Origin of the sequence: Caldimonas taiwanensis NBRC 104434, assembly GCF_001592165.1 — a bacterium.
GTDB lineage: Bacteria > Pseudomonadota > Gammaproteobacteria > Burkholderiales > Burkholderiaceae_C > Caldimonas > Caldimonas manganoxidans.
This window is the reverse complement of sequence record NZ_BCWK01000016.1, coordinates 1-56,907: the sequence shown is the minus strand read 5'-3', so window position 1 is coordinate 56,907 and position 56,907 is coordinate 1. Positions and strand designations below refer to the sequence as shown.

46 protein-coding genes and 1 pseudogene (1 of these 47 only partly in view) are annotated in these 56,907 nt (G+C 66.5%); 17 read left to right on the top strand and 30 right to left on the bottom strand.

Annotated elements, in window-relative coordinates:
- The 6 genes from CTA01S_RS12835 to CTA01S_RS12810 all read right to left on the bottom strand — a co-directional run.
- Positions 1 to 410 carry the 5' portion of an ABC transporter ATP-binding protein gene (locus CTA01S_RS12835; RefSeq protein WP_019560197.1) on the bottom strand. 397 nt of this gene lie to the left of the window's left edge, so the window shows 410 of its 807 coding nt (coding positions 1-410); its start codon is at positions 408 to 410; its stop codon lies off the left edge, out of view.
- Positions 411 to 473: 63 nt separating this feature from the next.
- Entirely contained in the window at positions 474 to 1,811 is a 1,338-nt protein-coding gene (locus CTA01S_RS12830) for an ABC transporter substrate-binding protein (protein WP_062196097.1), read from the bottom strand.
- A 74-nt stretch (positions 1,812 to 1,885) separates the two neighbouring features.
- Positions 1,886 to 2,950, bottom strand: coding sequence for a branched-chain amino acid ABC transporter permease (locus CTA01S_RS12825; protein WP_062196096.1), 1,065 nt, complete (start codon positions 2,948 to 2,950; stop codon positions 1,886 to 1,888).
- A gap of 17 nt (positions 2,951 to 2,967) precedes the next feature.
- Positions 2,968 to 3,897, bottom strand: coding sequence for a branched-chain amino acid ABC transporter permease (locus tag CTA01S_RS12820; RefSeq protein ID WP_019560194.1), 930 nt, complete (start codon positions 3,895 to 3,897; stop codon positions 2,968 to 2,970).
- A gap of 11 nt (positions 3,898 to 3,908) precedes the next feature.
- The gene (locus CTA01S_RS12815) at positions 3,909 to 4,772 is read right to left on the bottom strand and encodes an ABC transporter ATP-binding protein (RefSeq protein WP_019560193.1); all 864 of its coding nucleotides are present in this window, start codon (positions 4,770 to 4,772) and stop codon (positions 3,909 to 3,911) included.
- Positions 4,772 to 6,706, bottom strand: a complete 1,935-nt coding sequence (locus CTA01S_RS12810) for an AMP-dependent synthetase/ligase (RefSeq protein ID WP_062196095.1) — start codon at positions 6,704 to 6,706, stop codon at positions 4,772 to 4,774. Before CTA01S_RS12810 ends, CTA01S_RS12815 begins: the two co-directional genes overlap by 1 nt.
- A gap of 135 nt (positions 6,707 to 6,841) precedes the next feature.
- Here CTA01S_RS12810 and CTA01S_RS12805 point away from each other — a divergent pair.
- Positions 6,842 to 7,576 (top strand): annotated as a pseudogene (locus CTA01S_RS12805) (Crp/Fnr family transcriptional regulator).
- Positions 7,577 to 7,585: 9 nt separating this feature from the next.
- Here the strand turns inward: CTA01S_RS12805 and CTA01S_RS12800 are convergent.
- The 3 genes from CTA01S_RS12800 to CTA01S_RS12790 all read right to left on the bottom strand — a co-directional run bounded on the left by CTA01S_RS12800 (position 7,586) and on the right by CTA01S_RS12790 (position 12,591).
- Positions 7,586 to 8,248: a hypothetical protein gene (locus tag CTA01S_RS12800; RefSeq protein WP_157451365.1), complete on the bottom strand. Its 663-nt coding sequence runs from the start codon at positions 8,246 to 8,248 to the stop codon at positions 7,586 to 7,588.
- A 70-nt stretch (positions 8,249 to 8,318) separates the two neighbouring features.
- Entirely contained in the window at positions 8,319 to 11,612 is a 3,294-nt protein-coding gene (gene icmF / locus CTA01S_RS12795; RefSeq protein WP_062196092.1) for a fused isobutyryl-CoA mutase/GTPase IcmF, read from the bottom strand.
- A 118-nt stretch (positions 11,613 to 11,730) separates the two neighbouring features.
- Positions 11,731 to 12,591, bottom strand: coding sequence for a PPK2 family polyphosphate kinase (locus tag CTA01S_RS12790; RefSeq protein WP_062196090.1), 861 nt, complete (start codon positions 12,589 to 12,591; stop codon positions 11,731 to 11,733).
- 57 nt (positions 12,592 to 12,648) lie between these two features.
- Here CTA01S_RS12790 and CTA01S_RS12785 point away from each other — a divergent pair, with 57 nt between their 5' ends.
- The gene (locus CTA01S_RS12785) at positions 12,649 to 13,431 is read left to right on the top strand and encodes a type III pantothenate kinase (protein ID WP_019560187.1); all 783 of its coding nucleotides are present in this window, start codon (positions 12,649 to 12,651) and stop codon (positions 13,429 to 13,431) included.
- A gap of 11 nt (positions 13,432 to 13,442) precedes the next feature.
- Here CTA01S_RS12785 and hslU read toward each other — a convergent pair whose 3' ends face one another.
- From hslU to CTA01S_RS12760, 5 genes are all read right to left on the bottom strand, one after another.
- Complete coding sequence (gene hslU, locus CTA01S_RS12780; RefSeq protein WP_062196088.1) at positions 13,443 to 14,774, bottom strand: ATP-dependent protease ATPase subunit HslU; 1,332 nt, start codon at positions 14,772 to 14,774, stop codon at positions 13,443 to 13,445.
- Positions 14,771 to 15,307, bottom strand: coding sequence for an ATP-dependent protease subunit HslV (hslV, locus tag CTA01S_RS12775; RefSeq protein WP_019560185.1), 537 nt, complete (start codon positions 15,305 to 15,307; stop codon positions 14,771 to 14,773). Before hslV ends, hslU begins: the two co-directional genes overlap by 4 nt.
- A gap of 112 nt (positions 15,308 to 15,419) precedes the next feature.
- The gene (locus tag CTA01S_RS12770; protein WP_062196086.1) at positions 15,420 to 17,132 is read right to left on the bottom strand and encodes an STAS domain-containing protein; all 1,713 of its coding nucleotides are present in this window, start codon (positions 17,130 to 17,132) and stop codon (positions 15,420 to 15,422) included.
- Between the two features lie 21 nt (positions 17,133 to 17,153).
- Complete coding sequence (gene dksA, locus CTA01S_RS16485) at positions 17,154 to 18,008, bottom strand: RNA polymerase-binding protein DksA (RefSeq protein ID WP_084362423.1); 855 nt, start codon at positions 18,006 to 18,008, stop codon at positions 17,154 to 17,156.
- A 181-nt stretch (positions 18,009 to 18,189) separates the two neighbouring features.
- Entirely contained in the window at positions 18,190 to 19,227 is a 1,038-nt protein-coding gene (locus CTA01S_RS12760; RefSeq protein WP_062196084.1) for a CobW family GTP-binding protein, read from the bottom strand.
- A gap of 166 nt (positions 19,228 to 19,393) precedes the next feature.
- On the opposite strand from CTA01S_RS12760, the gene CTA01S_RS12755 reads away from it, so the two are divergent.
- From CTA01S_RS12755 to CTA01S_RS12725, 7 genes are all read left to right on the top strand, one after another.
- A complete protein-coding gene (locus CTA01S_RS12755) occupies positions 19,394 to 20,275 on the top strand; it encodes a CorC family transporter (RefSeq protein ID WP_019560181.1) in 882 nt (293 codons plus the stop codon).
- Positions 20,275 to 21,783, top strand: a complete 1,509-nt coding sequence (gene lnt, locus CTA01S_RS12750; protein WP_019560180.1) for an apolipoprotein N-acyltransferase — start codon at positions 20,275 to 20,277, stop codon at positions 21,781 to 21,783. The genes CTA01S_RS12755 and lnt overlap by 1 nt, the downstream gene beginning before the upstream one ends.
- 74 nt (positions 21,784 to 21,857) lie before the next feature.
- Complete coding sequence (glyQ, locus tag CTA01S_RS12745) at positions 21,858 to 22,775, top strand: glycine--tRNA ligase subunit alpha (RefSeq protein ID WP_019560179.1); 918 nt, start codon at positions 21,858 to 21,860, stop codon at positions 22,773 to 22,775.
- A gap of 1 nt (position 22,776) precedes the next feature.
- Positions 22,777 to 24,930 (top strand): glycine--tRNA ligase subunit beta, encoded by a 2,154-nt coding sequence (glyS, locus tag CTA01S_RS12740; RefSeq protein WP_062196081.1) that lies wholly within the window; start codon positions 22,777 to 22,779, stop codon positions 24,928 to 24,930.
- A 10-nt stretch (positions 24,931 to 24,940) separates the two neighbouring features.
- A complete protein-coding gene (gene gmhB, locus CTA01S_RS12735; protein WP_062196080.1) occupies positions 24,941 to 25,576 on the top strand; it encodes a D-glycero-beta-D-manno-heptose 1,7-bisphosphate 7-phosphatase in 636 nt (211 codons plus the stop codon).
- Positions 25,577 to 25,691: 115 nt separating this feature from the next.
- Positions 25,692 to 26,453: a lysophospholipid acyltransferase family protein gene (locus CTA01S_RS12730; RefSeq protein ID WP_033370977.1), complete on the top strand. Its 762-nt coding sequence runs from the start codon at positions 25,692 to 25,694 to the stop codon at positions 26,451 to 26,453.
- 17 nt (positions 26,454 to 26,470) lie between these two features.
- Complete coding sequence (locus CTA01S_RS12725) at positions 26,471 to 27,361, top strand: M48 family metallopeptidase (protein ID WP_062196077.1); 891 nt, start codon at positions 26,471 to 26,473, stop codon at positions 27,359 to 27,361.
- Positions 27,362 to 27,450: 89 nt separating this feature from the next.
- Here the strand turns inward: CTA01S_RS12725 and CTA01S_RS12720 are convergent, their stop codons facing one another.
- Positions 27,451 to 28,560, bottom strand: a complete 1,110-nt coding sequence (locus CTA01S_RS12720; protein ID WP_062196075.1) for an ABC transporter substrate-binding protein — start codon at positions 28,558 to 28,560, stop codon at positions 27,451 to 27,453.
- Positions 28,561 to 28,931: 371 nt separating this feature from the next.
- Between CTA01S_RS12720 and uvrA the strand changes: the two genes are divergently transcribed.
- Complete coding sequence (uvrA, locus tag CTA01S_RS12715; RefSeq protein WP_062196072.1) at positions 28,932 to 34,622, top strand: excinuclease ABC subunit UvrA; 5,691 nt, start codon at positions 28,932 to 28,934, stop codon at positions 34,620 to 34,622.
- A 39-nt stretch (positions 34,623 to 34,661) separates the two neighbouring features.
- Here the strand turns inward: uvrA and CTA01S_RS12710 are convergent, their stop codons facing one another.
- A complete protein-coding gene (locus CTA01S_RS12710; RefSeq protein WP_084362422.1) occupies positions 34,662 to 35,651 on the bottom strand; it encodes a Bug family tripartite tricarboxylate transporter substrate binding protein in 990 nt (329 codons plus the stop codon).
- Between the two features lie 101 nt (positions 35,652 to 35,752).
- Positions 35,753 to 36,532 (bottom strand): helix-turn-helix transcriptional regulator, encoded by a 780-nt coding sequence (locus CTA01S_RS12705; RefSeq protein ID WP_084362421.1) that lies wholly within the window; start codon positions 36,530 to 36,532, stop codon positions 35,753 to 35,755.
- A gap of 119 nt (positions 36,533 to 36,651) precedes the next feature.
- Here CTA01S_RS12705 and CTA01S_RS12700 point away from each other — a divergent pair, with 119 nt between their 5' ends.
- Positions 36,652 to 37,104 (top strand): DUF3237 domain-containing protein, encoded by a 453-nt coding sequence (locus CTA01S_RS12700; protein ID WP_019560170.1) that lies wholly within the window; start codon positions 36,652 to 36,654, stop codon positions 37,102 to 37,104.
- A gap of 103 nt (positions 37,105 to 37,207) precedes the next feature.
- Here the strand turns inward: CTA01S_RS12700 and CTA01S_RS12695 are convergent, their stop codons facing one another.
- The 3 genes from CTA01S_RS12695 to CTA01S_RS12685 are packed head-to-tail and all read right to left on the bottom strand — an operon-like array spanning position 37,208 to position 39,833.
- Positions 37,208 to 37,978, bottom strand: coding sequence for an SIR2 family NAD-dependent protein deacylase (locus CTA01S_RS12695; protein ID WP_305781983.1), 771 nt, complete (start codon positions 37,976 to 37,978; stop codon positions 37,208 to 37,210).
- A complete protein-coding gene (locus CTA01S_RS12690) occupies positions 37,975 to 38,730 on the bottom strand; it encodes a LytR/AlgR family response regulator transcription factor (protein WP_062196067.1) in 756 nt (251 codons plus the stop codon). Before CTA01S_RS12690 ends, CTA01S_RS12695 begins: the two co-directional genes overlap by 4 nt.
- A gap of 11 nt (positions 38,731 to 38,741) precedes the next feature.
- Positions 38,742 to 39,833, bottom strand: coding sequence for a sensor histidine kinase (locus CTA01S_RS12685; protein WP_232301061.1), 1,092 nt, complete (start codon positions 39,831 to 39,833; stop codon positions 38,742 to 38,744).
- A 163-nt stretch (positions 39,834 to 39,996) separates the two neighbouring features.
- On the opposite strand from CTA01S_RS12685, the gene argH reads away from it, so the two are divergent.
- Entirely contained in the window at positions 39,997 to 41,397 is a 1,401-nt protein-coding gene (gene argH, locus CTA01S_RS12680; RefSeq protein WP_019560166.1) for an argininosuccinate lyase, read from the top strand.
- Between the two features lie 81 nt (positions 41,398 to 41,478).
- Positions 41,479 to 41,964 (top strand): hemerythrin domain-containing protein, encoded by a 486-nt coding sequence (locus tag CTA01S_RS12675; RefSeq protein WP_062196065.1) that lies wholly within the window; start codon positions 41,479 to 41,481, stop codon positions 41,962 to 41,964.
- A gap of 7 nt (positions 41,965 to 41,971) precedes the next feature.
- Here CTA01S_RS12675 and CTA01S_RS12670 read toward each other — a convergent pair whose 3' ends face one another.
- Positions 41,972 to 42,601 carry a cation efflux transmembrane domain-containing protein gene (locus CTA01S_RS12670; protein ID WP_062196063.1) on the bottom strand — a complete coding sequence of 210 codons (630 nt, stop codon included), beginning with the start codon at positions 42,599 to 42,601 and terminating at the stop codon, positions 41,972 to 41,974.
- Positions 42,602 to 42,682: 81 nt separating this feature from the next.
- Here CTA01S_RS12670 and cadR point away from each other — a divergent pair, with 81 nt between their 5' ends.
- The 3 genes from cadR to CTA01S_RS12655 are packed head-to-tail and all read left to right on the top strand — an operon-like array spanning position 42,683 to position 44,152.
- A complete protein-coding gene (cadR, locus tag CTA01S_RS12665) occupies positions 42,683 to 43,153 on the top strand; it encodes a Cd(II)/Pb(II)-responsive transcriptional regulator (protein WP_019560163.1) in 471 nt (156 codons plus the stop codon).
- On the top strand, positions 43,150 to 43,935 hold the full coding sequence (locus tag CTA01S_RS12660; protein WP_062196061.1) for a DUF2189 domain-containing protein: 786 nt from the start codon (positions 43,150 to 43,152) through the stop codon (positions 43,933 to 43,935). Before cadR ends, CTA01S_RS12660 begins: the two co-directional genes overlap by 4 nt.
- A gap of 10 nt (positions 43,936 to 43,945) precedes the next feature.
- Positions 43,946 to 44,152, top strand: a complete 207-nt coding sequence (locus CTA01S_RS12655; RefSeq protein ID WP_084362420.1) for a DUF2788 domain-containing protein — start codon at positions 43,946 to 43,948, stop codon at positions 44,150 to 44,152.
- A gap of 9 nt (positions 44,153 to 44,161) precedes the next feature.
- Here the strand turns inward: CTA01S_RS12655 and CTA01S_RS12650 are convergent, their stop codons facing one another.
- Positions 44,162 to 44,944: a protease inhibitor I42 family protein gene (locus tag CTA01S_RS12650; RefSeq protein WP_062196057.1), complete on the bottom strand. Its 783-nt coding sequence runs from the start codon at positions 44,942 to 44,944 to the stop codon at positions 44,162 to 44,164.
- A 169-nt stretch (positions 44,945 to 45,113) separates the two neighbouring features.
- On the opposite strand from CTA01S_RS12650, the gene CTA01S_RS12645 reads away from it, so the two are divergent.
- The gene (locus tag CTA01S_RS12645; protein WP_062196054.1) at positions 45,114 to 48,332 is read left to right on the top strand and encodes a CHASE domain-containing protein; all 3,219 of its coding nucleotides are present in this window, start codon (positions 45,114 to 45,116) and stop codon (positions 48,330 to 48,332) included.
- 2 nt (positions 48,333 to 48,334) lie between these two features.
- Here CTA01S_RS12645 and CTA01S_RS12640 read toward each other — a convergent pair whose 3' ends face one another.
- The 8 genes from CTA01S_RS12640 to CTA01S_RS12605 all read right to left on the bottom strand — a co-directional run bounded on the left by CTA01S_RS12640 (position 48,335) and on the right by CTA01S_RS12605 (position 56,836).
- On the bottom strand, positions 48,335 to 49,660 hold the full coding sequence (locus CTA01S_RS12640) for a TRAP transporter large permease (protein WP_062196051.1): 1,326 nt from the start codon (positions 49,658 to 49,660) through the stop codon (positions 48,335 to 48,337).
- Positions 49,657 to 50,145, bottom strand: a complete 489-nt coding sequence (locus CTA01S_RS12635; RefSeq protein ID WP_019560157.1) for a TRAP transporter small permease — start codon at positions 50,143 to 50,145, stop codon at positions 49,657 to 49,659. The genes CTA01S_RS12640 and CTA01S_RS12635 overlap by 4 nt, the downstream gene beginning before the upstream one ends.
- A gap of 104 nt (positions 50,146 to 50,249) precedes the next feature.
- Positions 50,250 to 51,278, bottom strand: coding sequence for a TRAP transporter substrate-binding protein (locus CTA01S_RS12630; RefSeq protein WP_019560156.1), 1,029 nt, complete (start codon positions 51,276 to 51,278; stop codon positions 50,250 to 50,252).
- Between the two features lie 48 nt (positions 51,279 to 51,326).
- Positions 51,327 to 52,652: a fumarylacetoacetase gene (fahA, locus tag CTA01S_RS12625; RefSeq protein ID WP_062196049.1), complete on the bottom strand. Its 1,326-nt coding sequence runs from the start codon at positions 52,650 to 52,652 to the stop codon at positions 51,327 to 51,329.
- Positions 52,649 to 53,953 carry a homogentisate 1,2-dioxygenase gene (hmgA, locus tag CTA01S_RS12620; RefSeq protein ID WP_062196047.1) on the bottom strand — a complete coding sequence of 435 codons (1,305 nt, stop codon included), beginning with the start codon at positions 53,951 to 53,953 and terminating at the stop codon, positions 52,649 to 52,651. The genes fahA and hmgA overlap by 4 nt, the downstream gene beginning before the upstream one ends.
- 5 nt (positions 53,954 to 53,958) lie before the next feature.
- The gene (locus tag CTA01S_RS12615) at positions 53,959 to 54,174 is read right to left on the bottom strand and encodes a DUF2783 domain-containing protein (RefSeq protein WP_062196045.1); all 216 of its coding nucleotides are present in this window, start codon (positions 54,172 to 54,174) and stop codon (positions 53,959 to 53,961) included.
- A 14-nt stretch (positions 54,175 to 54,188) separates the two neighbouring features.
- Positions 54,189 to 55,883: an FAD-dependent oxidoreductase gene (locus CTA01S_RS12610; RefSeq protein WP_062196042.1), complete on the bottom strand. Its 1,695-nt coding sequence runs from the start codon at positions 55,881 to 55,883 to the stop codon at positions 54,189 to 54,191.
- A complete protein-coding gene (locus CTA01S_RS12605; protein ID WP_019560151.1) occupies positions 55,880 to 56,836 on the bottom strand; it encodes an MBL fold metallo-hydrolase in 957 nt (318 codons plus the stop codon). The genes CTA01S_RS12610 and CTA01S_RS12605 overlap by 4 nt, the downstream gene beginning before the upstream one ends.
- Between the last annotated feature and the right edge of the window lie 71 nt (positions 56,837 to 56,907).

Sequence of the window (56,907 nt, the reverse complement as noted above, 5' to 3'; positions counted from 1 at the left end):
GTCTTCAGGCGTGGGAAGTAGGCATAGACTTTTTCCAGGGTGGCTTGGATGGCGGCTTTGCCATCTTTGCGGGTGTAGGCGCCGGTCAGGAGGTTTTCTTCGATGGTGAGGTGGCCGAAGCAGTGCCGGCCTTCCATCACTTGAATGACGCCGCGCTCGACCATGTCGGCGGTGGTGAGTTTTTCGATGCGTTCGCCGCGCAGTGTGATCGAGCCTTTGGTGACTTCGCCGCGTTCACCGGCCAGCAGATTGCTGACGGCGCGCAACGTGGTGGTTTTGCCGGCGCCGTTGCCGCCCAGCAGGGCCACGATGCGGCCTTCGGGCACCTGCAGGGACACGCCCTTGAGCACGAGGATCACGTGGTTGTAGATGACCTCGATGCCGTTGACCTCGAGTAGCGGTGTTGCCATGGAACTTGTCCTTGTCGAGTGCGTGCCCCGCACCGGCATGAGCCGCTGCGGGGCAAGCCAGTCTCAGCCCTGGCAATCCGCAGGCGTGCGGCGCTGGAGCTTTTTCTCGGCGGCGTATTTGTCGGCCGCGGCTTTGACCATCGGTTTGAGGATTTGCTCGTCGGCCTGGTACCAGTCCGAGGTGAAGTTCCACTTGGTGCCGTCCCAGGTGTGGATGCGTGCCCAGGCCGATCCCATGTGGTCAAAGCACGAGGTGCTGACCGGCCGCATCACGCCGGCAAATCCCAAGGCGTCGAGCTTTTTCTGGTCGAGGGCGAGGTTTTCCAGGCCCCAGCGCACTTGCTCGCCGGTCATGACTTTGCCGCGGCCGTATTTTTCCTGGGCGCGTTTGACGCCTTCGACGGCGAGCATGGCCGAAATGAGGCCGCGCATGTACAGCACCGAGCCCACTTCCTCGCGCGGGCCGGTGCCCTGGCCTTTGTCGTGCACCAGGGACAGGATGTCCTTGACGATTTTGGCATTGGGCTCGGCGCCATGCTGCATGGCCAGGCCGCTGTAGCCCTTGGCGGCGTCGCCGACATCCTTCACATCGGGCTCGGCCGCCGCCCACCACACGCCGTAGATCTTGTTGCGCGGGTAGCCGGTGGCCACGGCTTCCTTGATGGCGGTGGAGTTCATCACGCCCCAGCCCCACAGGAACACATAGTCTGGCCGCTGTTGGCGAATTTGCAGCCAGGCGGCCTTCTGCTCCACGCCCGGATGGGTGACGGGGATGGTCGTGAGCTCGAAGCCGTGCATTTTGGAGCGTTCCTGCAGCAGCGGGATGGGCTCCTTGCCGTAGGGGCTGTCGTGATAGACGAGCGCGATCTTCTTGCCGCGCAGCTTGTCCAGGCCGCCCAGTTGCTTGCCCACGTGTTGCACCAGGATGTCGGCCGCCACCCAGTAGGTGCCCAGCAGCGGGAAGTTCCACTTGAAGACGCCGCCGTCGGCCGATTCGGAGCGGCCGTAGCCAGCCGTGATCAGCGGGATTTTGTCCACGGGGGCTTTTTCAGTCAGCGCGAAGGTGATGCCGGTGGACAGCGGCTGGAACACGGTGGCCCCGCCGTTCTTGCCCTTCAGTCGTTCGTAGCATTCCACACCGCGGTCGGTGGCGTAGCCGGTTTCGCATTCCTCCCAGCTGATCTTCACGCCGTTGATGCCCCCCTTGGCGTTGACGAGCTTGAGGTAGTCCACATAGCCATTGGCAAACGGCACGCCATTGGGGGCGTAGGCGCCCGTACGATACACGAGTACGGGGAAGAATTGTTCCTGGGCCTGGGCCTGGGCCGCGGTGGCGGTGACCAGAGCCGCAGTGCCGGCGGCTGACAGCGTGGCGGCCAGAGCGAGCGATTTGAGTTTCATGCTTGTCTCCTTTGGGGTGGATGCACGCGGGGTGCGTCGGGATGCTCGTCGTGAAAGGAAGTGTCCGGGAGGACTCAGTGCGGGAAGGGCCATAGGCGCAGCTTTTCCTTGCCGATGGACCACAGCCGGGCCAGACCGTGCGGTTCGACGATCAGGAAGAAGACGATGAGCGCGCCGAAGATCATGAACTCCAGGTGCGAGGCCAGGGCCGTGGAGATGGGCACTCCGAGCCACAGTGGCACCTGGTTGAGCAGGATGGGCAGTATCACGATGAAGGCCGCACCGAAGAAGCTGCCCATGATGGAGCCCAGCCCGCCGATGATGATCATGAACAGCAGCTGGAAGGAGCGGTCGATGCCGAAGGCGGCCGGCTCCCAGGATCCCAGGTGGATGAAGCCCCACAGCGCGCCGGCCACGCCCACGATGAAGGAGCTCACCGCAAAGGCCGTCAGCTTGGCATACACCGGACGGATGCCGATGACGCTGGCGGCCACGTCCATGTCGCGGATGGCCATCCATTCGCGTCCGATGGCGCTGCGCACGAGGTTTTTGGCCAGCAGCGCGAACACCACGACGAAGACCAGGCAGAAGAGGTACTTCTCCATCGGGGTGTCGATGCCCCAGCCCAGCACTTCGAGGTTGGAGACCGACACCGAACCGGAGGCCGAGTGGTTGGTGAACCACTGGATGCGCAGAAAGGCCCAGTCGGCGAAGAACTGCGCGGCCAGGGTGGCCACGGCCAGGTACAGGCCTTTGATGCGCAGCGAGGGAATGCCAAAGAGCACGCCCACGGCGGTGGCGCAGACGCCCCCCATCAACAGCGAGGCGATGAGCGGCATGCCTTCGATGCGGACGTGGAAGTTGTAGGCGGCATAGGCGCCGACGGCCATGAAGGCGCCGGTGCCCAACGAGATTTGGCCGCAGTAGCCCACCAGGATGTTCAGGCCCAGTGCGGCCAGCGACAGGATCAGGAAGGGGATGAGGATCGCGCGCAAGAGGTACTCTGAGGCCACAGCCGGAACCACGATCGCCGCAACCACCAACAACAGACCGATGGCGATGCGGTCTTGCCGGATCGGGAAGATGGCCAGGTCGGCCGCGTAGCTGGTTTTGAACTGGCCGTTCTCACGGTAGAGCATGGAGTTCTCCTTGTGGCTCAGACGCGGTCGATGATCTTCTCGCCGAACAGCCCTTGGGGCCGGAACAGCAGGAAGATCAGTGCCAGCACGTAGGCGAACCAGATTTCGATGCCGCCGCCCAGCATGGGGCCGAGGTAGACTTCGGACAACTTCTCGCCCACACCGATGATCAGCCCGCCGATGATGGCGCCGGGCACCGAGGTGAGGCCGCCCAGAATCACCACGGGCAGGGCCTTGAGCGCCACCAGCGACAGCGAGAACTGCACGCCCAGCTTGCTGCCCCAGATGATCCCGGCCACCAGCGCCACGAAGCCGGCCACGCTCCAGACGATGACCCAGATGCGGCCCAGCGGAATGCCGATGGACTGCGCGGCTTGATGGTCGTCGGCCACTGCGCGCAGCGCGCGGCCGGTGCCGGTTTTCTGAAAGAAGAGGGTCAGGGCGATCACCAAGGCCGCCGCGATGCCCGCGGCGTAGAGGTCTTCCTTGCCGATGAGCACGCCACCTTCGAAGGTGTTCTCCAACAGGAACAGCGGATCTTTGGGCAGGCCCACGTCGATCTTGTAGATGTCCGAGCCGAACAGGGTTTGGCCCGCGCCATCGAGGAAGTAGGTGATGCCCAGCGTGGCCATCAGCAGGGTGATGCCCTCTTGGTTGACGAGCTTGCGCAGCACGAGTTTTTCGATGAGCCACGCAACGATCACCATCACCGCCATGGCCAGGATGAAGGCGCCCACGTTGGCCCAGAGGCGGCTTTCGATGCCGGTCCAGTGCGGAATCCACTCGGAAAAGCGCGCCATGGCCAGTGCGGCAAAGAGCACCATCGCGCCTTGGGCGAAGTTGAACACGCCAGAGGCTTTGAAGATGAGCACGAAGCCCAGCGCGATGAGCGAGTACAGCATGCCGGCCATCAGGCCGCCGAACAGGGTTTCGAGGAAGAATCCCATCGCAAGAGTCCTCAGTGGCTGGTGCCCAGGTAGGCGCGGATCACGTCTTCGTTGCGGCGCACTTCGTCGGGCGTGCCGTCGCCGATCTTCTTGCCATAGTCGAGCACCACGACACGGTCGGAGATGTCCATCACCACGCCCATGTCGTGCTCGATCAGCACGATGGTGGTGCCGAACTCATCGTTCACGTCGAGGATGAAGCGGCACATGTCCTGCTTTTCCTCGACGTTCATGCCGGCCATGGGCTCGTCCAGCAGCAGCACTTGGGGTTCCATGGCCAGCGCACGGCCCAGGTCCACGCGTTTTTGCAGGCCATAGGGCAGGCGGCCTACGGGGGTCTTGCGGTAGGCCTGGATTTCCAGGAAATCGATGATGCGCTCGACGAACTCGCGGTGTCGGATTTCCTCGCGCTCGGCTGGGCCCCAGCGCAGGGCTTGCAGGAAGAGGTTGCTCTTGATGCGCAGGTTGCGCCCGGTCATGATGTTGTCCAGCACGCTCATGCCTTTGAACAAGGCCAGGTTTTGGAAGGTGCGCGCCACGCCCATTTCGGCCACCTGGCGCGAGTTCATGTGTTTGAAGGTCTTGCCGCGGAAGACGATCGAGCCTTGCTGGGGCTGGTAGACGCCATTGATGCAGTTGAGCATCGAGCTTTTGCCCGCGCCGTTGGGGCCGATGATGGCGCGGATCTCGTGCTCGCGCACGTCGAAGCTGATGTCGGTGAGCGCTTTGACGCCGCCAAAGCTCAGCGAGATGTTGCGCACTTCGAGGATCACGTCGCCGATCTTGCGGGCGCTGGTCGGCGCGGCGGCATCGTTGACGGCGAGCGGGGCGTCGCCCACGGGCAGGGCGGCGCGCAGGGCAGTGGCAGTGGTCATCAGGCGGCCCTTTTCACAGGTGGGTAGGTCTGGGTATCGACGATGCGCAGCTCGGCGCTGACCACGCCGGTGCGGCCATCTTCGAACTTGACCTGGGTTTCGATGTACTGCGAGGTCTTGCCGCTGTACAGCGCATCGACCAAGATGGCGTATTTGTCGGCGATGTAGCCGCGGCGCACTTTGCGTGTGCGGGTGAGCTCGCCATCATCGGCGTCGAGCTCTTTGTGCAAGATGAGGAAGCGGCTGATCTGGCTGCCGGCGAGTTTTTCGTCTTGCGCGAGATCGGCATTGACCTTCTGGACGCACTCGCGGATGAGCTCGTAGACCTCGGGCTTGCCGGCCAGGTCGGTGTACCCGGCATAGGGCAGGTTGCGCTTCTCGGCCCAGTTGCCCACGGCTTCGAAGTCGATGTTGATGAAGGCGCAGACCTTGTCGCGCTTGTCGCCAAAGGCCACGGCCTCCTTGATGTGGGGGAAGAACTTGAGTTTGTTCTCGATGTACTTGGGGGCGAACATCGAGCCGTCGGCCATGCGGCCGACGTCTTTGGCACGGTCGATGATCTTCAGATGCCCGCTGGCGTCGAGGAAGCCGGCGTCGCCGCTGCGGTACCAGCCGTCGGCGGTCTTGACCTCGGCGGTGGCCTGCGGGTTTTTGTAGTACTCCTTGAGCAGACCAGGCGAGCGGATGAGGATTTCGCCGTTGGCATCGAGCTTGATTTCCACGCCCTCGATGGGCACGCCCACGGTGTCGGCCTTGACCTCGTGATCGGGTTGCAGGCAGACGAACACCGCGGTTTCGGTGGAGCCGTAGAGCTGCTTGAGGTTGATGCCGATGGATCGGTAAAAGGTGAAAAGGTCCGGGCCGATGGCCTCGCCCGCGGTGTAGGCCACGCGGATGCGGCTCATGCCCAGGTTGTTGCGCAGCGGGCCGTAGATGAGCAGGTCACCCAAGGCATAGGCCAGACGCTGTGTCAGCGACAGCGGCTTGCCGTCCATGCGCGCCGGCCCGACGCGTCGCGCCACGGCCATGAAGTGGTGGAAGAGCCAGCGCTTGAAGCGCCCGGCATCTTCCATGCGGATCATCACATTGGTCAGCAGGCCCTCGAAGATGCGCGGGGGGGCGAAGTAGTAGGTGGGGCCGATCTCCTTGAGGTCGATCATCACGGTGGAGGCCGACTCGGGACAGTTGACCACATAGCCGCAGACGAGCCACTGCGCGTAGCTGAAGCAGTTTTGCCCGATCCAAGCCGGCGGCAGATAGGCCAGCACTTCTTCGCGCTCGGTGAGGCGGTCGAATTTCGCACCGGCCAAGGCCCGGTCGATCAGCGCATGGTGGGTGTGCACCACGCCTTTGGGGTTGCCGGTGGTGCCGGAGGTGAAGAACATCGCGGCCACGTCCTCGGGCCGGGCTTTGTCGACTTCAGACTGGAAGAACCCCGGGTGCTGTGCATCGAAGGCGCGGCCGGCCTCGATCAGGGCATCCAGGCTGTCCAGGCCGGGTTCTCGGTAGTTGCGCAAGCCGCGCGGGTCGTCAAACCAGATGCGCGCCAGCTGGGGACACTGGGCACGGATCTCCAACAGCTTGTCGACTTGTTCCTGGTCTTCCACGACGGCAAAACCGACCTCGGCATTGTTGAGCGGGAAGACGAACTCGGCGGCCACTGCGTCCTGGTACAGCGGCACGGGAATGGCGCCCAAGGATTGCGCCGCCAGCATCGTGGCATACAGGCGCGGGCGGTTTTCGCCGACCACCACCAGGTGTTGGCCGCGTCGCAGACCGGCCTGCGCCAAGCCGCCGGCCAGATGACGTACCAGCGTGGCCAGTTCGGCCCAGGTCGTGGTCTGCCAGATGCCGTATTCCTTCTCACGCAGGGCCGGCGCTTGCGGCCGGCGAGCCGCGTGCTCGAGCATGAGTTTCGGAAAGGTGGTGTGCACCGTCGTCTCCTGGTGGGGCCGGCGCTGGCCGGCTCATCGCATGTGGACGATGCTAGGAACAAGTTTGACGCCAGGTTGTCGTTACGACGACAATCCTAGGGTCGCCCCCGTGGGGAATAACCCGTGTGTGCTGCCGTGGCCCAGGATTTGCCACCGACTGGCGCTTTGTTGCGCCGCGCTCGCGCGCCCAGCGAGGCCGAATTGGCCGATGTGCCCTGGCTGGCGCACTTGGATGAGCATGAGCGCCGTTTGGCGGCCGCTCGCATCCAGGTGGTGCGGGCCGAGCCGGGGGAGCTGGTGTGCCGCATCGGACGAGCGCCGACGTACTGGTTCGGCGTGATCGACGGTCTGCTGTAGATGAGCAACGATTCTTCGGCCGGCACGCCGATCACCTTCACCGGGCTGCCGCCGGGCGCGTGGTTCGGTGAGGGGACGCTGCTCAAGCGCGAGCCCTATCGGTACAACGTGCAGGCCTTGCGGGCGAGTTTGGTGGCCGGGCTGGACATCGAGACCTTCCACTGGCTGCTGGACAACAGCATCCCGTTCAACCGTTTCGTGATGCGCCAGCTCAACGAGCGCTTGGGCCAGTTCATCGCCGCGCGTGAGATCGACCGCATGAACGATCCGGACGCTCGGGTGGCGCGCAGCTTGGCGGCCTTGTTTCACCCGGTGCTGTATCCCGGCGTGGGCAGCTTGTTGCGCATCACCCAGCAGGAGTTGGGGGCGCTGGTGGGCTTGTCGCGCCAGCGGGTCAACGAGGCGCTGCACGTGTTGCAAGCCCAGGGCCTGATCCGCATCGAGTATGGCGGGGTGCGGGTGCTCGATTTGCAAGGCTTGCAGCGGCAGGTGTTCCGCTCACTGACGCCTTGAGCGCCCTCATCAGCGCTTCAGCCCGAGATGGCGTAGGAAGAACTCACGCACCGTTTTGCGATGGAAGCGGCGCCATTGCCAGGCGCCGGCGGCAATCAAGGCAATGGCGCTCAGTTCGAGCAGGTGATTGAGCTCCAAGCCGCCCCAACCCCAGCCCAGCCATTGGTCGATGTGATGGAAGGTGGCCGCGCGCATCACGATGAAGGTCAGCAGCAGGGTCACGCCCACGGCGCTGAGGCGATAGCCTTGCCAGAGGTGGCGCCATTGGCGCCATTGCAGCACCGCGACGACGGTGGCTGCGCCGGCCAACGCGGCGATGAAGCCGACTTGCACGAGGCGGCGCTGTTCGTACCAGCCTTGGGCCAGGGCCAGGTCGCGCCCGAACTGGGTGAACCAGGTTTGCAGATCCAGTTGCTTGTTGAGCGCCAGCAGGCTCATCAGCGCTGCCAGGGCCGCCCAATAGCGCCAGGGCATGCGGGTGCGGCGGGCTGCTTGCAGGTTCACCCAGGCCAGCGCGGCCGCGCCCAGGTAGGCCAGCACGGTCAGCCAGCCCATCACGGTGGGGTCGCCAATGCCCGGCGTCCAGCGGCCGGTGGCTGGATCCACCCCAGCCAGCGCCGGCCCAGCGGCCAGGGCCAGCCACCCCACGGGGACTCGAAGCGCAGCAAGCATCACGCCAGCCATTGTGAAGCCGCCGCGCCGGCCGGCAACCCCGCAGCAAGGGGATCGAGCGGCCAGCGGCTCACATGTTGCGCCGGTACTGCCCGCCCACCTCGAACAGCGCTTGGGTGATCTGGCCCAGCGAGCAGCAACGCACGGCATCCATCAGCACTTCGAAGACATTGCGGTTGTCGATCACGGCTTGCTTGAGGCGCTGCAGCATGGCCGGGGCTTCGTGGGCATGGCGGGCGTGGAAGTCTTGCAAGCGCCGCAGTTGCGACTGCTTTTCTTCTTCGGTGGAGCGCGCCAGCTCCAGCGATTCGGGGATGGGATCGCCATGCGGGTTGCGGAAGGTGTTCACCCCGATGATGGGCAATTCGCCGGTGTGCTTGAGCATTTCGTAGTGCAGCGATTCTTCCTGGATCTTGCTGCGTTGGTAGCCGGTTTCCATGGCGCCCAGCACGCCGCCGCGTTCGGCGATTTTCTCGAACTCGGCCAGCACCGCTTCTTCCACCAGCTCGGTGAGTTCCTCGATGATGAAGGCGCCCTGGTTGGGGTTTTCGTTCTTGGCCAGCCCCCACTCGCGGTTGATGATGAGCTGGATGGCCATGGCGCGGCGCACCGATTCCTCGGTAGGCGTGGTGATGGCCTCGTCGTAGGCGTTGGTGTGCAGGCTGTTGCAGTTGTCGTAGATGGCAATGAGCGCCTGCAGCGTGGTGCGGATGTCGTTGAAGGCGATTTCCTGCGCGTGCAGCGAGCGGCCGCTGGTTTGGATGTGGTATTTGAGCTTTTGGCTGCGCTCGTTGGCGCCGTATTTTTCCTTCATCGCCACGGCCCAGATGCGGCGCGCCACGCGGCCCAGCACGGTGTATTCCGGGTCCATGCCATTGCTGAAGAAGAAGGACAGATTGGGCGCGAAATCGTCGATGTGCATGCCGCGCGCCAAGTAGGCCTCCACATAGGTGAAGCCATTGGCCAGCGTGAAGGCCAGCTGGCTGATCGGGTTGGCTCCGGCCTCGGCGATGTGGTAGCCGGAAATCGACACCGAGTAGAAGTTGCGCACCTTGTGGTGCACGAAGTACTCCTGGATGTCGCCCATGACCTTCAGGCTGAACTCGGTGGAGAAGATGCAGGTGTTTTGGCCCTGGTCTTCTTTGAGGATGTCGGCCTGCACGGTGCCGCGCACGTTTTCCAGCACCCACTGGCGGATCTTCTGGGCTTCGTCGTCGGTGGGCTCGCGGCCGTTGTCGGCGCGGAATTTGTCGAGTTGCTGGTCGATGGCGGTGTTGAAGAACATCGCCAAGATCGTGGGCGCCGGGCCGTTGATGGTCATCGACACCGAGGTGCTCGGGTGGCACAGGTCGAAGCCGCTGTAGAGCACTTTCATGTCGTCCAGCGTGGCGATGCTCACCCCCGAGTTGCCGACCTTGCCGTAGATGTCCGGGCGCGGGTCGGGGTCGGCACCGTAGAGCGTGACCGAGTCGAAGGCGGTGGACAGCCGCTTGGCCGGCATGCCCTCGGACAGCAGCTTGAAGCGCCGGTTGGTGCGCGCCGGGTCGCCTTCGCCGGCGAACATGCGGGTGGGGTCTTCGCCTTCGCGTTTGAAGGCGAACACGCCAGCCGTGTAGGGGAACGAGCCGGGGACGTTTTCCAGCATCAGCCACTTGAGCAGCTCGCCGTGGTCTTCGTACTTGGGCAGCACGACTTTGCGGATTTTGTTGCCCGACAGCGTGGTGTGCACGAGCGAGGTGCGGATCTCTTTGTCGCGGATCTTCACGACGTACTCGTCACCCGCGTAGGCTTGCTGCATCTGTGGCCATTGGGCCAGCAGCTTGCGTGCGGCCGGCTCGAGCTGAGCTTCTCGCAGCTCGGCCTGTTCGAGCAGGGCGGCCACGGCCTTGTGCTTTTCGGGAATGGCCTCTTTGAGCATGCGGGCCGATTCACGCAGCTGCTGGATTTCGCGCGCCAGCGCGGCCTGGCGACGCACCCGCGCCTTGTAGCCGCGCACCGTGTCGGCGATTTCGGCCAGGTAGCGCGAGCGTGCCGGCGGCACGATGGGGTTCTGGTGGGTGCTGTGGCGCGTGCGCACCGCCGGCAGCCGCCCTTCCTTGACCGGCAAGCCCAATTCGGCCAAGCGCGGCCGCAGCGCCTGGTACAACGCGGTGACGCCATCGTCGTTGAAACGGCTGGCCATGGTGCCGAACACCGGCATGTCTTCGGGCCGCTGACCGAAGGCCTCGCGGTTGCGCTGCACTTGCTTGGCCACGTCGCGCAAGGCGTCCAACGCGCCCTTGCGGTCGAATTTGTTGATCGCCACGAATTCGGCGAAGTCGAGCATGTCGATTTTTTCGAGCTGGCTGGCGGCGCCGAACTCGGGCGTCATCACGTACAGCGGTACGTCCACGTGCGGCACGATGGCCGCGTCGCCCTGACCGATGCCGGAGGTCTCGACGATGATCAAGTCGAAGCCGGCGGCTTTGCAGGCGGCGATCACGTCGGGCAAGGCTTGGCTGATCTCGCTGCCAGCCTCTCGCGTGGCCAGGCTGCGCATGTACACGCGCGGCCCCTGTTGCCAAGGGCCGATGGCGTTCATGCGGATGCGGTCGCCCAGCAGGGCGCCGCCACTCTTGCGTCGGCTGGGGTCGATGCTGATGACGGCGATGCGCAGCGCATCGTCTTGGTCCAGGCGCAAGCGACGAATCAGCTCGTCGGTGAGGCTGGACTTGCCCGCGCCGCCCGTGCCGGTGATGCCCAGCACGGGAATGCGCGCCTGCGCGGCGCACTGGTGCAACGCCTCGCGCAGCCCAGCAGGCGCTGCCTCGGCCTCCAGCGCGGTGATGAGCCGTGCCAGCGCCCGCCAGGCGGCATCGTCATGCCCCTGCAGCGCCGACAGTTCTCGTGGGGCATGCACCGAGAGATCCTGGTCGGCGCGCATCAGCATTTCGCCGATCATGCCCTGCAGCCCCATGCGCTGGCCATCTTCGGGGCTGTAGATGCGGGCCACGCCGTAGTCCTGCAATTCGCGGATTTCGGCCGGCACGATGACGCCGCCACCGCCGCCAAAGACCTGGATGTGCTCGCCACCCCGCTGGCGCAGCAGGTCCACCATGTACTTGAAGTATTCGACATGACCGCCTTGGTAGGAGCTGACGGCGATGCCGTGAGCATCTTCTTGCAAGGCGGCGGTCACCACTTCGTCCACCGAGCGGTTGTGCCCCAGATGGATCACCTCGGCGCCCATGCTCATCAGGATGCGGCGCATGATGTTGATCGAGGCGTCATGGCCGTCGAACAGCGAGGCAGCGGTGACGAAACGCACTTTGTGCTTGGGGCGGTACGCGGCCAGGGCCCGGTATTCGGCAGAAAGATCGGTCATCTCGGTACGGCCTCGTGAGAGGGAGGGCAAATTGACGTTTACGTCAACGTCAATCATGCCATCAAAGTGCGGCGTTCCGGCCCCCTGATGCGGCCAGCCTATGGTTAACCCTAGGGTTTCAGTCGATGCGCAGGCGCTTGGGGTCGAAGTCGGGGCGCGGGTAGCGCAGCTCCAGGCTCATGAGCACCTCACGGATCAGCGTGGCGACCATCAGATTGCGATGGGTTTTGGAGTCGGCCGCAATGACGGTCCACGGCGCCCAGGGGGTGGCGGTGGCCGCCAGGGCGGCTTCGTAGGCATGCTGGTACTCGACCCAGCGGGCGCGGGCGCGCAAGTCCTGCGGGTCGAACTTCCAGAGCTTGCGCGGGTCGTCCAGACGGGCTTGCAAGCGGCGCTTTTGCTCGTCTTTCGAGAGGTGCAGCATGCACTTGACGATGATCGTGCCGGTCTCGAACAACAGGCGCTCGAAGTCGCACAGCTGCCGGTAGCGGCGCTGAGTCTGGCTTGCATCGATCCAGCCTTCGACCACCGGCACCAGCACGTCTTCGTAGTGACTGCGATTGAAGATCACGATCTGGCCGGCGCCAGGCACACGCTGATGCACGCGCCAGAGGTGGTCGTAGGCGAGTTCGGTGCGGGTGGGCGCTTTGAAGGCCACGGCGTGCACGCCCAGCGGACTCATGCGGCCAAACACGCTGCGTATCGTGCCGTCTTTGCCGCTGGTGTCCATGCCCTGCAGCACCACCAACAGCTTATAGCGCCCGTCGGCATGAAAAAGCTCTTGCAGCGTGTCGAGTTCTTGGCTCAAGGCGTCCAGGCGTGCCCGATCCTCGTCTTTGGATCCACTGCTGAAGGGCTTGGCCTCGGGGGGGAGCCGATCCAAGCGCACCGGGGCGAGCCTTTCGCGGCCATCGGCTTGATCGAAATGCCAGCCTTCGAAGCGCGGATCGGTCAGGGCCGGGAAGCGGGGCAGGGGCATGACATCTCCTGGCGGGGGATGGGCGCTGGGCGCCCATCGCACCCATAATGCCACCCCATGAGCTTTCTTGCCATCGACATCGGCAACACGCGCCTGAAGTGGGCCGTCTACGACGCCATGCAGCCTGGTGCGCGTTTGCTGGCGCATGGGGCGGTGTTCATCGAGAACATCGACACCTTGGCCGAAGACGAGTGGAAAGACCTGCCGGCCCCGCAGGCGATGATCGGCTGCTGCGTGGCCAGCGATGCGGTGCGTCGCCGTGTCGAAGAACAAATCGAGGAACTGTGGGACTTTGCGCCGGTGTGGGTGGTCGCTAGTAGTCAAGAGGACGACGTGACCAATGGCTACGACCACCCCTCACGTTTGGGGGCCGATCGGTGGGTGGCCATGATCGGCGCACGCTGGCACTTGCTCAACCGGGGGCGGCCACGTCCGGCCTTGGTGGTGATGGTGGGCACGGCCGTGACGGTCGATGCCCTGGATGCGAGCGGCCACTTCCTCGGAGGGCTCATTTTGCCGGGGCACGGCATCATGTTGCGCGCCTTGGAAAGTGGCACGGCCGGCCTGCGCGTGCCCACCGGCGAGGTGTGCGACTTCCCCACCAACACCAGCGATGCACTGACCACCGGGGGCACGTTTGCGATCGCCGGGGCGATCGATCGGATGTACCGCAACTTGGCTGAACGTTGCGGCGAGCCGCCTTCATGTTGGCTCACCGGGGGGGCGGGATGGAAGATGGCGCCTTATCTGGGCCAGACATTCGAGCTGGTCGAGACGCTGATCTTCGATGGCCTGCTGCACATTGCGCAGCGCCGCGCGCAGGCCAAACGGGCCCTCTAAGCCTGCCGGGCTCAGAGGATGTAGCGCGACAAGTCTTCGTCCTTGGCCAACTCGCCCAAGCGCGCATCCACGTAGGCCGCGTCGATGGTGACGGTCTGGCCTTCGAGCCGGCTGGCCTCGAACGAGACCTCGTCGAGCAGTTTTTCCAGCACGGTGGACAGGCGGCGCGCGCCGATGTTTTCGGTGCGGTCGTTCACTTCGTAGGCGATTTGGGCGATGCGACGAATGCCCTCGGGCGTGAATTCCAGGTTCACGCCTTCGGTGGCGAGCAAGGCCTGGTATTGCCGCGTCAGACTGGCATGGGTTTGGGTGAGGATGGCCTCGAAGTCCTGCACCGACAGCGGTTCGAGCTCGACACGGATCGGAAAGCGCCCTTGCAGCTCGGGGATGAGGTCGCTGGGCTTGCTGAGGTGGAAAGCCCCCGAGGCGATGAACAGGATGTGGTCGGTCTTGACCATGCCGTACTTGGTGTTGACGGTGGTGCCTTCGACCAGCGGCAGCAGGTCCCGTTGCACGCCCTGGCGCGAGACATCGGCGCCGCCCACGTCCGAGCGCGAAGCCACTTTGTCGATTTCGTCGATGAAGACGATGCCGTTTTGCTCGGCATTGGCCACGGCCCGGGCGCGGATGTCGTCCTCATTGATCAGCTTGGCGGCTTCTTCGTCCACCAAGAGCTTCATCGCTTCGGCAATTTTGAGCTTGCGGGTTTTGCGTTTGCCCGCACCGAACTGAGAAAACAGGCCGCGCAACTGTTCGGTCATCTCCTCCATGCCGGGCGGGCCCATGATCTCCAGCGTGGGGCGCGGGTCGGCCACTTCGATTTCGATTTCCTTGTCATCGAGCTGCCCTTCGCGCAGGCGCTTGCGCATGGTCTGGCGGGCAGGGCTGTCGCTGCTGGTGGATGCGCCGAGGCCGAAGTCGCTGCGCGGGGCAGGCACCAGCACGTCCAGGATGCGCTCTTCGGCGGCGTCTTCGGCGCGCGAGCGCAGTTTGCGCATCTCGGCTTCGCGCGTTTGCTTCACTGACATGTCCACCAGGTCGCGGATGATGGAGTCCACGTCTTTGCCCACATAGCCCACTTCGGTGAACTTGGTGGCCTCCACCTTGATGAAGGGGGCATCGGCCAGCCGGGCCAAGCGGCGCGCGATCTCGGTTTTGCCCACCCCGGTGGGGCCGATCATCAAGATGTTCTTGGGGGTGATTTCGGGGCGCAGCTTTTCGTCCACCTGCTGGCGGCGCCAGCGGTTGCGCAGGGCAATGGCCACTGAGCGCTTGGCTTTGTGCTGACCGATGATGTGGCGGTCGAGTTCGGAGACGATCTCCTGGGGCGTCATGGCACTCATTCCAGCACCTCGATGCAGTGGTGGTGATTGGTGTAGATGCACAGGTCGCCGGCGATGTCGAGCGACTTCTTGACGATGTCGGAGGCGCTCAGCTCGGTGTGTTCGAGCAGTGCGCGGGCGGCGGCCTGCGCATAGGCCCCGCCTGAACCGATGGCGATGATGCCGTGTTCGGGCTCGAGCACGTCGCCATTGCCGGTGATGATCAGTGAGCTGTGCCGGTCGGCCACCGCCAGCATGGCTTCCAGGCGGCGCAACACGCGGTCGGTGCGCCAATCCTTGGTGAGCTCGATGGCCGCACGCACCAGATGCCCTTGGTGCTTTTCGAGTTTGGCCTCGAAGCGCTCGAACAGCGTGAAGGCGTCGGCCGTGGCGCCGGCAAAGCCCGCCAACACTTGGTCGCGGTAGAGCTTGCGCACTTTACGGGCGGAGGCCTTGACGACGATGTGGCCCAGCGTGACCTGGCCGTCGCCGCCCAGGGCCACTTGGTGGCCGCGGCGCACGCTGACGATGGTGGTGCCGTGAAAGGATTCCATGAACGGGCTCAGATGGGGTGAGAGAGTGAAGATTCAAGCACGGGGCGCACGGTGGATCAAATGCCTCGAATGCCCCTTCGCAGGGGCAGCCGTGGCGGCGCGGCGCGCCGGCTCAGATGTTGCGCACCTTGACTCGGGCGTGTTCGGTGATGCCCATCGCACCGAAAAACAGCGCCACCAGCCGATGGGTGTCGTCGAAGACGATGTGGCGATTTTCGTTGCGACGGTTGAGCACCCAGTTGAGCAGGTCGCCAGCGGCGATGAAGTCCACCCGAATGAGGCGGCTGCATGAAACATTGACGATCGAGGCCTTGCCCAGGCGGCTCTCCAGGCTCGAGAGTGTTTCGGAGATGTCGCCCACCAGCTGGCCCGACAATTCCAGCGAGGCCATTTGCACGAGCGCTTCGTCGGCGACTTGGGATTCGACGAAGCTGGTGGACACGTCACTGACCACCGACAACGGGGCCGCCGACGCCGATGGCCGGGCCTCCGTGCTGCCGAGCTTGACCACGCAGCGCGCGGACTCCCAGGACGGGGGCGAGACCTCATAGGTGACGCAGTAGTCGATGGCCACTTCGTCGAACTGGTCGGGGCGGTTCACCAAGCGCAACACATCCAGCCGCAGCAGCCACAGGGCCGGGTCCGCATCGCGAACGCCGGTGGGGGCGGCATCGCCCAGCACGTGCAGCAAGTGCTCGCCGCCCAGCCAGTGCATTTCCAGCGGCTCGCGCGCCCAGTGGCGCAACAGCTCGCTCAACTGGGCGGCGGCCTCGGCGTCCACGCGGCGCAGCGGGCTCCAGTCCAGCACCCAGGGCAGGGGCATTTGCAGGCTTTGCGAGCGCAGTCGGGCGACGGCCTCGACATCGAGCTCTGCGGGGCAGGTCCAGCCGATGGGGCCTTCCAAGCGGGCCGTGCCCGCCTTGGGCGCTTCTTCGGCGGCGGCTTCGGCCACCATGCGCGGCAACGAGAACCACTGCGGGGCCGACCAGCCGAATTGCTGGGCATAGTCCAGCGCCAGGCTTTCGAACTTGGCCTGCTGGCCGGTGGCGCGGTACAGATCGAACAGCACCATCCAGGTGTCGGCATGCTGCGCGCGGCTGGCCCCGGGCCTGACCATGGCGGCCAAGGCCTGCTCGCAGGCGTCGAAGTCGGCATTGGCGAAGGCGATCACCGCCTCGTCGAGCTCGGGATCGTGGACCACCTCGTTGACTTCCACCGCAAAGCCCTCGCCCAGCATCGCCGGCGCGGGGGGCACCGCCGCGGCGGCAGAAGGGGCTGGGGTCGGTGGCGCTTGGGCCGCGTCCACGACCACCGCGGGCGGCTCGGCCGCCACACCGACGAAGGCGCCGGCACCGCTGGGCCCGTCGGCGGGTTCGGCCCGCAGCGAGCGGGTCGAGGGTCCATCCAGCGCCACAGGCTGGGTCGGCGCGTTGTAGAACGATGCCGAGCGCCGCGTGCCGATGGCTTCGCCGACCATCTGTTGCTCGATTTCGTCGATCTTGGCCTTGACTTCGACCACGTCGGAACGTGCCTGCACGCCACGCAGGTCCACCTCGTCGAGGTTCGAGGAGGCATCGAGCAGGCCTGCGTTGGCATCGGTAAGGCCTTCGCGGCGCACCTTGCGCAGCATGTCGAATTCACGCTTGCGCACGAAATCGTTGCGCCGCTTGCGCTCGATCATGGCCTTCAGCTCGGACTTGGCATATTCGCTTTCCCGCGATTCGGTCGAAGGCTGGCTCAGCTCGGCCCAATCGGTCGTCGGATTGGTGACGAACCGCACGACCTTGCGGATAAAACTGGGGGCGTTGTCCTTGGAATCCGGCATGACCAGGGGGCACGGAGCCGTTCAGTCTCCGAACATCTTTTGTTTCAGCTCGCGGCGCTGCTGGGCTTCGAGAGACAGTGTAGCGGTTGGCCGCGCGATCAGGCGGCCCAGGCCGATGGGTTCGCCAGTTTCGTCACAATAACCGTATTCCCCGGAGTCGATACGGGCCAGGGCCTGGGCGATTTTCTTCAGCAGCTTGCGTTCACGGTCGCGGGTGCGCAGCTCCAGGGCGTGCTCTTCCTCGATGGTCGCCCGGTCGGCCGGGTCGGGCACGATCGAGGTGTCTTCGCGCAGGTGCTCGGTGGTTTCCCCGGCATTGCTCAGCAGGTCTTCCTTGAGCGCCAGCAGCTTGTGGCGGAAGAACTCGAGCTGCTTTTCATTCATGTATTCCGACTCGGGCATGGCCAGCACCTCGGCATCGGTGAGGTCTTTGCCGGCCTTGGTCTTCCAAGCTTCGGCGAGCTTGGGGTCGGGCGAGGTGAGGCTGGTGCGGGGGGCGTCGAGGACGTCGTTGGACTTGTTCATGGTGGCTGAATGGGACGCTGGCCCGGAGGAAGCCTGGGAAAAGGCCTTGGCCGGGCTGGGGCTGGGAGCGGCGGGCTCGGCGGCCGGCACCGCCACGCTGGCCGGGGGCTCAGGCCGCTGGGGCGCTGTCTTCGGTGCGGCGGCGGTCTTGGCCGAGTCGGCAGCGGCCGATGCGCTCGCTCGCGGGCCGCGCGCAGGACTCGCCTGGGCCTTCTTGGCCGCCACCTTGGCTGGGGCGGCCGTGGGGCTGGTCTTCTTGGCGGCCGGGGCAGCCTCGGCGCGAGCCGGGGCCGCGGTCTTCTTGGCCGCCGTTTTGGCTGCAGGGGCTCGCTGGGCCTGGGTTTTGCTCACGTTCCATCTCCTCGCTATGGCAGTTATATACCTGCTCTCGTTGTCATCGGGGAAAAAGAACCCTGGGACGCGGCCGCTCCAGAGACCTTTCGGCCCCGGGGACTCCCCAAGGGCGCCGCGGATTGTAGCGATCTGGCGCCGTCGTGCGTGGGAGTTTTCCCGCGCCAGGCGCGCACGTGGGTCAGACGAGACATTGTTCCAAGCCTTGACGGAAGATGTCTTGCGGCAGATCCAGCCCGATGAACACCATCTTGCTGGTGCGAGGCTCGCCCTCGGCCCACTTCGGGCCCAGGTCGCTGCCCATGAGCTGGTGCACGCCCTGGAAGATCACTTTGCGGTCGGTGCCTTGCATGTGCAGCACGCCCTTGTAACGCAGCATGCGCGGGCCGTAAATCTGCACGATCGCACCGAGAAAGTCTTCCAACTTGGCCGGGTGGAAGGGCCGGTCCGAGCGGAAGACGAAAGACTTCACGTCATCGTCGTGATGGTGGTGGTGCGGGTGATTGCAGTGTTCGCCATGGTCATGGTCGTGATCATGGTCGTGGTGATGGTCGTGATCGTCTTCCTTCAGGAAGTCCGGATCGATCTCGAGCTTGGCGTTGAGGTTGAAGCCGCGCAGGTCGAAGACTTCGGCAATGGGAACCTCGCCGAAGTGGACGCGGCGCTGCGGCGCGCGGGGGTTCATGTGCTTGAGGCGGTGGGCCAGTGCCTCCACGGCCTCGGGTTCGACCAGATCGGTCTTGCTGATGAAGATCTGGTCGGCAAAGCCCACTTGGCGGCGGGCCTCCTGGCGGGTGTCGAGCTGCTGCGGGGCATGCTTGGCGTCCACCAGGGTGAGAATGGAGTCCAGCAGATAGCTCTCGGCGATCTCGTCGTCCATGAAGAAGGTCTGGGCGACGGGGCCGGGATCGGCCAGGCCGGTGGTCTCGATCACCACCCGGTCGAATTGCAGCTCGCCCCGGCGGCGCTTGGCCGCCAGGTCCGACAAGGTGGAGCGCAGATCTTCTCGGATGGTGCAGCAGATGCAGCCATTGCTCATCTGGATGATCTGCTCCTGCGTGTCGGCCACCAGGATGTCGTTGTCGATGTTTTCCTCGCCGAACTCGTTTTCGATCACGGCGATCTTCTGGCCGTGGGCTTCGTGCAGCACGCGCTTGAGCAGCGTGGTTTTGCCGCTGCCCAGGAAGCCGGTGAGGATGGTGGCGGGAATGAGGCTCATGATGGAATCCTTCGCGACAAGAGCGTGCCCCTATGTGAGGGGGCAGGCCCAGATTTCAAGGCTTGGGCTGAGTGTATCGGCCTTGTCAAGCCTTTGGCCGGTCTGGATGCGGCTTGTCACGGGGCTGGGGTATCCTTCGGCGTGATCTGAACTTTTCGCGCAAGCGATGCCCGACCCTCACCCTCGACGCTGCGGACGCCCCACGGGCGACAAGCGCAATTTTTTCGAACGCCTGGTCGAGTTGCTCTCGCCGGGCCCGGACTCCAAGGACGAACTGTACGAGACCCTGGCCGAGGCCGAAGACCGCGAGCTGATCGAACCCGAGTCGCGGCTCATGCTCGAAGGGGTGTTGCGCATGGCCGACATGACCGCCGGCGACGTGATGGTGGCCGCTGCGCGCATGGATGTGCTGGACATCAACGCGCCCTACGAGGAGCTGCTGAGCACCGTGATCGAGACGGCGCACTCGCGCTTTCCGGTATTCGAAGGCGATCGCCAGAACATCATCGGCATCTTGCTGGCCAAGGACTTGCTCAAGCTGCAGCGCGCCCCCGAGCTCAAGCTGCGCACGCTGTTGCGTCCGGCCGTCTTCGTGCCGGAATCCAAACGCTTGAACGAGCTGCTGCGCGACTTTCGCTCCAACCGCAATCATTTGGCGCTGGTGGTGGACGAATTTGGCAAGATCGCCGGCCTGATCACGATCGAAGACGTGCTGGAGGAAATCGTCGGCGAAATCGAGGATGAATTCGACGAGGAAGACGCGCACAACGGCATCTACACCCTGGCCGACGGCAGCCAGCGTGTGGCCGGCGATGCCGACATCGAAACCGTCAACGAGGCTTTCGGCACCCAGCTGCCCGAGGACGAGTTCGACACCATCGGCGGTTTGGTGGCCCATGAGCTGGGCCATGTGCCACGGCGTGGCGAAGTGGTCGATATCGGCGGCCTGCGGTTTTCGGTGATGCTCACCCGGTCCGGTGCGGTGCGCTGGTTCAAGGTGACGCGCAGCCCCGAGGCGCCGCAGGCCGCTGCGGCGTCCGAGGCCTGATGTCGGCGTCATTGGGCGCGCTGGTTGCGCTGCTGGCCGGTTGGGCCCATGCCCAGGCTTTCGCGCCACGCCAGGGCTGGGCTGTGCAGCTGCTGGCCACGGCGGTCTTGGCCTGGGGGGTGATGCGTGCGCCCAGCGCGCGCCGTGCCGCCTGGTGGGGCTGGTGCTTCGGCTTTTCCTGGTTGGCCGGTGGCGTGTGGTGGCTGTTCATCAGCATGCACCGCTATGGCGGCTTGCCGGCTTGGTTGTCGGCCTTGGCCGTGGCGGCCTTGGCGGCGGCCTTGGCGCTGTATTTGGGGGTGGCCATGGCGGCGGTGGCGCGCTGGCGCAGCGGGCGCCCGGTCGCAGACGCCCTGCTGTTTGCCGCGGGTTGGCTGCTGGCCGAGCTGGCCCGCGGGGTGCTGTTCACCGGGTTTCCCTGGCTGGCCTCCGGGTATGCCCACAGCGATGGGCCGCTGGCGGCCTTGGCGCCGTGGGTCGGGGTCTATGGCATGGGCTTCGTGGCGGCTTGGTTGGCGGCGGCCCTGGCCGTGGCGCTGGTCGGCGCGCGCCGCCCGGTGTGGGGCCGGCTCGCGGCGGCGGGCATGCCGCTGCTGCTGGTCTTGGCCGCGGCGTTGGCGCCAGCGGATTTCACCCGGCCGGCCGGTCGATTCGAGGTCACGCTGCTGCAGCCCAACGTGGCCCAGGACGAAAAATTTTCGGCCGAGCACTTGCCCGCCGCTCTCGAATGGCTGGGGCGCGAACTGGTGGCTGCACGCACCGCGCTGGTGGTGGCCCCCGAGACGGCCATCCCTTTGCTGCCTGCACAACAGCCCGAGGGCTACTGGCAGGCCCTGCAAGCGCATTTCACGCAGGGGTCGGTGGCAGCGCTGATTGGGGTGCCGCTGGGCGACTTCACCGAGGGCTATACCAACTCGGTGGCCGGACTGGCGCCGGGCCAGCCGATGTATCGCTACGACAAGATCCACCTGGTGCCTTTTGGCGAGTTCGTGCCGCCAGGGTTTCGTTGGTTCGTGGACATGATGAACATGCCGCTGGGCGACTTCACCCGCGGACGCCACAGCCGGCCTTTCGTGTTCGATGGCCAGCGCATTCGCCCCACCATCTGCTACGAGGACTTGTTCGGCGAGGAGCTGGCGGCCAATTTCGTGGGCCCAGAGCAGGCCACGGCCATTGCCAACGTCAGCAACATTGCTTGGTTCGGCCCGACGCAGGCGGTCGATCAGCATTTGCAGATCTCGCGGCTGCGCGCATTGGAATTCCAGCGGCCGCTGGTGCGTGCCACCAACACCGGGGCCACGGCCATCATCGACCATCGCGGGCGGGTGACGCATGCGCTGGCCCCGCATGTTCGCGGGGTGTTGGTGGGCGAGGTCGAGGGGCGCTTGGGCAGCACGCCTTACGCCCGCTGGGTGGCGGCCCTGGGCCTGTGGCCTTGGGTCGTCTTGGCCGCCGGGCTGTGGGGGCTGGCGGTGTGGCGCGCCGGGACATCCCGGGCGGCCGCCTAGAATCAAGGGTTCGTTTCGCCGGGGCCGATGCGCCATGCACGCGGCCCCATGCCCGCACATCGATCGTTCAGACCATGCTGACCTTCCAGCAACTCATCGCGCGCCTGCATGACTACTGGGCCGCCCAGGGCTGCGCCCTGCTGCAGCCCTATGACATGGAGGTGGGCGCTGGCACCAGCCACACGGCCACCTTCTTGCGCGCCATTGGCCCCGAGCCCTGGAAAGCTGCCTATGTGCAGCCCAGCCGACGCCCCAAGGATGGGCGCTATGGCGAGAACCCCAACCGCTTGCAACACTACTATCAGTACCAAGTGGTGCTCAAGCCGGCCCCGCAGAACATCTTGGAGCTGTACCTGGGCTCGCTCGAGGCCCTGGGCTTCGACTTGAAAAAGAACGACGTCCGCTTCGTCGAGGACGACTGGGAAAACCCCACGCTGGGCGCCTGGGGGCTGGGCTGGGAGGTGTGGCTCAATGGCATGGAGGTCACGCAGTTCACCTACTTCCAGCAAGTCGGTGGCATCGACTGCAAGCCCCTGACCGGTGAGATCACCTATGGCCTGGAGCGCTTGGCGATGTACCTGCAGGGCGTGGACAACGTCTACAAGCTCGTCTGGACCGACGGTCTGACCTATGGCGATGTCTACCTGCAAAACGAACAAGAGCAGTCGGCCTACAACTTCGAGCACAGCGACGTGGAGTTCTTGCTCACCGCCTTTGCGGCGCATGAGCGCCAGGCGCAGCACCTGATGGCCCAGCAGCTGGCCCTGCCGGCGTATGAGCAGGTGCTCAAGGCGGCGCACACGTTCAACCTGCTCGATGCGCGCGGGGCCATCAGCGTGACCGAGCGCGCTGCGTACATCGGCCGCATCCGCAATCTCGCCCGTGCCGTGGCGCAGAGCTATCTCGACAGCCGCGCCCGCTTGGGCTTCCCGTTGGCGCCGCGTCAATGGGCCCAAGAGGTGCTGGCTCAGCTGGAGAAAAAGGCTGCCTGAGATGACGACGAAGAAAAATTTGCTGGTCGAGCTCTTCGTGGAGGAGCTGCCTCCGAAGGCGCTGAAGAAACTGGGCGAGGCCTTCGCCACCGTGTTGACCGACAGCCTCAAGGCCCAGGGTCTGGTGGATGCGGCCGTGGTGCCCACCCCGTTTGCCACGCCGCGACGCCTGGCGGTGCGGGTGGAGGCGGTGGCCGAGCGGGCGGCCGACCGTCCGGTGCAGCGCAAGCTGATGCCGGTGTCCGTGGGGCTGACCGCCGAGGGCCGGCCCACACCGGCCCTGCTGAAAAAGCTCGAGTCTTTGGGGCTGGACGCCAGCGTGGTCGATCGGCTCCAGCGGGTGCATGATGGCAAGGCCGAGGTGCTGTTCCATGACAGTGTGGTGCCCGGTGTGGCGCTGGCCGAGGGCTTGCAAAAGGCCCTGGACGAGGCCATTGCCAAGCTGCCCATTCCCAAACTGATGAGCTACCAGCTCGCCGATGGATGGACGAGCGTGCATTTCGTGCGTCCGGCGCACGCCCTGGTGGCGTTGTGGGGCAGCGACGTGGTGCCCGTGCAGGCCCTGGGCTTGAAGGCTGGCCGTCAGACCCGGGGTCACCGTTTCGAGGCCCGCGTCGATCCGGTGGTGATCCGCGAAGCCGACAGCTACCCGGAGCAAATGCGCCACGACGGGGCGGTGATCGCCAGTTTCGAGGCGCGTCGCGCCGAGATCGTGCGCCAGCTCGGCGAAGCGGCCGCCCGGCTCGGCGGCGGTGTGCGCCCGGTGGACGACGAGGCGCTGCTCGACGAAGTCACGGCCCTGGTGGAACGCCCCAATGTGCTGGTGGGCCAGTTCGAGCCGGAGTTCCTCGAGGTGCCGCAAGAATGCCTCATCCTCACGATGAAGGCCAATCAGAAGTACTTCCCCTTGCTGGACGCCCAGGGCCGGCTGACCAACCGCTTCCTCGTGGTGAGCAACATCAGCCCCGAAGACCCCAGTGCGGTGATTGGCGGCAACGAACGGGTGGTGCGTCCGCGCCTGGCCGATGCCAAGTTCTTCTACGACCAAGACCGCAAGAAGACCTTGGAGTCGCGCGTGCCGGGTCTGGACAAGGTGGTCTATCACGGCAAGCTGGGCAGCCAGGGCGAGCGCACGCAGCGTGTGCAGGCCATTGCCCATGCCATCGTCGACCAGCTGCGTCAGGCCACCGTGCCGTCCACCGCCGAGGCCAAGGACGAGTTCGATGGGCTGGACAGCCAGGTGCAGCAGGCGGCTCGCTTGGCCAAGGCCGATCTGCTCACCGACATGGTGGGCGAGTTTCCAGAGCTGCAGGGCATCATGGGCGGCTATTACGCGCGCCATGAGGGGCTGCACGATGGCGTGGCCCTTGCCATCGAAGACCACTACAAGCCGCGGTTTGCCGGGGATGCCTTGCCGCGCAATCACATCGGCACGGTGCTGGCCTTGGCCGACAAGCTGGAGACGCTGGTGGGCCTGTTTGGCATCGGCCAGTTGCCCAGCGGCGACAAAGACCCGTTTGCGCTGCGCCGACATGCGCTGGGCGTGGTGCGTTTGCTGATCGAGAAGAACCTGCCTTTGCAATTGCCCGATCTGGTGGCCGCTGCGGTGCCGGTGTTTGGATCGCGCATCCACGATCCGCGCGGGGCCTTGCTGGACTTCATTTACGACCGGTTGGCCGTCTCCTTGCGCGAGCAGGGCTACACCGCGCAGGAGGTCGAGGCGGTGCTGGCCTTGCGGCCTGGCCGCTTGGGCGAGGTGCCGCGGCGCCTGGCGGCCGTGCGCGCCTTCGTTGGCTTGCCCGAGGCGCAGGCGCTGGCCGCGGCCAACAAGCGGGTGGGCAACATCTTGAAGAAGGCCGATGCAGCGATCGAGCCGAAGGTGGATGTGAGCTTGTTGCGCGAGCCGGCCGAAGCCGGGCTGCACGAGGCCTTGCAGGCCGTGCGGCCGCAAGCCGACGCGGCCTTCGAGCAAGGCGATTACACCGGCTCGTTGCAGGCGCTGGCCGCGCTGAAGGATCCGGTGGATACTTTCTTCGACCAAGTGATGGTCAATGCCGAGGACGCGGCATTGCGTGCCAACCGTCTGGGTTTGCTGGCGCTGCTGCATGCGGCGATGAACCGCGTGGCCGATCTGTCGCGTCTGGCGGCGGCCTGAGGAGCTGTCCATGCCCGCACCGCGTCCCGTGGAACGCCAGCTCAAGCTCGTCGTGCTCGGCCGCGACGGCGTGCTCAACCGTTACCGCACCGAGCATGTGGCCCAGCCTGAGGAATGGGAACCGCTGCCCGGCGCGCTGGATGCCGTGGCTCGGCTGAACCATGCCGGCTGGCATGTGGTGGTGGCCACCAACCAACCGGGGCTGGGCACGGGGTTGCTCGACATGGCCGGCCTGAATGCCGTGCACCAGCGGATGAACGAGCTGTTGGCCCGTCATGGCGGGCGCATCGACGCGGTGTTCATCTGCCCGCACACCCCCGAGGACGGTTGCGACTGCCGCAAGCCGGCCCCGGGGCTGCTCCTGCGCATCAGTGAACGCTTCGGCGTGCCTTTGCAAGAAATCGTCGTGGCCGGTGACACGGTGCGTGACTTGCAGGCCGCGCATGCCGTCGGCTGTGAGCCGCATCTGCTGCGCACGGGCCGCTGCGAGGGGCTCAGCGATGAGCAGGTGGCGGCCTTGGCGGCCCAAGTGCCTGGCACGCGGGTGCATCAGAACTTGGAGGCCTTGGCCGCTCATCTCGTGCAACGCGAGCGCGAGGAGTCGGGGGAGAGCGCTGGTGCGACCGACTTCGGCTCGCTGACTTGAGGCCCCGAGCGTGCCCAGGCGGCCCGCGCCGGGCAAGGGCGGCTCGGGCCGTCGCCACGGCGGCGCGAAGCGGCAGCCGAGACATGTCCGTTTGCAATCACCGAGGTAGGAACCGATGCGAGTGTTGAGGTCCGTGTTGTTTTTGGGGTGGGTGATCCTCACCGTGGTGCCTTGGGCCGTGGCGGTGTTGGTGATGTCGGTCTTCGTGCGCGGGCGCCCTCTGTACTGGGCCTGCGTGGGATGGACCCGCCTGGTGATCTGGGCGGCCCGCTGGATCGCCGGGGTGCGCTGGCGCGTGCAGGGGTGGCATCATTTGCCGCAAGGCCCGGCGATCTTGCTGCCCAAGCACCAATCGGCCTGGGAGACGCTGGCCTTCCCCTCGTTGATGCCCCGACCGCTGAGCTTCGTGTTCAAGCGCGAGTTGTTGTGGGTGCCGTTTTTCGGCTGGGCCTTGGGGCGCTTGGACATGGTGCACATCGATCGCAGCAAACGATCCGAGGCCTGGGCCAAAGTGGCCGAGCAGGGCCGGCGCTTCATGGAGTCTGGGCATTGGGTCATCATGTTCCCCGAAGGCACACGCACGCCCAGGGGGCAGCAGGGCGCCTACAAGACCGGGGGCACTCGCTTGGCGGTGGCCACCGGCGTGCCGGTGGTGCCCATTGCCGTGACCTCGGCACGCTGTTGGCCGCGCAAGTCTTTCCTGCTCACGCCGGGGATCATCGATGTGTCCATCGGCCCGCCGATCGACTCGCAGGGGCGTGATCCGGAGGACTTGATGCGCCAGGTGGAAGCCTGGATCGAGGCCGAGATGCGTCGGCTCGATCCCGAGGCCTATCCCGAAGGCGCCACCGCCTCTGGCGCACCACAGAGGGCCTGAACCTATACTGCCGGTCCATGGTACGTCCGGCCTCAGGTTCGCGCGAGCCGCAGCAACTGTCGCTGTTTTCCGGTGAGTCGCCGTCGAGCGCGACGGTGGCCGCGCCGGCGACACCGAGCCGCCCGGAGGTCGGCCGCAGCTTGCCGCCGGTGGCTTTCGCCCATCCGCGTTCGACCCACGAGCTGGTGCTCGACGGTCATCGGGTGGCCTATGCCTTGCGACGCGCCAAACGCCGAACGATCGGCTTCGTCGTGGGCCCCGAGGGGTTGACGGTGAGTGCCCCGCGTTGGGTGAGCGTGGGCGAGATCGAAGCGGCGCTGCGCGAGAAGGCTCGCTGGGTGTTGCGCAAGCTGGCCGAGCAGAACGAGCGCAATGCCCGGCTTCAACAGGCCAAAGTGGAGTGGCGCGACGGGGCGAGCCTGCCTTTCCTGGGCGAGACGGTCATCGTGGTGCTCGATCCGCGGGCCACGGGGGCGGTGCTCCACACCGATGCCGATGCGCTGCCCGGGGTGCCGCGCCTGACCTTGCATGTGGGCTTGCCTCAGCAGGCCAGCGCCGCACAAATCCGCGACGCTGTGCACGGCTGGTTGCAGCGACAGGCTCGACGCGTGTTCGAGGAACGCTGTGGGCACTTTGCCCAGCGGCTGGGGGTGCGCTACACGCGCCTGAGCCTGTCGTCGGCACAGACGCGCTGGGGCAGCGCCTCGGCCGACGGCTCCATTCGCTTGAACTGGCGGCTCATCCACTTCGCCTTGCCCATCATCGACTACGTGGTGGCCCACGAACTCGCGCACCTGCGCGAGATGAACCACAGCCCACGCTTTTGGGACGTGGTGCGCTCGGTGCTGCCAGACTATGAGCACGCCCGCGGCAGGCTGAAGGAGACGGTGCTGCCGGATTTGGGCTGAATGCTCAGGGCCGCAAGGCCGGTGTCTGGGCCGATGATGGCCCGCCATCGGAAGGACGGGCCGCGGGAGGCCCGTGCCGCTGCCTGCATTCAACGCCGGAACTTGCCATCCGGCCCGATGATGGACAGATCGGCGTAGTCCAGCCCGGTGTGGTCGGTGGGGGAGTAGTTGATCTCCATGCCGCCGATGTCGAAGTTGCGGATGCCGTTGAGCGCATTGACGATTTGCGCTCGCGTGGGGTTGGGGCCGGCACGGCGCAGGGCTTCGACGAGCACCTTGGCCGCGGCGAAGCCTTCCATCATGGCCGGAGAGACTTCTTGCTGGCCTTTGGCGCGCGCCAGATCGACGGCTTCTTTGACGATCGGCGCGGCCAGAGAGCGCTCATAGGGAAAGACTTGGCTGACGATCACGCCGCGGGCATGTTCGCCCAAGGACTTGATGAAGCCCGCCGAGGCGTTGTTCGACAAGGTCACCACCTGGGCGCGCGAACCCGCGGCCCGCAAGGCTTTGACGCCCTCGACCACGGCCGAGCCCGAGCCGATGATGATCACCGCTTGGGCGTCGGCCTGCACGATCTTGGGCACGATCGGGGCGAAGTTGGGTTGGGCCCGGTCGAACTTTTCCAACACCACCGGTTGTTTGCCGACGGCGTCGAACCCTTTCTGTGCGCCGGCCATCGAGTCGGCGCCGAAGGAGTCATCGACTTGGATGACGGCGATGCGCTCCAGGCCGATCAAGCTCAGATGGCGGACGGCGCGCTCGGCCTCGCGCTGGTAGGTGGCGCGGACGTTGAAGATGTAGGGATGGACCGGTTGGTGCAGCACCATCGCGCCGGTGGACGGGGCGATCAGCGCGATCTTGTGCTCGGCCAGCAAGGGCATGATGGCTTGGGCGTGGGGGGTGCCGCGTGTCAAGAACAGGGCGAGCACTTTTTTGTCGACGATGAGTTCCCGGGCGTTGTCGGCGGCCAGCTTGGGGTCGAACTTGTCGTCCAGTGAGATCAGTTCGATCTTTTGTCCGTTCACGCCGCCGCGGGCGTTGACCGCGTCGAGGTAGAGTTTGGCGCCGTCGGTGGTCTCCTTGACCCCCGCGGCCACCGGCCCGGAAAAGCCAGCGGTTTGGCCGATCAGGAGTTGGGCTTGGGCGGCCAAGCTCATCAGCGCGGCCGTCAGCGCGAATAGCCAATGTCGTCTGTGCATGCGGTCTCCTTCGTGGGGTTTTGCTTATCGGAACACGTCGTCTGTGCCTGCATGACGCAAGCCGGCTGCGCGATGGGCCGGCCTCGGTGGCTTGGCAGGGTGTCCATAACGATACCGGCTCGGCAGCGCCCGGCCGCGGTCTGCTCGGCGCCGTCCTTGCGAGCCGTGATGGCGGCACACGACGAACTCGAGAGTCTGACACGGTCTTGGCGATGGAGTGTGTGAAAAATCGCAAGCCTGCGGCGTTCTTACACGTGCTTGCATTCCCGCGCGGCGCGTGGGTTGGGCGACGCCGGGCCCCGCATGCCGGCGCTGGGGCTGCCTAGAATGCTTGGCCACTGTCGTCCGAACCCTCCCGAAAGACGTCCCGCATGACTTCTGGTGTCATTCGCATCCGCGGCGCCCGCCAGCACAACCTCAAAAACCTGGATCTGGACTTGCGCACTGGCCAGCTGACCGTGGTGACCGGACCTTCGGGCTCGGGCAAGTCCAGCTTGGTGTTCGACACGCTGTATGCCGAGGGCCAGCGCCGTTATGTGGAAACCTTCAGCGCCTATGCGCGCCAGTTCCTCGACCGCATGGATCGACCCGCGGTCGATCATGTGGAAGGCGTGCCCCCGGCCATTGCGATCGACCAGACCAATCCGGTGCGGACCTCGCGCTCCACGGTGGGCACGATGACCGAGCTGAACGACCATCTGAAGCTCTTGTTTGCCCGCGCCGCGCAACTCTACGATCGTCAGACCGCCCAGCCGGTGCGGCAAGACAATCCCGAGACGATCTATGCCGACCTGTTGCAGCGCACGCAAGGCGGCGACCCGCGTCTGGTGGTGAGCTTCCCGGTGGAGCTGCCTGCGCACACCACGCCCGAGGAGATCGAGCAATGGCTGTCGGCCAGCGGCTATACCCGCGTGCAGGCCGAACGCGAGGTGGTCACCCCGCAAGGGCCGCGCAAAGTGTTGGATGTGGTGGCCGACCGCTTCCGACTGGCCGGCACGGACAAGGCCCGCGTGATCGAAGCTTTGGAAGTGGCACTCAAGCGAGGCGGCGGCCGTGTGAATGTGCACGTGCTGCGTGAGCAAGGCGAGCCGGAGGTCTGGAGGTTTTCGGCAGGTTTGCATAGCCCCGACAGCGATCTACGGTACGACCCTCCGACGCCAGCGATGTTTTCCTTCAATTCGGCCTACGGCGCTTGCGAGACCTGCCGCGGTTTTGGCCGGGTGATCGGGGTGGATTGGGGGCTGGTCATTCCCGACCATCGCAAGACGCTGCGCTCGGGGGCCATCAAGCCGCTGCAGACGCCAGCGTGGAAAGAGATCCAGGACGACTTGCTCAAGTACGCTGGGGAAGCGGGCATCCCGCGCGACACGGCCTGGAGCCAGCTCACGGACGCCCAGCGTGCCTGGGTGTTGGAGGGCTCGCCGCACTGGAATGGCGACTGGAACAGGCAGTGGTACGGCATCCGGCGCTTCTTCGAGTACCTCGAAAGCAAGGCCTACAAGATGCACATTCGTGTGCTGCTGTCCAAGTACCGCAGCTACACGCCTTGCACCAGCTGTGGCGGGGCGCGGCTGAAGCTCCAATCCTTGCTGTGGCGTTTGGGCAGCAAGGACGATGCGGATGCGGTGCTGGGGGATCGCTACACCCGTTTCATGCCCGTGGGGGTCGGCTGGTCGCGCGAGCAGCTCGATGCGCTACCGGGCCTGTGCTTGCACGATCTGATGCTGTTGCCCATCGAACGGGTGCGCGCATTCTTCGATCGCATCGCGCCGCCGGCCGACGCAGCCACCGAGAAAGATCCGCTGCACCTGCTGTACGACGAGATCCGCACGCGGTTGAGGTATCTGTGCGATGTCGGTCTGGGGTATCTGACGCTGGACCGCCAAAGCCGAACGCTCAGCGGCGGAGAGGTTCAGCGCATCAACCTGACCACCGCGCTGGGCACTTCGCTGGTGAACACGCTGTTCGTGTTGGACGAGCCCAGTATCGGCCTGCACCCGCGCGACATGCACCGCATCAACGAGGCCATGCTGCGCCTGCGCGATGCGGGCAACACGCTGGTGGTGGTGGAGCACGATCCGGCGGTGATGCTGGCGGCCGACCGCATCATCGACATGGGGCCGGGGCCTGGCGAGCGCGGCGGCCAGGTGGTCTTCGATGGCACGCCCGAGGCGCTGCGCCAGGCCGACACGCTGACGGGCGCCTACCTGGGCGGGCGCAAGCGCATCGGCATCGGCATGCGTCGTCGGGTCACGGACGGCACGCCGCGCTTGGTGTTGGAAGGGGCGCGCGAGCACAACCTGCGCGGGGTGAACGTCGAGTTCCCGCTGCAGCGCCTGGTGTGCATCACTGGCGTCAGCGGCTCGGGCAAATCGACCTTGGTGCAAGACGTGCTGTATCCGGCGCTGGCCCGACACTTCGGCAAGGCCACCGAGAGCCCAGGTGCGCACGATCGTCTGCTGGGCGCGGACTGGCTCACCGATGTGGTTTTCGTGGATCAGTCCCCCATCGGCAAGACCGCCCGCTCCAACCCGGCCAGCTATGTGGGGGCCTTCGACGAGATCCGCGCGCTGTTTGCCGCCGCGCCCTTGGCCTTGCAGCGCGGCTATGGCGCGGGCATGTTCAGCTTCAACGCCGGCGAGGGCCGCTGCCCCACCTGCGGCGGCTCGGGCTTCGAGCATGTGGAGATGCAGTTCTTGAGCGATGTGTACTTGCGCTGCCCGGACTGCGATGGCCGCCGCTACCGTGCCGAGATCCTGGAAGTGCGCCTCGACCGCCCCGCGGCGGACGGCCATTGGCGTTCGCTCAGCGTGGCCGATGTGCTGGAGCTGACCGTCCGCGAAGCGGCCGAGCTGTTCCGCGGCGACCGCGAGGTGCTGCGCGCGCTGCAGCCCTTGGTGGACGTGGGTTTGGAGTATCTCAAGCTCGGCCAGCCCGTGCCCACGCTGTCCGGTGGCGAGGCCCAGCGTCTGAAGCTCGCGGGCTATCTGGCCGAGGCGGCCAAAAACGCCACGTCCAGCCATCAAGCCGTGGCGCGCAAGGGCATGTTGTTCCTGTTCGACGAGCCGACCACTGGCTTGCATTTCGACGACATTGCCAAGCTGATGCGCGCCTTTGGCAAGCTGCTGGAGGCGGGGCACTCGCTGTTGGTGATCGAACACAACCTGGATGTGATCCGCTCGGCCGACTGGATCGTGGACCTCGGCCCCGACGGCGGCGAAGCCGGCGGCGAGGTGGTGTGCACCGGCACGCCCGAGGACGTGAAGGCCCACCCGCAGTCGCACACCGGCCGCGCGCTGCGCGAGTACGAAGCTGCGTTGGGCCTGGTGGATGGTGCCCGAGCAGAAGAGGGCGCCCCGCTGCAAACCCTGGTGCGCGCGCGCCGCGCCGCCGCCCAGGCCAACGGCCTGGACGCCATCCGCATCGTCAACGCCCGCGAGCACAACCTCAAGGCCATGACCGTGGACATCCCGCGCGGGAAGTTCAGCGTCATCACCGGCGTGTCGGGGTCGGGCAAGTCCACGCTGGCGTTCGACATCCTTTTCAACGAAGGCCAGCGGCGCTATCTCGAATCGCTCAATGCGTATGCGCGCTCCATCGTGCAGCCGGCCGGGCGGCCCGAAGTGGACGCGGTGTATGGCATCCCGCCCACCGTGGCCATCGAGCAGCGCTTGAGCCGTGGCGGGCGCAAGAGCACGGTGGCCACCACCACCGAGGTCTATCACTTCCTGCGCTTGCTGTATGTCAAGCTGGGCGTGCAGCATTGTGTGCATGACGGCGCCGAGGTGCGGCCGCAAACGCCGGAATCCATCGCCGCGCAGCTGCTGCGTGAGCACAAGGGCCAGCACGTGGGCCTGCTGGCGCCCTTGGTGGTGAACCGCAAGGGTCTTTATACCGACCTGGCCAAATGGGCTCAGGCCCGCGGCCACACCCATTTGCGCGTGGACGGCGAGTTCGTGCCCGTGACCCCTTGGCCCAAGCTCGATCGCTTCAAAGAGCACACCATCGAGCTGCCGGTGGGCGACCTCGTGATCCGCCCCGACCACGAGGCCGAACTGCGCGGCTTGCTCAGCCGCACGCTGGAGCTGGGCAAGGGGGTGATGCACCTGCTGGTGCCGCTGGATGGATTGCAAGGCGCGATGGCGACAGGCCGCTCGACGGTCGACATCGGCCAGGTGAAGGTGTTCTCCACCAAACGCGCTTGCCCGGTGTGCGGCACCAGTTACCCCGAGCTGGACCCGCGCATGTTCTCGTACAACTCCAAGCACGGTTGGTGCCCCGACTGCGTGGGCACCGGCGTGCAGCTGACGGGCGAGCAGCGCCGTGCGTTGGATGACACGCGGCGTGACGATGACAAAGGCCGCGAGCAGACCTTCGCCGAGCCCGAACTGGAGGACGTGTCCGACCAGCCCTGCAGCACCTGTGGTGGCGCGCGCCTGAACCCGGTGTCGCTGGCGATTCGCTTCCGCGGCGAATCGATTGCGGACGTGGCCGCCCGTTCGGTCACCGAGGCACGTCGTTGGATCGACACCTTGGCCTTGGAAGGCCGCGAGGCCGCCATCGCGCGCGACTTGGTGAGCGAAATCCGCAACCGACTCGCGTTCTTGGAGGATGTGGGGCTGGGCTACCTCACGCTCGATCGTGCGGCGCCCACGCTCAGCGGTGGTGAGGCCCAGCGCATCCGTCTGGCCGCGCAATTGGGCTCCAATCTGCAGGGCGTGTGCTACGTGCTCGATGAACCCACCATCGGCCTGCATCCGCGCGACAATCGGATCCTGCTCGACGCTTTGCACAAGCTGGGCGACCAAGGCAACACCCTGGTGGTGGTGGAGCATGACGAAGACACCATCCGCCGCGCCGACCACATCATCGACATCGGCCCCGGCGCCGGCAAACGCGGTGGACGACTGATCGCGCAAGGCACTGCGGATCAACTGGCTGCGCAGGCCGAATCCCTCACGGGCCGCTTCCTCGCGCGCCCGTTGGTGCACCCCATGCAGCCGCGCCGAGCGGTCGATCGTCACACGCCCCGGCTCACATTGCGCGGCGCTTCACTGCACAACCTGCGCGGCATCGATGTGGAGGTGCCGCTGCATCGTTTGGTGGCCGTCACCGGGGTGTCCGGCTCGGGCAAGTCCACGCTTGCGCGCGACGTGCTGCTGGCCAACCTGCAGGCCGTGGTGAACAACCGCGGCAAGGGCCTGCCTGCGTGGATGGGCTGCACCGCTTTGGAAGGCTGGGAACGCGTGGACCGCGTGCTCGAAGTGGACCAAACCCCCATTGGCAAGACGCCGCGGTCCTGTCCGGCCACCTATGTGGGGTTCTGGGACGAGATCCGCAAGCTCTTTGCGGGCACATTGGAAGCCAAGGCGCGCGGTTATGCGCCTGCGCGCTTTTCCTTCAACACCGGCGAGGGTCGCTGCCACGCCTGCGAAGGGCAGGGTCTGCGCACCATCGAGATGAGCTTCTTGCCCGATGTGAAAGTGCTGTGCGACGTGTGCCGCGGTGCGCGCTTCAACCCCGAAACCTTGGCTGTCACTTGGCGCGGCAAGAGCATCGGCGATGTGCTGGCCATGGAGGTGGACGAGGCGGTGGACTTCTTCGCCTCCATGCCCGCCATTGCCCACCCCTTGCAACTGTTGAGGGACGTGGGCCTGGGCTACCTGACCCTCGGCCAGCCTTCACCCACGCTGTCCGGCGGGGAGGCTCAACGCATCAAGCTCGTCACCGAGCTGAGCAAGGTGCGAGACGATGTGATGCGGCGCGGCAACAAGGCGCCGCACACCCTGTACGTGCTGGACGAGCCGACGGTCGGTCTGCACATGGCGGATGTGGAAAAGCTCATTCGCGTGCTGCACCGCCTGGTGGACGCTGGCCACAGCGTGGTGGTGATCGAACACGACCTGGATGTGATTGCCGAAGCCGACTGGATCCTCGACCTCGGCCCCGAAGGCGGCACCGGCGGCGGCCAGGTGGTGGTGGCCGGCACGCCGCAAGCCGTGGTGGCCGCCGGCAGCCACACCGGGCGGGCGCTTGCGCCGGTGCTGGCGCGCAAGGCCTAGCCTGCGCCGGGCGTGGCGTTGAGCCTCGGCGGGCGATGCTCAATCGATCTGAAAACCCGTTGCCTTGGCCACGGCCGCCCAGCGCTGGGCTTCGGAGTGCAGCAGGCGCTGTGTGTCGGCCCGGCTCGTGCCCAGCACGGTGAAGCCTGCGTCCTCCAGTTGCTTGCGCACGACCGGGCTTTGCACGGCGGCGACGATGTCGCGATTGAGCTGGTCCAGCACCGGCTCGGGCGTGCCCGCCGGTGCAAAGACGGCGAACCATGCGGAGAAGTTGATGTCGGCCAAACCGAGTTCGGCAAACGTCGGCACTTCGGGCAGCAAGGCCGAGCGGCGAGTCGCGGTGGTGGCCAGGCCGCGCAGTTTGCCGCCTTTGATTTGAGGGGCGGCCAAGGCGGTGCTGACGAAGGCGGCTTGTACGCTGCCGCTCACCAGAGCTGTGATCGCATCGCCGGTGGCACGGAAGTGCACGGGCTCGATCTGGAAGCCCGAACGGCTGGCGAAGATTTCGGCGCCGAAATGGCCCGGCGTGCCCGCGCCGAAGGTGGCGAAGTTGAACTTTTGCTTGTCCGCGCGCGCGGCCGCCACCAGGGATGCGACGTCGGCATAAGGCGCATTGGGCGGCACCACCAACACGAAGTCGGCGCGCACGATTTCCGACACCGGGGCCAATTCCTTGGCAGGCTGGTAGGGCAGCTTGCGGTGGGTGGCCGGGGCGATGCTGATCGATCCGACTTCGCCCAACAGCAAGGTGTGGCCATCGGGCGTGCCCTTGGCCACTTGTTGCGCGGCGATTTGTCCGCCGGCGCCTGCGACGTTGTCGACCACGACGGTTTGTTTGAGCGTTTCGGCCAAGCGCTGCCCGAGGGTTCGGGCCACCACGTCGGGGCCGGTGCCGGGCGGGAAGCCGACGATCAGACGCACGGGGCGTTGCGGGTAGTTTTGAGCGATCGCGAGCGTGGCCAGCGCAGACAGGCCGGGAGCCAGCAGCGGGGCCAGGGAGGTGGCTCGCAGAAGGGTGCGGCGCAGCATGGCGGTGGTCTCCGTGTGTTAGGGTCTGGGACCACCAGTGTCCGCCGCATGAGCCTGTCTTGTTGTCATCCCTGAGGACGACAAGGCGCGCGGGGCTGCCCTCAAGGGATCAGGGCCGCGAACAGCTCGCTCTTGAAGTGCAGGCCCAGTCGGGCGAAGGCGCGCGCCCGATAGGTCTTGACGCTGGCCACCGACAGGCCCAGGTCTGCGGCAATGCCCTCATAGCTCAGGCCGCGCAGCAGCCGCTCCAGCACGTCCAGCTCGCGCGCGGTGAGCGCCGGGCAGCGGGCGAGCAGGCGCCGCCGCAGGTCTGCGTCTGCCGAGTGGGACTGCCACTGCACTTGCCGGGTGACGCAGGCCAGCAGCATGGGCGCCAGATGGGCGAAATGTTCGATCTCGGCCGGATCGAAGCAGCCCTGGCCTTCATGGTGGTAGATGTTCACCGCCAACAGCGAGCCGTCCGGCTCGAGCTGCACGACCGACAGGCGCTCGAGCATGCCGTGCTGCCGATAAATCGCTTCTCGATGTTGCACACTGGGGGCCTCGTCGGCATGCATGCGCAACACCATGGCCTGACCAGGCCGGCGCGCGGCGCGCACCGGGTCGAAGCTGCGGTCGCTGCGGTACAGCCCGAGGTCACGGTAAATCTCGAAGCATTCTTGTGTGGTGTCCACGGCTTGTCGGCTGGCCGACAAGTGCATCACCGGTGCTCGGTCGGGCCACACTTGATAGACCGACCATGAACCTGCCGCCACACAATCGTTGAGGGTGTTCAAGGCGGTTTGGGCGAACTCGGCGCGACCCAGGGCCTGGATCAAGCGCGCTGCCACGGCCGTGATCGTCGGCGGCGGGCCTCCAACGGGCAGGGGCCAGGCGTTCATTCGAACCCCCACGTCATCTTCACGGATGACATCCGAGTGCGCTCGGCCACGCTATCTTGCGCCGAAGGCCAACCTCTGCCGACCTGGAGAACATGCCCGTGCCCTGTGTTGATCCCGTCATGCCCGGCCTGCGGCGCATGGCCCGTATCGAGTGCGAAGTGGATGCGCTGGTCAGCCTGGGCATGAGTCCGCTGGGCGAACGCCGCTATGTGCCGTTGCGTGGTGGCACGGTCCGTGGCCCCGAGCTCAACGGGGTCGTGCTCGACGGCGGGGTGGACTGGCAACTCGCCCGCAGCGACGGTGTGCTGGAAATCGCCGCACACTATGTCTTGCGCTTGCAAGATGGCAGCCTGGTCGAGGTGCATAGCCATGGACTGCGCCACGGGCCGCCGGCGGTCATGGAGCGGCTGGCGCGGGGCGAGATGGTCGATCCACGGGACTATTTCTTCCGCACGACGATGCGCTTTACCACCGGGGCGCCGACCTGGGCGCATCTCAACGCGGTGATGGCGGTGGCAAGCGGGTTGCGGCAGGCGCATCGGGTCGTGCTGGAGGTGTATCGTCTGACGTGAAGCCGGGGCGACCTCGATACTTATGTTATTGAAGTAATTGGGGCGGTCTTTCAGGACTATCCCGCAGCCTGCGACGGCCGCGCCCGCCGGGGCGGCGTCTGGTTCAGTCCGGCAGCAGTTGCGGCAAGCCCACGGCCGCCGTGGTGCGCCAGACTCGGCTGGCCAGCGGGCTCAATGGCGTGGGCTGCGGATTGATTTCCACCACGGGCACGCCGCGGGCCAGGGCTTGCGCCGGAAGGCTGGCCGCCGGGTGGACGAGGCCGGAGGTGCCCACCACCAGCAGCAAATCGCAGTGGGTCACGGCATCGAGGGCGGCCTGCCAGGGGCCAGGCGGCAGGGCTTCGCCGAACCACACCACGCCAGGGCGCAGGAGGCCGCCACAGGCCGCGCACGTCGGAGGCGGCAGGCGCAGTGGGGGTGGCCCATCGTCGCCGAGCGAGGCCAGGGGCTGGCTTGGCGGGCGGCCGCAGGCCACGCAGCGCGCAGCAAACAGGCTGCCGTGCAAGTGGATCACCTCGGGGCTGCCGGCGCGTTCATGCAGGTCGTCCACGTTTTGGGTGACGATGCGCAGCTCGGGCCGGCTGCGGGCCCAGCGCGCCAGCGCCACATGGCCTTCGTTGGGCTGGGCCCGGCGCACGAGGTGGGTGCGCCATTGGTACCAGGCCCACACCAGGGCCGGGTCGCGTTCGTAGGCTTCGGGGGTGGCCAGGGTTGCGGGGTCGAAGCGCGCCCACAGGCTGCGGGGGGTGTCGCGGAAGGTGGGCACGCCGCTTTCGGCGGACATGCCGGCGCCGCTGAGCACGCAAGGGCGTCGTGCGGCTTGGCACCAGGCCCGCACTTCGGCGGGCGGGTCCATGGGCGCGGGCGGGTTCATAGGCCCTTGCTGCAGAGTGCTTCGCGCACCGCGGGCAACTGCCGGCGCGAGACGGCCAGCCATTCGTCCAGGCCGTGCAGACGCACGGCCCAGCCCTCTTTGCCGTGCTCGTCGTCCTCGCTGCTCACGCTGCGGCGCTCCAAGGCCCGCACCGCCCGTCGGGCCACCAGAGCGTTGCGATGGATGCGCAAGAAGCGCTCGCCCAAGCGTTCTTCGAGCGTGGCCAGCGACTCGTCGAGCACATAGCTGTGTTCGGCCGTGCGCAGGGTCACGTACTTGAGTTCGGCTTTCAGGTACAGCACTTCGTGCACCGGCACGCGGGTCACGCGGCCGCGGTCGTTCACCACGAGCACCGGGCCGTCTTCGACCTGCTGGGCATGGGCTTTGATGCGTTCGACGGCGCGTTCCAGCGCGGCCCGCAGGCGCTCGCGGCGCACCGGCTTGGTGAGGTAGTCCACCGCATTGAGTTCGAAGGCGGTGACCGCATGTTCGGGGTGCGCGGTGACGAAGACCACGGCCGGCGCGTCGGGCCGGGTCTGCCATTGCGCAGCCAGTTGCGTGCCGTTGAGCCCGGGCATTTGCACGTCCAGCAAGACCAGATCGCAAGTCTGCTCGCACAGCCAAGCCTGGGCCTGGCGTGCGTCGGCGGCTTCGCCCACCACTCGATTGGCCGGCATGTCGGGCTCGCGCAAGAGGGAGCGCAGCCTCAGGCGGGCCAGTTCTTCATCATCGACGATGAACACCTTGAGCATGGTCGATCTTCTCAGCTTCTCAACGGCACGGCGATGTGCACGCGCCAGGTGCCATGATCCGGGCCGGCGGCGAACTGGGCGCTGACGTCGTGCATCAGCCGCAGGCGCTCCTTCACGTTGCGCAGGGCCATGCCGTGGCCCGTCGTGGGCGATGGGGCCGTCGGCGGTAGCGAGTTCGTCACGGTCAGCACGGCCAGCGAGCCGCGCACCTGGGTGCGGATGCGCACATAGCCGCCCTCGGGCGCGGGCTCGATGCCATGCCGCACGGCGTTTTCCACCAGGGGTTGTAGCACCAGTGGAGGCACACGCACTTCGCCGGCGGCGGGGTCCAAGTCCCATTCGACACGCAGCCGTTGGCCGAAGCGGATCTGTTCGATGGCCAGATACCGCCGGGCGAGGTCCACTTCCTCGGCCAGGGTGACCGCATGGCCGGATTCGATCAGGGCCACGCGGAACAATTCGGACAGGTCCTCCAGCACGGCCTCGGCGCGCGCCGGATCGACCCTCACCAGCGCGATGGCCGCATTCAGCGTATTGAACAGGAAATGCGGTCGGATGCGAGACTGCAACTCGGCCAGCCGGGCGCGCGTGACTGCCGGCAACTGGCTGCGAGAGCGCAGCTTCAGGGCATAGAACATCATGGCCGACAGCCCCGCGCCGGCCAGCAACGGGGCCACGCCGTGGACGGCTTGGGTCAGGGGCAGCTCCACCCACCCCACTTGCCACCAGCCATAGGCGCCACAGATGGCACCCAGGCCGATGGCGACCACCCATTGCACCGGGGCGGATGCTCGCACCAGCAGCCGCTTGAGCGCACAACACAGCACCAGCCACAGCAAGGTGGCTGGCAGGGCCACGGCCGCGCCATGGGCCAGGGCCAGCAGCCAGTCCGACCAGCTGCCCACGACGAAGCTCACGGCCACGCCCACCACCGCATGCACGAACAGCACCGAGCGCAGCACCACGCCGACGTGGCATACATCGAAGGGCGACGGGGCCGCTTGCGCGGCCGCCCCCCCCGGTTGCAATTGGTCGAAGATGGTGGTGCCGAACGGGCGGGTCGATGGGTTCGCAGGCGACGGCAAGGGGCCGGGACGGGACAAGCGGGCACTCTCCTTGGGCTCGATCGCCGAGCCCCTAAAATCGAACGGTTCCAAGGCGGCCCGAGCCTTTGGCCGCCGCTGCTCCGATTCTCCCGGACGCTCGGCCGATGCGGCAAGCCGCCGCTGAAGCGTCCATCCAGCCGGCCTGTGCCGTTCATCCGACATGTCCGCCAACCAACTCGACAAAAAATCCGAAGCCTGGTCTGCGCTCTTTTCCGAACCGATGAGCGAGCTGGTCAAGCGCTACACCGCCAGCGTGTTCTTTGACCAGCGCTTGTGGCGCGCCGACATTCAGGGCTCGCTGGCCCATGCCGAGATGCTGGCCGCCCAAGGGGTGATTTCCGCCGAGGACCATGCGGCCATCCAGCGCGGCATGGCCATCATCACGCAGGAGATCGAATCCGGCGCTTTCCAGTGGAAGCTCGACCTGGAGGATGTGCACCTGAACATCGAGGCCCGCCTGACCCAGCTCATTGGCGATGCGGGCAAGCGGCTGCACACCGGCCGCAGTCGCAACGACCAGGTGGCTACCGATGTGCGTCTGTGGTTGCGCGATGAGATCGACGTGATCGGTGCACTGCTTGCCGAGCTGCAAAAGGCGTTGGTGGACCTGGCCGAGCGGCATGCCGAGGTGATCATGCCGGGTTTCACGCACCTGCAAGTGGCCCAGCCAGTGAGCTTTGGTCACCACATGCTGGCCTATGTGGAGATGTTCGCGCGCGATGCCGAGCGCATGGCCGATGTGCGCCGCCGCGTCAACCGCCTGCCGCTGGGGGCCGCGGCCTTGGCTGGCACCAGCTACCCCCTGGACCGCCAGCGCGTGGCGCGCACGCTGGGCATGGACGGGGTGTGCCAGAACTCGCTGGATGCGGTGAGCGATCGAGATTTCGCCATCGAATTCACCGCAGCGGCTGCGCTGGTCATGGTGCATGTGTCGCGCCTGAGCGAGGAGCTCGTGTTGTGGATGAGCCAAAGCTTTGGTTTCATCGACATGGCCGACCGCTTCTGCACCGGCTCGTCGATCATGCCGCAGAAAAAGAACCCCGACGTGCCCGAGTTGGCGCGCGGCAAAACCGGCCGCGTGGTGGGCCACCTGATGGGTTTGCTCACGCTGATGAAGGGCCAGCCCTTGGCCTACAACAAGGACAACCAGGAAGACAAGGAGCCGCTGTTCGACACGGTGGACACCTTGAAGGACACGCTGCGCATTTTCGTCGAGCTGGTGGGCGGCATCGTCGTCAAACCCGAGGCGATGGAGCGTGCCGCGCTGAAGGGCTATGCCACGGCCACGGACTTGGCCGACTATCTGGTCAAAAAGGGCCTGCCCTTCCGCGATGCCCATGAGGTGGTGGCGCATGCGGTGAAGACGGCCATCGGCCTGGGGGTGGACTTGTCGCAACTGCCGCTGGCCACGTTGCAAAGCTTCTCGCCCCTGGTGGGCGAGGATGTGTACGAGGTGCTGTCGCTGCGCGGCTCGCTGGAGGCCCGCAACATTCTGGGCGGCACCGCCCCGGCCCAGGTGCGCGCGCAGGTGGAGCGCCATCGGGCACGGCTGGGGGCCTGATGCGCAAGACTTGATCTGCAGCAAGGCCCGGCATGGGCCGGGCCATTAGGCTGGTGGTCCGTTCCCCAAAGGCCGCCGCCCATGTCTGAGCTGCTGCAATGGTCTGATGCCCTGGTCCTTGGCAATGACGCCATGGACCGCACCCATGAAGAATTCGTCCAGCGGCTGCAGGCGCTGCAAGCGGCCCGTGACGACGCCTTGCGGCCGGCGCTGCGTGCGCTCATCGAGCATACCGAGGCCCATTTCGGCCAGGAAGACGCTTGGATGGCCGCCACCGGTTTTGCGCCGGACAATTGTCACCAGCGTCAGCATGCCATGGTGCTGGGGCTGATGCGTCAGGTGGAGCAGCAGGCAGCGCAGGACCTGTCCCTGGTGCGGCGCCTGGCCGATGAGTTGGCCATATGGTTCGTGCAGCACGCCCAGATGATGGATGCCGCCTTGGCTTGGCATTGCGAGCAGGTGGGCTTCGACACGGCCACCGGCACGCTGCGGCCGACCTCAGCCGCACAGCCTGTGCCGGATGTGCCGATGTCCCACTGTGGCAGCGCAGGCTGTGGCACGCGCTGAGGCGGGCTCAGGCGGTGTGTGCCTGGCCTTTCAGTTCGTGCCGTGCCTGGGCGACGACCCGCCAGGCCGCGCTGATGCCCAGCGCGGCCATCACGCTGGCCACGATGAGGTCGGGCCAGGCCGTGCCGGAACCCCACACACCCAGCGCGGCCAGCATCACCAGGGCGTTGCCGATGGCGTCATTGCGCGAGCACAGCCATACCGATTGCGCGTTGGCATCGCCTCCGCGGTAGCGGTACAACAGCACGGCCACGGCCACGTTGGTGCCCAGGGCCAGCATGCCGATGAGGCCCATCGTGGGCGGCTGCGGGGTCGAGCCGGTCCAGGCCAGATGCCCTGCGTATGCCAAGACGCCGAGCCCGTACAGCCCCATCGTCCAGCCCTTGAGCCATGCCACGCGCGAAGCCCACACGGCAGCCCAATGCAACACGGCCAGCGACAGTCCGTAGTTGAGCGCATCCCCGGCGAAGTCCAGCGCATCGGCCAGCAAGGCCGCCGAGTCTGCCTGCCAGCCGCCCCAGAATTCCAAGCCGAACATGGCCGCGTTGAGCACCAGGGCGATCCACAGGGCGCGGCGCCAGCCCGGGTCGTGGGCGTTCGACGACGGGCAGGCATGGTCATGGCAATGGGCAGACATGATCGAATTCCTCGCAAGGGTGCAGGGTTGGGGTTTCGGCGTAGAGTCATTGCAAACCCTGGAGCGGCTCCGGAGTCAAGCATGAAGATCAGTGAACTGGCCCAACGCGCCCACACTCCCGTGGAGACGGTGCGTTACTACGAGAAAGCGGGGCTGATGCCGCCGCCGGCGCGCACTGGCAGCAATTACCGGCGCTACGACGAGTCTCATGTGGCGCGCTTGCGCTTCATCCGTCACTGCCGGGCGCTCGATTTGTCGCTGGAGGAGATCCGCGCACTGTTGCGCGTGCGCGATGATCCGCAAGCCGATTGCGCCGCAGCCAACGAGCTGGTGCGGCAACACCTGGCGCATGTGCAGCAGCGCATGGACGAGCTGGCCCAGTTGGCCGAACAGCTCCAGGCGCTGGAGCGCCTGTGCCGTCAGGCCCGGCCCAGCGCGCAATGCCGCATCCTGGCCGAGCTGGCGCAAGAGCCCGAGGGCATCGGTCCCAGTGCCACGGCAGCCTGCCTGGGCGATACGCATCATCGACCGACCCCGGGCTGCGGCGCATGACACGCCCGACCGATGCCCTACCGCCGGTGCGGGTCGTCGCACTGAGTCGGCCGCTGCATTGGTTGGCGGCCGGTCAGCGCGACGTGGTGCGTGCCTGGGGCCTGAGCCTCGTCCACGGGCTGGTGGTGATGCTGGGGTCGGTGGCGATCACCTTGCTGGGGTGGCGGCATTTCGGCGTCTTGGTCGGTGGCTACAGCGGCTTCTTGCTGGTGGGGCCGCTGCTGGCCACCGGGCTGTACCAGATCAGCCGCCGCTTGGCGCAAGGCAGCCGGCCGAGCTGGGCCGACGTGGCGCGGGCTTGGCGGCTCAGCGGCGCGTTGCTGCGCTTTGCACTGCTGCTGGCGCTCATCGGCACGCTGTGGGTGGGCTTCTCGGCGCTGGTGGTGCTGGCCATGGCCGGTGAACCCTGGGCCGGCTTGCAGGGCTTTTTCAGCCCGCGCGTGTTGCGCTCGGCCGATGTGATGCAGCGTGGTCATTTGTTCGTGCTGTGGCTGTTGGCCGGCGGTTTGCTGGCCGCTTGGGTGTTTGCGATCTCGGTGGTGGCCATCCCGATGCTGCTGGAGCGGCGCGTGCCACTGTCGGTGGCGGTGTTGACCAGCGTGCGTGCCGTGGGACACAACCCGCTGACGATGTGTCTGTGGGCCGCCGTGATCTTCGCGTGCACGGCGCTGGGGCTGCTCACCTTGGTGGGGTTGGTGTGGTGCGTGCCGCTGCTGGGGCATGCCAGCTGGCATGCCTACACCGAGCTGGTGGATGCCTCGGCCTGGCCCGAGCGGAGCTGAGGCGCATGGCATGACCGAGGAACAGTTCTCGCATTACGGCGTGACCATCGGGCTGGCGGCGTTCATCGCCTTCATGCTGTTCATCATCTGGGATCTGGCGCGCAAGTCCCAGGCGGGGCGTTTCGGCACCTTCGTGCTGTTCTTCGTGCTGGCATTCGGCATGCTCGGCTTCATCGTCAAGAGCGTGCTGCAATGGCTGTGGGACATCGGGCCCTGAGGCCCGTCCTCACCGCACCCGCACGGTGAAAGTGACCGATGGCGTTTGCGCCGTGGAGGGGTCCCAGCTGCGCCGGTACTCCAGGCGCAGGATTTGCTGCCCAGCCACCGGCGCGTGGAAGTAGAACACCTCCAGCCCCGGGGCGGCCACCCGCGCGGCGCTGGCCGGATCGCTCACGAAGGCCGGCGCGCCCCGAGCTTCGAGCACGGCGTTCGGATCGGGCACCATGCGCCAGCCATAGCCCATGGCCCGGTTGGCCGGCAGCAGCAGCACGAGTTGGCCGCCCACGGCCAGATCGGTGAGGCTGCGGCTGTCGGAGAGGGTGAGCACCGGCACGTCGGCGGGCACGTCGTCGGGCACGCGCACCAAGCTGCGGGGCAGGTGGGCTGGCAGTTCGTGGCCAGCCCGATCCAGCGCACGCAGCACGAGTTCGCCCACCTGAGCGAAATGGCGTTCGCGCTCGGGCACGCCGGGGTCCAGGGTGAGCAAGGCCAGTTCGGCTTGGCCGCTGGGCTGCAGCCTCCAGCGGCCGGTGCGCTCGAGGCGGCGGTCGCCGTTGCGGGTGCCGCGGTAGGTTTCGACCAAGGCATAGCCCAGCGGCTCTGTGCCTTGACGGTACAGGGTCAGGTCGGTGCGCACGCCCGCGCAATCGGCACAGGGCAACGTGCCGACATAACGGGCCCAAGGGACTTGTCGGCGCAAGTCCACCGGCGCGGCAGGGTCGGGCGTGGAGGCACAGGCCGCCAGCAGGGCAGCCAGGCCCAGCACGAGCAGGAGGGGCAGACGGGGCATCCGGGAAGTCCTTTCGGCCCACACGGTAACCCGAGGCTGTGCTCAGGGCAAGGGCCTGCGCGGGGCTTTGCACGGCCGCAGCAACGGGTGGTACGCTGCGCATTCCTTCCCGTCCCTGGTGGAATGGCGGTCGATCCCGGGCGGGCCTGTCATTGCTTCCCTTGTCACGATGATTCCTGGCCCTGTCCGCACGGTGGTGCTTGCGTCGATCGTCACGGCGGCGGGCTATGCGCTGCTCAGTGTGGCGGCCTCGTGGTTGTCCTTGCCCCAGGGCTTGGCCTCGCCCCTGTTTCCGGCGGCGGGCTGGGCCTTGGCCTGTACCCTGGTGTGGGGCGTGCGCGCCTGGCCGGTCGTTGCGCTGACCAGCGCCGTGCTCACGCCGGTGCTGCATGGGTCGGCCCTGCAGCCTGGGGCCCAGGCGTGGGTCGTGTCGGCGATCGTGGGGCTGGGGGCGGGCTTGCAGGCTTGGGTCGGGGCCGCCCTGGTCCACCGGCGGCTCGGGCGCACGCCCGCGCTGGAGGCGCCCGGGGAGATCCTGCGCTTCATGGGACTGGCCGGGCCCGTGGCCTGTGTGGTCGGTGCCAGCGCTGGCACCTTGGCCCTGTCCCTCGTGCAGTCGCAGCCTTCGGCAACGTGGGCCTTGACGTGGTGGACCTGGTGGGGCGGTCACACCCTGGGGGTCTGGGTGACCGCGCCGGTGGTGCTGAGTTTCTTGGCGCAACCGGCCGAGGCTTGGCGGCCGCGGCGCTTGACGGTGGCCGTGCCGCTGGCAGCCGTCACGCTGATGATGGCGCTGGCCATCCATGAGGTGGTCCAGCAAGAGCGGCAACGCCGCGATGTGGCGGCCACGCGCGACGCCGCTTTGGCGGCCGACCGCGTGCAGCGTGAGTTTCAGCGCTATCTCGACGTGCTGGATGCGGTGCACGGCGTATTCGTCGCCTCCGACGGGGTCACGCGCAGCGAGTTTCGACGGGCCGCCGAGCCATGGCTGAGCCGTCTGGAGGGGGTGCAGGCCTTGGGCTGGCATCGCCGTGTGCGTGTGCAAGATCTGCCGGACTTCGAGGCGCAAGTCCGGGCCGAGGGCTTGACCGATTTCCGCGTGTTCAATCGCTCCGAGGGCGTGCCGCCGCCGGCCGACGAGGCCATGGTGATGCACTACATCGAACCGATGGCGCGCAATGCGGCGGCGCTCGGGGTCAATGTGCTGACCATCCCGGCGGCGGCCGCAGCCATCGAGCGCGCGCGCCGGCACAACCGCATCGTGGCCTCTGCGGGGTTTCGGCTCACGCAGGAGACGCACGACCAGGTCGGTGTGGTGCTCTATCGCCCGGTCTACGCAGGCGAGGCCCGATCGGCCGAGGAGCGGCTGCGCGCCACGCAAGGCGTGGTGTTCCTCACCTTGCGCATGGACGATGCGCTGCGCAGCGTGGCCAACCCTTTGGCCGAGCATCTGAGTCTATGCCTGGTGGACCGGGGACCTTCGGAGCCCGGGGCGCAGGCATTCGCGCCGCAGCGCCTGGCCGGGGCGGCCGGCTGCGACTCGGCTCAAGACCGTGCCGCCGGGCTGCGCGTGGTGGACGTTCCTTTTGACTTGGCTGGACGCCACTGGATGCTGCGGGTGCGCGTGGACGAAAGCCGCTTGCCGGGGGGCGCGCCGTGGAACCTTTGGGCCTTTGCGATGGCCATGCTGCTGGCGGCCACCATGCTGGGCGTGCTGTTGCTCACGCTCACCGGCCGCACCCGCCGTGTGGAGGCCGCGGTGCGCGAGCGCACCGCGCAGCTTCAACGGGAAATTGCCGAGCGCAGCAGCGCCGAGGCCGCCCTGCGCGAAAGCGAGCAGCGCCTGCGCAACATTTTCAACACGGTGCCCGCAGGCATCGTCTACACCGATTTGCAAGGCCGCATCATCCAGGCCAATCCGGGCTTTTGCCAGCTCACCGGCTACAGCGCCGAGGAGTTGAGCATGATGTCCACGGCGGATCTGACCGACCCTCAGGATCGCAGCGCCGATGCTCAGTTGTTGGAGCGCATGGCCCGTGGGGAGCTGCCGTTTTATCGCCGCACCAAGCGTTATGTCACGCGCGGCGGCCAGGTGCGCTGGGTGAGAGTGCAAGTGCGTCCGCTGTTCGATGCCGAAGGTCGGCCGTATCGCACCGTCGGGGTGGTCGAAGACATCAGCGAGCGTTTGCGCTTGGAGGAGGCCGAGCGCGCCCGGAAACTGGCCGAAGCCGCCAACCGGGCCAAGAGCGACTTCCTCTCGCGCATGAGCCATGAGCTGCGCACGCCGCTGAACGCCATGCTGGGCTTTGCGCAGTTGTTGGGTCTGGAAGGCGCGTCGGCTTTGACTGGACCGCAGCGCGAGTGGCTGGCGCAGATCCAAAAAGCCGGCTGGCACTTGCTGGACATGATCAACGATGTGCTCGATCTTTCGCGCATCGATCTGGGTACGATCAAGCTACACACCGAGGCTTTGCCGCTGCACAAGCTCTTGAAGGAGTCCGTGGCGCTGGTGCAGGCCGAGGCCGTGCAGCGCGGCGTGCACATCGTGTTCGACGAGGATCACCTGCGCGGCTTGGCCGTGATGGGCGATGCCACACGGGTCAAGCAAATCCTTACCAACTTGCTGAGCAATGCGGTGAAGTACAACCGTGAGGGCGGGCGGGTGTGGATCGAAGCCAGCGAACGGTCTCGGCCGGAGCATCCCGGCGGCGCGGCGGTGGCCATCCACATTCGCGACACCGGCATGGGCATGAGTCAGGAACAACTGGCCCATCTCTTCGAGCCCTTCAACCGCTTGGGCCGGGAGCATACCGGTGCGCCGGGCACCGGCATTGGCCTGGTGATCAGCCGGCGGCTGGCCGAGGGCATGGGCGGGCAGCTGCATGCGCACTCGGTCGAAGGCGAAGGCTCCACCTTCACCTTGGAGCTGCCCAGCGCCGCGGCCGCCCCGAGCGGGGTGTCTGGTTTTGGTGAACTCGGACCGGCCATGCCCTCATATGGCCTCAGCCGGGTGCACTACATCGAAGACAACGAGATCAACGCCGAGGTGATGCGCGGCGTGTTGGCCCAGCGGCCGCAGATCGAGCTGAGTGTTTCGGGCACTGGTGCCGAGGGCCTGGCCAGGATACGCGCGCAGCGGCCCGATCTGGTCTTGCTCGATCTGCATCTGCCCGACATGCACGGCCTGGAAGTGCTGCAACAATTGCGCAGCGACCCGCACACGGCCCAGGTGCCGGTGGTGGTGGTCTCGGCCGATGCCGTGCAAGACCAGATCGAGTCGTTGCTGCGTGCCGGGGCGCAGCGCTACCTCGTCAAGCCGGTGGACGTGCGCGAGGTGCTGCGCCTGGTCGATGAGCTGCTGGCCGCGCGCCAGGCGCGGCCGGCTTGACATCAACCGAACAACCAGCGCACCGCGCCCAGCGTGACGATGGGGAAGAACAGCAGCAGCGCCACGCGCAAGAAGTCGCTGACGAGGAAGGGCACCACGCCGCGGTAGGTCTCGCTCATCGGCACGTCTTTGCACACGCTGTTGACCACGTAAACGTTCAGGCCCACCGGCGGCGTGATCAGGCCGATCTGCACGATCATCAGCACCAACACGCCGAACCAGATGGCTTTTTCCTGCGGGTCCAGACCGAACAGATCCAGGCCCATGATGGCCGGGAAGACCACCGGGATGGTCAGCAGCAGCATCGACAGCTCGTCCATCACGCAGCACAGCACCACGTAGAAGGCCAGCAGCGTGGCCACGATGGCCAGCGGCGGCACGTCCAGATGGGCAACCCAATCGGCCAGGTTGGCCGGCAGCTGGGTCAGCGCCAGGGCCGAGTTCATCATGTCGGCGCCCAGGAAGATCATGAACACCATGGCCGAGGTCTCGGCCGTGCCGAGGAAGGAGCGCTTGATGCCTTCGAGCGTGAGCTCGCGCGAGGCCAGGCCTGCGATGAAGGTGCTCACCGCCCCCACGGCCGCGCCCTCGGTCGGCGTGAAAAGGCCGCCGTAAATGCCCCCGAAGACCACGATGAAGATCGTGGCGATCGGCCACACCGCCAGCAGCGCTTTCCAACGCTGTGCCCAGGGCATGGGTTCGGAGGTTGTGGCCAGATCGGGACGCACCCGGCAGTACAGCGCGATCACCACCAAGTAACCGGCCACTGCGATCAGCCCGGGCACGAAGGCCGCGGCGAACAACTTGGCGATGTTCTGCTCGGTGAGGATGGCATACACCACCAGGGGCACCGAAGGCGGAATCAGAATGCCCAGCGAGCCCCCGGTGGCCAGCACACCGGTGGACAGGCGGCCCGAGTAGCCGTGCGACTTCATCTCCGGATAGGCCACCTGGCCGATGGTGGCCGTGGTGGCCACCGACGAGCCGCATACCGCGCCAAAGCCGGCAGCGGCCATGATCGCTGCCATGCCCAGACCGCCCTTGATATGGCCGATGAAGGCTGCCGCGGCCTTGAACAGCGCACGCGACAACCCGCCTTGGGTGGCGAACTGGCCCATCAGCAGGAACAGCGGGATCACCGACAGGTCATAGACCGTCAGGCGCGCCACGGCCGAACCCTTGAGCAGGTTGAGCAGGGCCAGCTCGTTGGTCATGACCCAATAGCCCACCGCACCGGGAATGAACATCGCTGCGGCAATCGGGATGCGCAGGGCCATGAGGCCCAGCATCGCGGCGAACATCACCAAGCCGATCGTCGTGGCACTCATGCGGTGGCCTCCGATTCACGACCGAGAACATGCATGGCGGCCTGATACAGCGCGATCAGCGCCGTCAAGGCGAAACCCGGCGCCAGCACGGCATAGACGATCCACATCGGCAATCCCATGATCATCGAGGTCTCGCCAGCGTCCTTCACCGAGACGGCGCCTTCGCCGGTGCGCCAAGCCAGCAGGCTCACCATCGTGGCCAGCAAGACCGCGCCGATGGCATCGAGGATCTGGCGGCTGCGTGCCGAGGCTTTGAGCGTGAAGAAGTCGACGATGATGTTGCCGCCGTGCAGTTGGCACCAAGGCAGGCACAGCGAAATGGCCAGCGCGATGCCGAACTGGGTGAGTTCCACATCGCCCTGGATGGGGGTGGACCATAGCGTGCGGCTGAGGATGCTGGCCACCGTCATGCAGCCCACCAAGGCTGCGATCAGGCCGCCGATCAGCGCAAAGACCATGGCGGTCCAGCGTAGCAGGTGATACATGCGAAGGGCTCCAAAAAAGGGCGGGCGCGCCGCATGGCGCGTCCGCCCTGGGATACGGCCTGGCCAGGAATTGTGCGGCCAGATCCTTGCGGTGCGTGACAGGATTACTTCTGATGCTTGGCAAGCATCGCGCGGGCATCGTCCAGCATCTGCTTGCCCGGCAGACCGGCTTTGTCCATGGCGGCCACCCAGTCGTCATACAGGGGCGCGGAGGCCTTGATCCAATGATCCACCTCCTCGGCCGGCAGCGTGTAGAAAGTGTTGCCGCGCTCCTCGGCGGGCTTGCGACCAGGGGCGCGGGCGGCATCCCAGGTCTTGCCGGCGGATGCCGACAGCACCGCGCCGCTGTTGCGGTCGATCACGGCCTTCAGGTCTGCGGGCAGGCCGTTGTACTTGGCCAGGTTCATCGCCAGCACGAAGACCGAGGTGTACAGCGCCGGGCGATTGTCCGGCGTCTCGGTGTGGAATTTCACCATCTCGTGCAGGCGCACCGAGGGGATGACTTCCCAAGGCAGCACGAAGCCATCGATCACGCCCTTGTTCACCGCCTCGGCCACGGCCGGCAGCGGCATGCCCACGGGCGAGGCGCCCAGGCTGGCCAGCAAGCGGTTGGTCTGGCGGGTGGGCGCGCGCATCTTCAGGCCCTTGAAGTCGGCCAGGGTCTTGATCTGCTTGTCGCGGGTGTGCACATAGCCTGGCTCATGCACCGCGAACATCAGCGGCTTGACGCTGGCGAACTCCTTCTGCGCGTACTTCTCGTAGAACTCCCAGGCCGCCTTGGAGCCGGCCTCGGCCGAACGGATCATGAAGGGCAGCTCGAAGACCTCCATGATCGGGAAGCGGCCAGCGGTGTAGCCAGGCAGCGTGAAGGCGATGTCGACCACGCCGTCGCGGGCTTGGTCGATCAGTTGCGCTGGGGTCCCGCCCAGCTGCATGGCCGGGAAGATCTGGCACTTGAGCCGATGGTTGGAATCGGCGGCGATCTTGTCGCACCACGGCTGCAGCACCTTGGTGGGCGGCATGGCCTGGGCAGGCCAAAAGTGGTGTACTCGCAGGGTCACGTCCTGGGCCTGGGCGGCCAGGCTGCAGGCGGCGGCCAGGGCCAACGCGCAGGTTTTCAGCAGCAGTTTCATCGACAGTCTCCTTCATCTTGGAAAGCATGTGGGGGGCAGGATCCCGCCTCAGCGATGCGGCACGGCCGGCAGCACCGTTCCCGCGCAGTCGGAGAACCCGATGCTGCGCCAGCCTTCGCGTTGGCAACGTGCCCGCAAGACCACAGTATCCCCATCTTCGAGGAAAGTGCGAGTCTCTCCGTTCGTTAATCGCACCGGATTTTTCCCACCGCACGTAAGTTCGAGTAGCGAACCGCCCTGATCCTCTCCAGGACCGGACTGGGTGCCCGAACCCAGCAAGTCGCCGCTTTGCAGGTTGCAGCCGTTGATGCTGTGGTGGGCGATCATTTGGCCCACGGTCCAATAGGCATCACGGAAGTTCGATGCCATCAGCCGCTCGGGAGGCTGGCCGTCTTCGCGCATGCGGGCCGTCTGCAGCCACACTTCCAAGTGGATGTCGATGGCGCCGCGCTGGCGGGTGTGGGCCGAATCCAGGTAGGGCAAGGGCTGCGGGTCGCCTTCGGGGCGGCTCCAGGCGCTGCGGAACGGTTCGAGCGCCTCCATCGTGACGATCCACGGCGAGATCGTGGTGGCGAAGTTCTTCGACAGGAAAGGGCCCAGCGGCTGATACTCCCAAGCCTGGATGTCGCGCGCGGACCAGTCGTTGAGCAGCACCAAGCCGAAGGCGTGGTCTTCGGCCTGCTCGATCGACAGGGGCTCACCCAGGGCGTTGCCCGGGCCGATGAAGACGCCCAGCTCCAGCTCGTAGTCCAGGCGCTGGCAGGGGCCAAGCTGCGGGGCCGCAGCCGTGGGGGGCTTGAGCTGGCCCAGTGGGCGGTGAAAGCGTTGGCCGCTCACGCCGATCGAGGAGGTGCGGCCGTGGTAGGCGATGGGCACCCATTTGTAGTTGGGCAGCAGCGGGTTGTCGGGCCGAAAGAGTCGGCCCACCGCGGTGGCGTGGTGGATGCCGGTGTAGAAGTCGGTGTAGCCCTCGATGCGGCAGGGCAGGGCGTACTCGGCCTGGGCCTGCGGCACCAGGCAGCTCGACAGCGCGGCTTGTTGCGCACTGCCGCGACGCAGGCCCTGCGACAGCGCGCGGCGCAGCGCCACACGCACGCTGCGGCCGGCGGCCATCAAGGCATTGAGGCGGCCCTGCTCGCAGGCGGCCAGCGCTGCGCTGACAGGCGCAGGCAGCAGGCCGCAGCGGCTGGCGGCGGCCAAGTCGACGATCTGGTCGCCGATGGCCACTCCGACACGCCACGGCTCTTGGCTGCCGATGCGGCGGAACCGGGCCAGCGGCAGGTTCTGGATCGGAAAGTCGGTGCTCGCATCGTTGGCCGTCTCGACCCAGGACTGCAGGGCCGGGTCGTGGGTTTCGTCCAGCTGAGAGCTCATGCGCGCGCTCCTCGGAAGTGGTCTTTCAAGCCTTGCCAGCACTGGGCATAGGCAGTGTCGAGCGTGCCGCTGTTCATGGCGTATTCGGTGGGCACGAAGCGGTAGCGGCTTTCGAACATGAAGGCCAGGGTGTTGTCCAGCTTGTGCGGCACCAGCGGCGCGGTGCTGGCTTTCTCGAAGGCCTCGGTGTCCGGGCCATGGGGCACCATGCAGTTGTGCAGCGAGGCACCGCCGGGCTTGAAGCCCTCGGGCTTGGCGTCGTATTGGCCATAGACCAGGCCCATGAACTCGCTCATCAGGTTGCGGTGGTACCAGGGCGGACGGAAGGTGTCCTCGGCCACCATCCAGCGCGGCGGGAAGATCACGAAGTCGCAGTTGGCCGTGCCCGGGGTGTCCGACGGCGAGGTCAGCACGGTGAAGATCGACGGGTCGGGATGGTCGTAGCTGATCGAGCCGATGGTCATGAAGTGCGCGGTGTCGTATTTGAACGGCACCAAATTGCCGTGCCAGGCCACGACGTTGAAGGGCGTGTGGTCTTGCACCGCGCGCCACAGCCGCCCGCCGAACTTTTTGATCAGTTCATAGTCGCCGCGGCCGTCTTCCCAGGCCGCCACCGGGGTGAGGAAGTCGCGCGCATTGGCCAGCCCGTTGGAGCCGATGGGGCCCAGCTCCGGCAGCCGAAAGAAGGCGCCGTAGTTTTCGCACACATAGCCGCGCGAGGGGCCGTCGGGCAGCTCGACTTTGAAGGCCATGCCACGCGGCACCAGGGCGATCTCACCGGGGCGGGCTTCGAGCACGCCCAATTCGGTGACCAGGCGCAGTCGGCCCTGCTGGGGCACGAAGAGCATCTCGCCGTCGGCGTTGATGAGGGCGCGGCGGCCCATCGAGCGGCTGGCCAGGTAGACATGCGCGGCCATGCCGCATTGCGCGTCGGCATCGCCGTTGGCCACGATGGTGCGTAGGCCGTCGACGAAGTCGAGCGCGGCTTCGGGCAGCGGAAAGGGGTTCCAGCGCAGCGGCTCGGGTGGCGCGGCCACGCCGCCGGCAGCGCCCGTAGTCCAGTAGGGCTGCTCGTAGGGCCGGTAGGCGCCGGTCACCACCGAGGGCTGGCGGCGGTACATCCAGGTGCGCCGGTTGGCGGCACGCGGCGCGGTGAAGGCGGTGCCGGAGATCAGCTCGGCATACAGGTCGAAGGGCGCGCGCTGCGGGCTGTTGCGCCCGATGGGCAGCGCACCGGGGATCGCTTCGGTGGCGAATTCGTTGCCGAAGCCGCTGAGGTAAGACAGGGGGGCGTCGTTCATGGGCATCATCCTGCGCTGTGGGTCGAGGAAAGTACGCTGTGGCGTGCGGCCTGCAGGGCTTGGCGCAGCACGTCGGTGTGGCCGATGTGGTTGGCCAGCAGCAGCACGAGCTTGGCGTTGAGTTCGTGGCTTTGCGCGGTGCTGAGATCGCGGTGCGCCTCGATCAAGGCTTGGTAGAAGTCGTCGGGCGCCTCGAAATTCGGGGTGGTGATGAGGGACATGGTGTTGCGCCTCCTCAATGCAGGGCCAGCGCGCGGCGTAACGCGGCGCGCACCGACGCGCTGGAGGGCTCGCGCCAACGGGCGCACACATGCTGGTCGGGGCGCAGCAGGTACACGGTGCCGGCACGGCCGTCGTAGCGCCGTGCCAGCAAGCCCTCGGTATCGATCAGGCAGCGCGCGCCTTCGATGCGGCGCACGGTGTCGCTCACCAGCAGCAGGTCCAGCTCGGCCAGGCCTGCGGCGGCATCGCGCACTGCGGCCAGGCGCTGCGGCGCATCGGGTGCGTCGAACACGAGGGCGGCAAAGCGCGAGCCATGGAGCTGGCGCAGCAGCCACGTGGGGCGGCCGTCCACGGTCACCGCCGCGTCGGTGGCCGGCGCCCCAGGCACCATGTGGCCCTCGAAGGGGTCGGCATCGGGGGTGTTCAGCGGCGAGTTCCGCAGCGTGGCCGGCACCGACAAGCGCCCGCTGTTGACCAGGCGGCGCGCGAACGCATGGTCTTTGGCCAGGTCGAGCACGGCGTCGCGGAACAGACGGCTGACCTCGCTCTTGGGTGTGATGAAGTCGGTGGCGCGCGTGGAGTGGCCAATGTTCTCGTCGGCCGCATATTCGCGCTCGGTGCCGTAGCTGTCGAGCAGGGCCTCGCCGGCTTGGCCCCGCAGCACGGCTGCCAGCTTCCAGGCCAGGTTCTCGGCGTCTTGCACCCCGGAGTTGGCGCCGCGTGCACCGAAGGGCGAGACCAGATGGGCCGCGTCGCCGGCGAAGATCACCCGCCCGTGGCGGAAGCGGTCCATGCGCGAGCAGGAAAAGGTGTATACGCTGACCCATTCCAACTCGAAGGGCACGTTCGGGCCGAGCAGCGCCTTGACCAACGGGATCACGTTCTCAGGCTGCTTGGCCGCTTCGGGGTCGGCCTCCCAACCGAGTTGGAAGTCGATGCGCCAGACATCATCGGGCTGGCGGTGCAGCAGCACGCTGCGGTTCGGATGGAAGGGCGGGTCGAACCAGAACCAGCGCTCGGGCGGGAAGTCTGCGTGCATCTTCACATCGGCGATCAGGAAGCGATCATGGAAGACCCGTCCATGGCTTTCCTGCCCGATCATGTGGCGCACCGGCGAGCGCGAGCCGTCGCAGGCGATCAGATAGTCGGCGTGCAGGGTGTAGGGGCCTTCGGGCGTGTCCACGGTCACGATCACGTGGTCGCCGTGCGGCTGCACGGCGGTGACCGCATGCCTCCAGCGCAGCTCGATCAAGGGCAGCTCGGCGATGCGCTCGGCCAGGTAGCCCTCCACGTAGTACTGCTGCAGGTTGATGAAGGCCGGGCGCTCGTGGCCCGATTCGGGCAGCAGATCGAAGGCATAGAGTTGTTCATTGCGGAAGAAGACCTTGCCCACGTTCCACGAGACGCCTTTGGCCACCATGCGGTCGCCGCAACCCAGGCGGTCGAAGATTTCCAGCGTGCGTTTGGCAAAGCAGATCGCGCGCGAGCCCACGGACAGCTTGTGGTCGGCGTCCAGCAGCACCACGCGCACCCCCTGCTGCGCCAGGTCGATGGCCAGGCTCATGCCCACCGGGCCGGCGCCCACCACCACCACCGGGTGACGCACCACCGTGCCGGCGTCCTGGTCGGCGCAGCGCTCGTAATCGAAGCTCACCGTTTGGTAGTCGATGCCCTCGCCACGGGCGCGGGCCAAGTCACGAAGCTTCATGACTCCAGCGCCTCCCACATCTGTCGGTCGCGCTCGGCCGTCCAAATGCGCGGGTCGGGGTACTGCGTCACTTCGTCATAGCAGCGCGTGACATCGAAGGGCATGCAGTGATCGAAGATCACCCAGTGGCCATACTTGGGCTTGAGTTTGGCGTAGGTGTCCTTGTAGATGGTTTTGAGATCCTTGCCGGCCTTCACGCCTTCTTGCACGCTGGCATACATGTCGGCGATGAAGCTGCGTGTGCCCGACAGGGCCGCTTGCACCTGTTCAGGGGTGGTCAATGCCGCGCCGCGGCCGGGCACGAGCTTTTCGGGCCCGAGCGCGGCGATGCGGTCCAGCGTCTGCGGCCAGTCCTTGAAGTAGGCATCGCCGGCGTAGGGGGTGGCGTCGAACTCCACCAAGTCCCCGGAGAACAGGATGCGCTCTTGCGGCAGCCAGGCCACCGTGTCGCCCTTGGTGTGGCCGCGGCCCAGTTGCAGCAGTTGCACCTCCAGGCGCCCCAGCCAGATGGTCATGCGGCCGCTGAAGGCCAGCGTGGGCCAGGTCAGGCCCGGCGGCACGCTCTCCACATTGCGGAACAGGCGCGGGAAGCGGCCGATTTCGCTGGCTTTGTCCTGCTCGCCACGCTCGCGGATGAGCTCCAAGGTGTCGTGGCTGGCGATGATGTGTTCGGGCTGGTAGGCCGAGGCTCCCAGCACCCGCACGGCATGGTAGTGGGTCAGCACGACGTACTTGATCGGCTTGTCGGTGACTTCGCGGATGCGCCGAATCACGTCTTGTGCCATGGCCGGCGTGGCTTGGGTGTCGAGCACCATCACGGCATCGTCGCCGACGATCACACCGGTGTTGGGATCGCCCTCGGCGGTGTAGGCATAGGCATGCTCGGACAAGCGGGTGAAACTCACTTGCTTGTCCGCCAAGTCGGCTTGGCTGGCAAAGGCTTTCTGGCTCATGGAAGCTCCTGAGGGGTGGGGGACCCTGTTATACGTAAGCAAACAAATTTGACATGGCTGAACTTGGCTTG

Coding starts and splice junctions, on each gene's coding strand:
- CTA01S_RS12725 (WP_062196077.1), top strand. CDS start 26,471: ATGGTACGTCCGGCCTCAGGTTCGCGCGAGCCGCAGCAACTGTCGCTG.
- CTA01S_RS12635 (WP_019560157.1), bottom strand. CDS start 50,145: ATGTATCACCTGCTACGCTGGACCGCCATGGTCTTTGCGCTGATCGGC.
- glyQ (WP_019560179.1), top strand. CDS start 21,858: ATGCTGACCTTCCAGCAACTCATCGCGCGCCTGCATGACTACTGGGCC.
- CTA01S_RS12830 (WP_062196097.1), bottom strand. CDS start 1,811: ATGAAACTCAAATCGCTCGCTCTGGCCGCCACGCTGTCAGCCGCCGGC.
- glyS (WP_062196081.1), top strand. CDS start 22,777: ATGACGACGAAGAAAAATTTGCTGGTCGAGCTCTTCGTGGAGGAGCTG.
- CTA01S_RS12815 (WP_019560193.1), bottom strand. CDS start 4,772: ATGACCACTGCCACTGCCCTGCGCGCCGCCCTGCCCGTGGGCGACGCC.
- CTA01S_RS12720 (WP_062196075.1), bottom strand. CDS start 28,560: ATGCACAGACGACATTGGCTATTCGCGCTGACGGCCGCGCTGATGAGC.
- CTA01S_RS12785 (WP_019560187.1), top strand. CDS start 12,649: ATGAGCTTTCTTGCCATCGACATCGGCAACACGCGCCTGAAGTGGGCC.
- hmgA (WP_062196047.1), bottom strand. CDS start 53,953: ATGAACGACGCCCCCCTGTCTTACCTCAGCGGCTTCGGCAACGAATTC.
- argH (WP_019560166.1), top strand. CDS start 39,997: ATGTCCGCCAACCAACTCGACAAAAAATCCGAAGCCTGGTCTGCGCTC.
- CTA01S_RS12670 (WP_062196063.1), bottom strand. CDS start 42,601: ATGTCTGCCCATTGCCATGACCATGCCTGCCCGTCGTCGAACGCCCAC.
- CTA01S_RS12605 (WP_019560151.1), bottom strand. CDS start 56,836: ATGAGCCAGAAAGCCTTTGCCAGCCAAGCCGACTTGGCGGACAAGCAA.
- fahA (WP_062196049.1), bottom strand. CDS start 52,652: ATGAGCTCTCAGCTGGACGAAACCCACGACCCGGCCCTGCAGTCCTGG.
- hslU (WP_062196088.1), bottom strand. CDS start 14,774: ATGAGTGCCATGACGCCCCAGGAGATCGTCTCCGAACTCGACCGCCAC.
- CTA01S_RS12675 (WP_062196065.1), top strand. CDS start 41,479: ATGTCTGAGCTGCTGCAATGGTCTGATGCCCTGGTCCTTGGCAATGAC.
- CTA01S_RS12825 (WP_062196096.1), bottom strand. CDS start 2,950: ATGCTCTACCGTGAGAACGGCCAGTTCAAAACCAGCTACGCGGCCGAC.
- CTA01S_RS12640 (WP_062196051.1), bottom strand. CDS start 49,660: ATGAGTGCCACGACGATCGGCTTGGTGATGTTCGCCGCGATGCTGGGC.
- CTA01S_RS12660 (WP_062196061.1), top strand. CDS start 43,150: ATGACACGCCCGACCGATGCCCTACCGCCGGTGCGGGTCGTCGCACTG.
- CTA01S_RS12610 (WP_062196042.1), bottom strand. CDS start 55,883: ATGAAGCTTCGTGACTTGGCCCGCGCCCGTGGCGAGGGCATCGACTAC.
- CTA01S_RS12630 (WP_019560156.1), bottom strand. CDS start 51,278: ATGAAACTGCTGCTGAAAACCTGCGCGTTGGCCCTGGCCGCCGCCTGC.
- CTA01S_RS12690 (WP_062196067.1), bottom strand. CDS start 38,730: ATGCTCAAGGTGTTCATCGTCGATGATGAAGAACTGGCCCGCCTGAGG.
- CTA01S_RS12790 (WP_062196090.1), bottom strand. CDS start 12,591: ATGCCCCTGCCCCGCTTCCCGGCCCTGACCGATCCGCGCTTCGAAGGC.
- CTA01S_RS12820 (WP_019560194.1), bottom strand. CDS start 3,897: ATGGGATTCTTCCTCGAAACCCTGTTCGGCGGCCTGATGGCCGGCATG.
- CTA01S_RS12695 (WP_305781983.1), bottom strand. CDS start 37,978: ATGAACCCGCCCGCGCCCATGGACCCGCCCGCCGAAGTGCGGGCCTGG.
- hslV (WP_019560185.1), bottom strand. CDS start 15,307: ATGGAATCCTTTCACGGCACCACCATCGTCAGCGTGCGCCGCGGCCAC.
- CTA01S_RS12705 (WP_084362421.1), bottom strand. CDS start 36,532: ATGAACGCCTGGCCCCTGCCCGTTGGAGGCCCGCCGCCGACGATCACG.
- CTA01S_RS12650 (WP_062196057.1), bottom strand. CDS start 44,944: ATGCCCCGTCTGCCCCTCCTGCTCGTGCTGGGCCTGGCTGCCCTGCTG.
- icmF (WP_062196092.1), bottom strand. CDS start 11,612: ATGACCGATCTTTCTGCCGAATACCGGGCCCTGGCCGCGTACCGCCCC.
- CTA01S_RS12755 (WP_019560181.1), top strand. CDS start 19,394: ATGCCCGACCCTCACCCTCGACGCTGCGGACGCCCCACGGGCGACAAG.
- CTA01S_RS12730 (WP_033370977.1), top strand. CDS start 25,692: ATGCGAGTGTTGAGGTCCGTGTTGTTTTTGGGGTGGGTGATCCTCACC.
- uvrA (WP_062196072.1), top strand. CDS start 28,932: ATGACTTCTGGTGTCATTCGCATCCGCGGCGCCCGCCAGCACAACCTC.
- CTA01S_RS12710 (WP_084362422.1), bottom strand. CDS start 35,651: ATGCTGCGCCGCACCCTTCTGCGAGCCACCTCCCTGGCCCCGCTGCTG.
- CTA01S_RS12760 (WP_062196084.1), bottom strand. CDS start 19,227: ATGAGCCTCATTCCCGCCACCATCCTCACCGGCTTCCTGGGCAGCGGC.
- lnt (WP_019560180.1), top strand. CDS start 20,275: ATGTCGGCGTCATTGGGCGCGCTGGTTGCGCTGCTGGCCGGTTGGGCC.
- CTA01S_RS12615 (WP_062196045.1), bottom strand. CDS start 54,174: ATGTCCCTCATCACCACCCCGAATTTCGAGGCGCCCGACGACTTCTAC.
- cadR (WP_019560163.1), top strand. CDS start 42,683: ATGAAGATCAGTGAACTGGCCCAACGCGCCCACACTCCCGTGGAGACG.
- CTA01S_RS12655 (WP_084362420.1), top strand. CDS start 43,946: ATGACCGAGGAACAGTTCTCGCATTACGGCGTGACCATCGGGCTGGCG.
- CTA01S_RS12800 (WP_157451365.1), bottom strand. CDS start 8,248: ATGCTTGCTGCGCTTCGAGTCCCCGTGGGGTGGCTGGCCCTGGCCGCT.
- CTA01S_RS12770 (WP_062196086.1), bottom strand. CDS start 17,132: ATGCCGGATTCCAAGGACAACGCCCCCAGTTTTATCCGCAAGGTCGTG.
- CTA01S_RS12700 (WP_019560170.1), top strand. CDS start 36,652: ATGCCCGGCCTGCGGCGCATGGCCCGTATCGAGTGCGAAGTGGATGCG.
- gmhB (WP_062196080.1), top strand. CDS start 24,941: ATGCCCGCACCGCGTCCCGTGGAACGCCAGCTCAAGCTCGTCGTGCTC.
- CTA01S_RS12645 (WP_062196054.1), top strand. CDS start 45,114: ATGATTCCTGGCCCTGTCCGCACGGTGGTGCTTGCGTCGATCGTCACG.